This is a genomic window from Thalassococcus lentus, from assembly GCF_028023555.1.
In the GTDB taxonomy this organism is placed as follows: Bacteria; Pseudomonadota; Alphaproteobacteria; order Rhodobacterales; family Rhodobacteraceae; genus Thalassococcus_A; species Thalassococcus_A lentus.
The window spans coordinates 115343-172552 of record NZ_JAQIOY010000004.1 but is presented as its reverse complement, the minus strand read 5'-3'; the positions used below and the strand labels follow the sequence as shown (position 1 = coordinate 172552).

Here is a 57210-nt window from a genome sequence, read left to right as displayed (position 1 = left end):
CGCCGCGTTTGTGATAGGCAATCGCCAGATCAACGGCCCCGCGCGGAAACAGAGCCTTGGCAACAACCGGATCAACAGCACTGTCCTCGACCGCGGCTTTGAACGTGGTTTCAGACCATCCATCAAATGGAACATGCATCAAAGCCGCATCCAGCAGCGCTTGTTTCATATCATCGTTCATCGTCAGGCCTCCGGCTGCGTTTCCTATACTCTAGACAAAGTAGCGGCTGTTTGCTATGCGGCCACTTCCTGCAAATCCTTGCAACTCAAATCTAGAAAGGTGGTGACAACCACATGCAGGTAAGTGTTCGCGACAACAACGTCGATCAGGCGCTCCGTGCCCTGAAGAAGAAGCTGCAGCGCGAAGGCGTTTTCCGTGAAATGAAGCTCAAGCAGCATTTCGAGAAGCCGTCCGAGAAAAAAGCACGCGAAAAGGCCGAGGCGATCCGCCGGGCCCGCAAGCTGGCACGCAAAAAAGCCCAACGCGAAGGGATGATGTAAGCTGCCGCTGGTTTCCAGCACTAAAACGAATTGACAACCCCCGGATGCATTGCGCAACCGGGGGTTTTCTTTTGTCCGCACAATGGCGCGAAACGATCCGCCCCCAAATCTCTGATGCATTTACACGCAGATCGCGGCCAGCCTGGCAATTGTCGCAATTCTGAGCGGGTCGTCATGGAACGAAAAAGGGCTGCCTGATCGGGCAGCCCTTTTCCAAAATTCCGGTTTGAACGACTTAGTCGTTCACGCTGTCCTTCAGCGCCTTCGCAATCGTCACTTTGACCTGCTTGTCAGCTTCTTTCTTGAACTGCTCGCCGGTGGCCGGGTTGCGCACCATGCGCTCTGGGCGCTCACGGCAGTAGAACTTGCCGATACCGGGCAGGGTCACTGCGCCGCCGCCGGACACCTCAGAGGTGATCAGGTCGGTCATTGCGTCAAGTGCCGCGCTTGCGGTCTTCTTGTCAGCATCCATTTTTTCAGCCAGCGCGGCAACGAGCTGGGTCTTGGTCATCGGCTTCGCCATTTCTATGGTCTCCTTCACTGCCCACCAGTTGGGCCTCTGTCGCAAGATAAAACCGGATATAGGCGCAAAACACAACGCCTAGTGGTTCCAGAATATGCGATTTATAGGGGTTTTTTGGCTGATTTTGCCGAATTTCCCCTGCGTCAGAGGAAGGCAGTCTCTTCAAAGCTGCGCAATTTCCGACTGTGGATTCGCTCAAGTGGCATTTCGCGCAACGACTCCATCGCCCGAATCCCGATCATCAGATGCCGTGCGACCTGCGTTTTGTAAAAGTCGGAGGCCATGCCCGGCAACTTCAGCTCACCATGCAGCGGTTTGTCCGATACGCACAAGAGCGTTCCATAGGGAACGCGAAACCGAAAACCGTTGGCGGCAATCGTCGCGCTTTCCATATCCAAGGCAATGGCCCGCGACTGGCTAAGGCGCTGCACGGGCCCTTCGTGTTCGCGCAGCTCCCAATTCCGGTTGTCTACAGAGGCAACAGTGCCGGTACGCATCACGCGCTTTAGGTCAAAACCGGTCAACTGGGTTTCGCCCGCTACCGCGCCTTCGAGCGCGATCTGAATTTCGGCCAAAGCGGGAACCGGCACCCAGACCGGCAGGTCATCGTCCAACACCTTGTCTTCGCGAAGATACGCGTGGGCGAGCACGAAATCACCCAAAGATTGTGAATTCCGCAGCCCGGCACAGTGACCAACCATGACCCATGCATGGGGCCGCAAAACCGCCACGTGATCTGTCGCGGTCTTGGCATTTGACGGCCCGACGCCGATGTTGATCAAGGTGATACCAGCGCCGCCCTTTCGTTTCAGGTGATAGGTCGGCATCTGGGGCATCTTGGCTGTCGGGGGAATTTCGGCATCCGGATCCGATATTTCGACGTTCCCAGTGCTGACAAAGCTGGTGTAGCCGCTGTTGGGATCGGCAAGCTGCGCGCGGGCATAGGCCTCAAACTCGGACACATAGAACTGATAGTTCGTAAAGAGAACATGGTTCTGAAAATGGTGAGGTTCCGTCGCCGTATAATGAGACAAGCGGGCCAGCGAGTAATCCACGCGCTGCGCTGTGAAAGGGGCCAGCGGACGAGCCCCGTCTTCGGCGGGCTGCGCGACACCGTTTACGATATCGTCGTTCGTCGTCTCAAGATCCGGCACGTCAAAGACGTCACGCAAGATAAAGTCCGCCGCGCCCTCTTGTGGAACGGTGATGTCCCCATGGTTGGCAACCGCGAAATGGACCGGCATGGGCGTATCCGACACCCCGATCTGCACGCAAATACCATGATGCGTCATCAGCAAACTGATCTGTTGCCTCAGGTAATGCCGGAACATCGCCGGTCTGGTGACCGTCGTTGCGTAGATCCCCGGCTCTGACACGTGACCGAAACTCAGGCGGCTGTCGACCTTGGCAAAGCTCGTGGTTTGAATACGGATTTCGGGATAATACGCCCGGATTCTGGTACCGGGATGACCACTTTCCATTGCGGACTGAAATTCGCGGCGCAGAAAATCGCAGGCCAAATCATAAAGATCACAAAGCTGATCGACCGCCTTGTCGGCGTCTTCAAACATCTGCGGCTGTGGTACGTCCGGTGTCTTTGTTACCGCCGTGGCCCGGTGATCCTGCATGATTTACTCCGTCTTTTCATTATTGGCGCAGGTTGACAGTTTGCGGGGCGGGCTTCAACCTCTGGCAGCAAGGGGACGCCAATGGATTACGATACCGTTTCAGCCGATGCCTTTGGCGCCAGCCTGCGAGGCATGGGGGTCAACCTGCTCGTGCGGGATGTCCAACTACATTGTTCAATGCTTAGCGCCGTATTCGACATGACGGCGCATCAGATCAGTGCTGACTTTGCCATTCTACGATATGGGACTGCCGTGTTTCAGCTGCACGCAGACGGGACCTATTCCGCAAACCCTTATCTGGGCCTGCTGCCCGAAAATCCGCCGCGCGGTGCCGGTGCTGAATTACGCCTCTATGATACAGACCCTGATGTTGCCGCAGCCCGCGCCGAAGACCACGGCATGACGATTCTTCAACCGCCGACGGACAAGCCCCACGGTCTGCGTGAATGCTATCTTTTGTGCCCGGACGGTTATGCTTGGGTGCCGTCACGACCTTTGGACGGGGCTGCAACAAGATAAGGCTCAATCTCTCTTAGCAACGTTTCGACAAATTCGGCACCAACGGATGATAGCGGACGCGCGCTAGAGGTGATGATCGCCATGTCCATCAAGATGCGTGGCCGGAACGACCGCGAGACGAACCCGCCGCTGTTGTCGAACTCCATCGCAAACGGATCAAGCAAAGCCACTCCCATCCCTTCTTTTACAAAACTGAGCAAATTACGGAAAAGGTGGGAATGAACCCTTGGCCTTAGTGGCACGCCGGAATTCTGGAACGCTTCGCGCAAACGGCGGTGGGTCATGTGTTCCGACCCCATCATGATGAAAGGCTGGCCTTCCAGCAACTCGGGCGTCAGTTCGTCATACTGCGCCAAGGGGTTGCCTTCTGGCAGTGCGATACGGGTTTCAAAATGCAAACGCCGTACAACAAAGCCATCGTGCAGCAAGGGCATCTCGCAAATGCCGATCTCGAACAATCCAGCCGCGACCCATTCCTGAATCTTGGTTGAGTATTGAGACTGGAACGAAATTGCCAAATCCGGACGGCTTTGTGAGAACCGGGCAATGACGCGCGGCAAGAAATCGAACGACATTGAATGCTGGCACGCGACCTGAAGCTGGCCGGCCTGTTTGTTTTGCAAGTCCGAAACAGCCTGCGCCACATGATCGAGGCCGCGCACAACTGTATCCACCTCTCTGAACAACACCTCTGCTTCGGTGGTGGGAACCAAGCGGCCTCGCTTTCGGTCGAACAGCGAAAACCGCACCTCTCGCTCCAACTGCCCGAGCAGGTTGGAAAGGCCCGGTTGCGAAATGCCAAGCTGCCCAGCCGCGGCGGTGACCGTCCCTGTTTCAATGACGGCGTGAAAGGCCTGAAGTTGGCGAAAGCGTAAGGACATGCCAGACACCATAAATTTATGTGATACCTGATGTAAATATTTGTATTGGAAATGATGATCTTCCCTTGGCACTCTGATTGGGCACGGGGGAAACTAGTGACCGAACTCAATCAAACCATTGCCGAGATGGCAGTCTGGCATCTTTCGCTTCCAGTTGTTTCGCGTCGCGATCATGGAATTGGGACCGTGGCCGGCAGTTGCGAAATCGTGGTTTTGCGCCTGACTGCCGAGGACGGAACCGTTGGCTGGGGCGAGGCATCGCCATGGTCAGTATTCACCGGCTCACCCGAGGCCAGCTTTGCCGCTTTGGATCGATACATCCGGCCTCATGTGGTGGGCCGCCGCCTGTCGGACCGCGCGGCCATGATGCAAGATGCGGCCCGCTGCGTCGCCCATTGCACCGAAGCCAAGGCCGCACTGGAAACCGCCCTGCTGGATCTGACAGGACGTATCACCAATCAGCCGGTCTGGTCGCTGTTGGGCGGGCAGTGCCGTTCGACCATCCCGCTTTCCGTATCGATTGCGAACCCTGATTTCAGCGCCGACATTGCGCTGTTGGAGCGATTGGTGTCCGACAGTGTCGGGCTGATCAAACTAAAGGCCGGAATCGCAGGCCATCGCTTTGACATGATGCGCCTCGAAACGATCGCCAAGGATTTCCCCAGCCTTCGGGTCCGCGTGGACTTCAATCAGGGCCTGACTCCCGAAGATGCTGAGGTCAGGGTCATGGATGTCGCGTCCATGCAGCCCGACTTTATCGAACAACCAGTTGCGGCCCATCAATTCGACCTGATGGCCCGCATCCGGGATCAAATCGACGTGCCCCTGCTGGCGGATGAAAGCGTATTTGGCCCCGAAGACATGGCCCGGGCCACGCGGGAGGGAATCTGCGATGGGGTATCGATCAAGATCATGAAAGCCGGCGGGCTGACCCGCGCTCAAACCGTCGCGCGGATGGCTGCGGCCAATGGCATGACAGCCTATGGCGGAGACATGTTCGAGAGCGGCCTGGCCCATCTGGCGGGCACCCACTTGATTGCAGCCACCCCGGAAATCACACTTGGCTGCGAGTTTTATCAGTCGAAATACTACCTGACCGAGGACATTCTGGAATCGGCCTTTGTGATCCGTGACGGACAGGTTGTGGTTCCGCAAAACGCCGGTCTTGGCATTCAACCCGACCCTGACAAAGTTGAAAAATACGCCCTACGGGGGTCTGCAGAATGATGGTGCGCCCGCTAAAACGCGGTCGCCGCGCGCGCCGCCTGATCGTATTGCCCCGACATAAGCCGCAGCAAGGCCGCAAGGCGGCTCATCTGTTCGGCCTCGACACCGGCATCCTTGATGCCGCGAAGCAAAAGATCTTCTCGGATTTCTCGGTACTTTTCGCAGGCTTGCGCGCCAAGCGTGGACGCAGCGACGGTCTTTTCCTTACCCGCGCGGCCCAGCTCAACAAGCCCCGCCTTGGCCAGCTTCTTGATCGCGTAATTGACGATATGCGTGTCTTCCACGTTCAGCACCAGACAGATATCCGCCAGCTTTTTCGGCCGATCGCGGTGATAAACGCTGTGCAGGATCAATACATCCAACGACGACAATTCCGGGTAGCCTGCTGCGCTCATGGCGCGGACCACCCAGCGATTGAATGCGTTCGACGCAATAATCAAACCAAACTCAAGCTCAGACACCTGTGGGAACCCGCTTTGGGCGAGGTGAGCAGAGGATACGACGGGACCAAAAGAAGAAGGGCTCATGCTGCCAGAATGTCATTCACTGACAAAATGTCAACATTTTCTTGACGAAATGAGTTTCACTGTGCCAGCATCCCTGAAGAACATGAGGAGGCCACGTTCGTGAGCCAAAAGATCGCCATCATAGGAGCCGGTATCGTCGGGGTATCTACAGCCCTGTGGCTGCAACGTGATGGACACGAGGTTGTTCTGATCGATCGCAAGGGACCGGCTGAAGGCGCGAGCCATGGCAACGGTGGCGTGCTCGCATCCTGCGCGGTTGTGCCTGTCACAGTCCCCGGACTGCTGCGAAAAGCGCCGCGCATGTTGATGGACCCGAACCAGCCGCTGTTTCTAAAATGGGCCTATCTTCCCAAACTGGCACCTTGGCTGCGGCAATACCTTGGCCACGCGAATGCGACGGACACCAAACGCATTGCCGAGGCCCTGCTGCCGATCGTTGGCGACAGCCTTGCCGATCATCAGGCGTTAAGTGCGGGAACGCCGGCTGAACGCTTTATTGTGCCGTCGGACTATCTCTATCTCTACGACACGCGCGGCCATTATGAGGCCGACTCATTCGGTTGGAACCTACGGCGCGAGGCGGGTTTTACCTGGGATGAACTGGAAGGCGCAGCCTTTCGCGACTACGATTCGATCTTTACCCCCGACATCAACTTTGCCGTTCGGCTGGGCGATCACGGTCGCATCACCGACCCCGGCGGATATGTCAAAGCTTTGGCGAAACACTTCGAAGCGCAGGGCGGCACTTTCATCAAGGCGGACGTGCAGGACATCGTCCGTGAAGGCGGCAAAGTCACCGGTGTGCGCGCAGGTGGTGATACGATTGCCTGTGACGATGCCGTTATTGCGCTGGGTGCTTGGTCGGGCGGATTGGCCGGAAAACTGGGAATGAATGTGCCGCTCGAAACCGAACGCGGCTACCATCTGGAACTGTGGGAACCATCGGTGATGCCCAAGGCGCCGGTCATGATCGCATCGGGAAAATTCGTTGCAACCCCGATGGATGGCCGGATCAGACTGGCCGGGATCGTTGAATTCGGCGGGCTCAAGACGGCGGTCTCCAAAGCGCCGCTTGACCTGCTGCGCCGCAATATCCGCGCCGCCATTCCGGGGCTCACTTGGAAAAACGAAGTCGAGTGGATGGGCCATCGGCCTGCACCAGCCGATTCTATCCCTGCCATCGGTGCCGTTCCGGGCCTCAAGGGCGCATGGATGGGCTTTGGCCATCACCACATCGGCCTAACGGGGGGGCCAAAAACCGGGCGTTTGCTGGCGCAGATGATCGGAGGACGCACACCCAACATTGACGTAGAGGCATATGCGCCCGCACGCTGGGCGTAGAGCAAGACCAGACCTCTGACAAAGAGGCACATCAATTCAACAAGGAGAAAGACAGATGAAAACACTAACAAACCTAATGCTGGCAACAGCCCTGACCGCGACCACCGCGGCACCTGTTCTTGCGGACGGCCACGCGCAGAAGTGGGACATGCCGATGGCTTATTCGGCGTCCAACTTCCATTCGGAAAACGGCGTGAAATTCGCTGACTGCGTACGCGAAGGCACCTCGGGCGCCATCGACATTACGGTCCACGCATCCGGCTCGCTCTTCAAAGGGGCTGACATCAAGCGCGCGATCCAGACCGGTCAGGTTCCGATCGGCGAACGTCTGCTGTCCGGCCACCAGAACGAAAATGCCGTCTTCGGCTTTGACTCGGTGCCTTTCCTTGCCACCTCGTTTGAAGCATCCGGCAAGCTGATGGAAGCAGCCAAACCCAAGCTGACCGAAGTGCTCGCAGATCAGAACCTGACGCTGCTGTATTCGGTGCCATGGCCGCCACAGGGCTTCTACTTCAAGAAAGAAGTCAATTCGGTTGCCGATATGGAAGGCATCAAGTTCCGCTCCTACTCCAACGCCACAGCGCGTCTGGCGGAACTGACAGGCATGCTGCCCGTCACCATCGAAGCGGCTGAAATCAGCCAGGCGTTCGCCACCGGCGTCGCGGAATCGATGATCTCATCCGGTGCAACAGGCTATGACCGCAAGGTTTGGGAATCGCTGACACACTTCTACGAAGTGGACGCCTGGCTGCCATTCAACCACGTCATGGTGAACTCGGATGTCTGGGGCGGCCTCGACGAAGCCACACAGGGCGCCATTCAGGCCTGTGCCGATACGGCCGCAGCTGACGGTCTGGCCGCTTCCAAGGCCTACACCCAGTTCACACTCGACGGGCTGGCCGCCGGTGGCATGACCGTGCAGCGCGCAGGCGACACGCTGGTGGACGAGCTGAAAGTCATTGGTGAAACGATGACCGCAGAATGGCTCGAAGCAGCAGGTGACGACGGCGCATCCATCGTCGAAACCTTCAAGTCCATGCAGTAAGCAAACCAAAGCGCTCCGCCTGTCTGTGGCGGAGCGCTATTTTTATGCTTGGAAATCCGACATGATACGCAAAACCCTCGACGGGCTATACACGGCAGCGGGCGTACTTGCCGCGCTGTGCCTGATTATCATCCTTACACTGATTGTACTTCAGATGCTGGCTCGTTGGACCGGAGAGGTCTTTCCCGGCGCGCCTGACTACGCAGGCTATGCAATGGCCGCGGCGTCGTTCTTTGCCTTTGCCAATGCCTTGATGAAGGGCAGCCACATTCGCGTGTCCATCGTGCTGAATGCCCTGCCCCCGCGTGGTCGCTACTTTCTGGAAATCTTCTGTTTTGCCGTAGGAACCGCTGCCGCTTGGTACGTGAGTTACTATGCCTACCGGATGCTGGGTTTCGCGATCAAATTCAACGACGTGAGCCAAGGACAGGACGCCACACCGCTGTGGATTCCACAAAGCACAATGCTCGTCGGGATGGTCATTCTGGCCATCGCTCTGACGGACAATCTCATTTCCCTTCTCGTGACCGGACAGCACCGCATCGTGCGCGACGTCACTGACAGCCAATCGGAGTAAGTGCCATGGATCAGGCTTATGTCATCATCCTGTTTCTCTTTGTGCTCTTTACCCTGCTCGGCGCAGGCGTCTGGGTCGGGCTTGCCCTGATCGGCGTTGCCTTTGTCGGGATGGAGCTGTTTGCCACGGGACCAACCGGTGACCGGATGGCAACCACCATCTGGAGCGCGTCCTCAAGCTGGACACTCACCGCGTTGCCGCTGTTCATCTGGATGGGGGAAATCCTGTTCAGAACCCGGCTGAGCCAAGACATGTTCCGCGGACTGGCGCCATGGATGGCCCGGCTACCCGGAGGATTGGTGCACACCAACATCGTGGGCTGCACGGTCTTTGCGGCGGTCTCTGGTTCTTCCGCTGCGACGCTGACCACGGTGGGCAAAATGTCGATCCCGGAATTGCGCAAGCGGGAATACCCCGAACACATGGTCATTGGCACGCTGGCAGGCGCTGCCACACTGGGTCTGATGATCCCGCCTTCGCTGACACTGATCGTCTACGGCGTGTCGATCAACGAAAGTATCATCAAGCTGTTCTTTGCAGGCATCTTGCCGGGACTGGTTCTGGCCTCAATGTTCATGGCCTATGTGGCGGCCTACTCGCTGCTCGCACGTGACTGGAAACCGCTGCAGGACACCGGCATGACTATTGCCGAAAAGCTGCGAAATTCGCGGTTTCTGATCCCTGTGATGTGCCTGATCGCTGTCGTGATCGGCTCAATGTTCCTGGGCTACGCAACAGCAACCGAAGCAGCGGCAATCGGCGTCATCGGCGCGCTTGTTCTGGCGGCGGTTCAAGGCTCGCTGAACTGGGGCACCTTTGCCGAAAGCCTGATGGGGGCCACCCGCACCAGCGCCATGATTGCGCTGATCCTCGCCGGTGCGGCTTTCCTAAGTCTGGCGATGGGCTTTACCGGCCTGCCGCGCGGCCTGGCCGACCTGATCGCCACCTTTGAGCTCAGCCGTTTCGAGCTGCTGATGGTGCTGTTGGTGTTCTACATCATCCTTGGTTGTTTTCTCGACGGGATTTCCTCGGTGGTGCTGACCATGGCCGTGGTCGAACCCATGGTCCGCGAAGCAGGTATCGACATGATCTGGTTCGGCATCTTTATCGTGGTCGTCGTGGAAATGGCGCAGATCACGCCACCGATCGGGTTCAACCTGTTCGTGCTGCAGGGCATGACCAACCATGAGATGGGCTACATCGCCAAGGCGGCCATCCCAATGTTCCTGATCATGGTGCTGATGGTTTTCGTCCTCATCGTGTTCCCTGATCTGGCAACTTGGCTACCAGACAACGTTCGGCAAAGTCCGGGTGGATAACACGTGGATCCGTTGATCGCCGCGGCCCGACACGGGCCATGGGTACTCGTTGCAGGGCTGGCCGTCGGGCTAGCCCTGCCCTCTTTGGCGGCGGTGCTGCGACCATGGTTACCGGTCTTGGTGGTCGTCCTGCTGTTCGTCTCGGTGCTGCGCATCCGGCCTTCGGCGCTGATCGGATCTCTGTCAGACGTGCCGCGTGTTCTGCTTACCGCTCTGGCGCTGCAATTGATGGCGCCACTGACCGTGGTTCTGCTCGCTCGTGCAATGGGCATACAGGACAGCCTGCCAGTTCTGGCGCTGACGCTGATGCTGGCAGCGCCGTCGATTATGGGCAGCCCGAACATCTCGATGATGCTTGGAGCCGCACCGGATCACGCCATGCGTTTGATGGTGGCAGGCACCGCCCTGATGCCTTTGACAATCCTGCCCGTGTTCTGGCTCCTGCCAGCGCTTGGTGGATCTGGGGCTGTAAGCGGCGCGGCCCTGACGTTGCTGATTACCATCAGCGTTGTCACGGTTGTCGCAATGGCCCTGCGGCGGAACTTTCTGCGCACCCCGTCACCCACACAGGAAGCCCGCCTTGAGGGTGTTTCGGCAATCGCGCTTGCGGTCTTTGTGATCGGTCTGATGCCACAGGTCAGCACCGTGGCGCTGAGCGAGCCCGGCAAGGTTGCCTTTTGGCTGGGCTTTGTTCTCTTGGCCAACCTCGGCGGTCAGGCCATTGTCTGGCACCTGACCCGCAACAGAATGCCCCGCGACCATGCGCTTCCCATATCCCTGATCGCCGGGAACCGGAATGTCGCGCTTTTTCTGGTGTCACTCCCGCCCGAAGTAACCGCACCGTTAATGGTGTTCATCGGCTGCTATCAGCTGCCAATGTACCTCACACCATTGATTATGCGCAGGCTTTACGGATCGCGGGCGCACTGAAGCGCCCGCGCAGATCGACCCTTTGCTGCCTAAAGGTGCCTATCGGACCACGAAAACCGACTGACGCGCATGCCGGACGACCCGCGCCGCGTTGGGACCCATAAGGTAGTCCCGCAACTCGGGCCGGTGGGCCCCAACAACGATCGCGTCGACATCCAGATCGTTCGCGGATCGCAGGATCATGTCATAGATTGTACCCTGCTGAACATGCAGCGTCGGCTCGAGACCGGGGAGCGCATCCTTGGCCCATTCAGCCAGGGCTTCCCCGACTTCGCGCTTCATCGTTTTGCTGTGATCTGCCGCAAAAGCCGCGCCAACAATCGCCATGCCCATATCGGGTACCACGTTGATCACGTGCACTTCAGCAGGCTCTTGCCCAACCATGCGCTGCACCGCCGCCGCCGCCCGTGCGGCCCCTTTGGGTTCATTGAGGTCAATGGCCAGAAGAATCTTGTTGAACATATCCTGTCTCCTCAGAAGGCCGGTTGTGTCGCACGGCGACGCTGAACCAGAACAATCCCGATCAGCATCAACAAAGCCGGAATAAAGAACCATTCCTTGGCCATACGTTCGTTTTCGATCTGCACGGCAGAGATCACCACAGGTGAATCGCCGTAGTAGTCATATTCGACGCCGAGCGTTTCGAAGTGCGGTGTGCCGGGGAAAGGTTCGTCCAGCAGCAGCTTGCCGTCCTCTTCCAGCACAGTCAGGCCCTGATCCGTCAAAGCCCCCATTGCATCGCCAGCCATCGCCGGAAGCGTGATCGTCGTCGGACGCAATTCGCCGTTGTCGAAATCAGGTCCGGAAATGGTCAGGCGCACCTGTTCGCCAGTTTCGGCCCCCTCCATCAGCGTCAAGGCAGCAGGGCCTTCGGCAGTGATGTACTGATCCGAGATCTGGTTCAGGAAGAACCCGGGTCGGAACAGCATGAAGGCAATCAACAGCAGAACCGCCGTTTCCCACTTTCTCGACTTGGCTATGAAATAGCCCTGCGTGGCCGCCGCAAAGAGAAGCATGGCTGTCAGCGCTATGAAGAAGACAAAGACCGCTTTGAGTGGCCCCACATCGATCAACAACAAATCGGTGTTGAAGATGAACAGGAACGGCAGCAGCGCTGTACGGATGTCGTAGGCAAAGCCCTGCACACCGGTCTTGATCGGATCGCCGCGGCTGATCGCAGCCGCCGCATAGGCCGCAAGACCCACGGGCGGCGTGTCATCCGCCAGAATGCCAAAGTAGAAGACAAACATGTGCACAGCGATCAGCGGCACGATCAGACCCGCCTGCGCACCCACGCTGACGATAACCGGCGCCATGAGGCTGGAAACCACGATGTAGTTTGCCGTTGTCGGCAAGCCCATTCCAAGGATCAGCGACAGCACGGCCACCAGAACCAGCAGGATAATCAGATTGCCGCCCGAAATCACCTCGATCACCTGTCCGATAACCTGATGGGCCCCAGTCAGGCTGATGGTGCCGACGATGATACCCGCAGCACCGGTGGCGACACCGATCCCGATCATGTTGCGCGCACCAAGGATCAGGCCGTTCACGAAATCGCGCCAGCCCTGCACCAGCGCTTCGGCATGGCCCTGCCCACGGAAGAACGCTTTGATCGGGCGGTGCGTCAGGGCAATGATGATCATAAAGACCGTTGCCCAGAAGGCCGAAAGCGCTGGCGACAACCGTTCCAATCCTTCTGTGCGCACCATCAGGTTCCACACGAGGATAAAGATCGGGATGGCAAAGTAGAGGCCACCGATCAGGGTCGGTGTCAGCCGCGGCGCCACTGGGGCACCTTCGCTGTCGCTGTCGTCCTCAATCTCGGGATAGCGGGCCGCGACCCAAAGCAGCGCAATATAGATCACCGCAATCAAAGCGACTGAGGCATAGACCGACTCGCCCATGACCGGATCAAGAACAGCGCGCAGACCGATCATCAGAAAGGTCAGAATTCCAAGGAAGATAAAGCCCGACAAGAAGAGGATCATGATCATCATGACGCCGATCCGGCGGCCGGGTTTCTTCAACCCTTCCAAGCCCATCTTCAGGCTTTCAAGATGCACGATGTAGAGCAGAGCGATATAACTGATGACCGCTGGCAAAAAGGCATGCTTGACCACTTCGATGTAAGGAATGTTCACATATTCCACCATCAGGAAGGCCGCAGCCCCCATCACCGGCGGGGTCAGCTGACCGTTGGTCGAGCTTGCAACCTCGACCGCACCGGCCTTTTCAGCCGGAAAGCCGATGCGCTTCATCAGCGGAATTGTAAAGGTACCTGTCGTCACGGTGTTGGCGATGGACGAGCCCGAAATCATCCCGGTCATCATTGAAGACAAAACCGACGCTTTGGCCGGCCCGCCGCGCAACGCACCCAGCAGGGCGATGGCAACCTTGATAAACCAGTTCCCGCCACCGGCGCGATCCAGAAGCGCACCAAACAGAACAAACAGGAAGATCATGGAAGTGGACACGCCCAGCGCCACACCAAAGACGCCCTCGGTCTGCATCCAGTAGTGGCCCAAGGCCTTGGACAGGGAAGAGCCGCCGTAGTTGGTGATGTTGCGCGCCCATTCCGAGTACCCGCCAAAGAAGGCAAATGCGATGAAACAGCTGGCGATGATAACCAGAGGCAACCCGAGCGACCGGTAGACCGATACCATCAGAACGGCCATGCCGATGATCGACATGGTGACGTCTGTACTGTTCCACAGCCCCGGACGGTCCGCGATCTCAAAGCGGAAAACCACGAGGTACAAACAGGCCGCAACACCCAGGATCACCAGCGCCCAGTCATAGAGCGGAATGCGATCTCTTGGTGAGGATTTGAACAAAGGAAAGGCCAGCGTTGCCAACATGATGGCAAACGCCAAATGCACGAAACGGGCTTGCGCCACGATATTCGCAAAGATCGACATGCCAGTGGCCTGCGCAACGATGCCCGGCAACTTGGAGGCGATGTAGAGCTGGAACAGAGACCAGACGATACAGGTGCCGATAATCAGATTGGCCTGCCATTTGGTCGATGGGTTCCGCGCGCCGGTATCGGCCTCGGCTACCATATCGTCGGCGCTGCGCGCCTCGTTCGCATTCTGGCTCATGCTTACCCCCCGGAAAACGTATGTCTTTGAAAATTGCCTAAAAGGCGAATGCGCCCAGGTTTCCCCGGGCGCATCCAAATACTGATTAGTCCATCAGACCCAGTTCTTTGTAAGCACGTTCCGCACCGGGGTGCAGCGGTGCCGACAGACCGTCCTTGACCATCTGTTTTGCATCAAGGTTTGCGAACGCCGGGTGCAACTGTTTGAAATCGTCGATGTTTTCCATCACAGCCTTTGCCACGACATAAACGGTTTCTTCTGGCACATTGGCAGATGTCACAAAGGTCGCACCAACACCGAAGGTCGTGGTTTCCTGATCATTGCCTGCATACATGCCGCCGGGAATTGTTGCGACACGGTAGTATGGGTTGTCAGCAACCAGCTTGTCGATCGCCGCACCGGACACGTTCACCAGTTTCACGTCACATGTGGTAGTGGCTTCTTTGATCGCAGCAGCCGGGTGGCCGATCGTGTAGATCATGGCGTCGATGTTGCCGTCACAGATTTGCTTGGCCATTTCCGAACCCTTGTACTCGGTCGCGAGTGCAAAGTCGTCCATACCAATGCCAAAGGCTTCCATAACCACTTCCATGGTTGCGCGCTGACCGGAACCGGGGTTGCCGACGTTTACGCGCTTGCCCTTGAGGCCTTCAAAGCTGTCGATGCCGCTGTCGCCGCGCACCAATAGTGTGAAGGGCTCTGGGTGTACCGACATGACGGCGCGCACTTCCGGGAATGGGTTGTCCGCAAATTTGGACGTGCCGTTATAGGCGTGGTATTGCCAGTCAGACTGCGCAACGCCAAACTCCAGCTCGCCAGCCTTGATGGTGTTGATGTTGTAGACCGAACCACCTGTGGATTCCACGGCGCAGCGGATACCATGCTCTTTACGAGACTTGTTCACCAGACGGCAGATCGCGCCACCGGTCGGATAATAAACGCCGGTCACGCCGCCCGTGCCGATCGAAATGAATTCCTGCGCCGAAGCGCCACCGGAAATGGTCATGCCTGCCGCAGCAATAGCACCAAGTACGAATTTTTTCATGATTGTCTCCCTGAGTAGTCTCCCTCCGACAAGGGGGGAGTCGACTTGGTTAGTAGAACCCGAGTCGCCGAGCATGGCAAGCGGGGGTTGACCCAAAGTCAGGCCAAAACAAGGAGAATATGTTTTTCGTCAGTGACTTGCCGTCTATGACCGTCGTGTTTTGGACCACACTTTATCCATAGCAACCGGCCATGCGACCGCGAAGCTGGATCAATGACAGAACTGTATCAATCGTCGGCGTGGGAGTCTGCGTGATCCGTCCCAGTTCCTGAACCGAGCCAACCAAAGCGTCGATTTCCATCGGCCGCCCCATATCCAGATCTTGCCACATAGAGGTCCGATGCGCGCCTACGGCCGCACCACCGTCTATGCGTTTTTCAACATCGATCGGAAACTTAACGCCAAGCTTTTCAGCGACTTCCTGCGCTTCTACCATCATCCCGCGCGCCACCGCACGGGTGCCCGGATCGGTGCACAGCACATCCAGCGTCGCGTGGGTCAGCGCCGAGATCGGGTTGAAGGAAAGATTGCCCCAAAGCTTGACCCAGATTTCGTCACGCAGACGCGGGCGCACAGGCGCTTTCAATCCAGCCGACGCAAGCGCTTTGCTGAGCGCCATGGCGCGATCTGATTTTGATCCGTCCGGCTCGCCCAGAGAAAACCGGTTGCCTTCGATGTGCTTGATCACCCCCGGCTCAACCACTTCTGCAGCCGGGTAAACCACGCATCCCAAAACATTATCCGGACCGAAGCCATCCCACTGCTTGTTCCCGGGATCAACAGTCTGCAGGCGCGTGCCTTCAAGGTCGGTCCCGATCTTGTGGAAGTACCACCAAGGCACACCGTTCACACCAGAGACAATCGTTGTGTTCGGCCCGATCAAAGGCTGCATCCTGTCCACGACACCCGGCACGGAATGCGCTTTGAGCGTAACGATGACATAGTCCTGTTCCCCGATATCCGCCGGATCATTGGACGCCGTGACCTGCACAACGGTTTCATTGCCGCCTTCTTCGACCAGCTTCAGCCCGTTAGCCTGCATCGCTGCCAGATGCGGCCCCCTTGCAACCAGACTGACATCTGCGCCCGCCTGTGCCAGCTTTACGCCCATGTAGCCGCCAATCGCGCCTGCTCCGAACACACAAATTTTCATCACAGTCCCCTGCACTGGCCTCACCGGATTTGGCGCGACCTCTTTTCTTCTTCTTTTTGAAAATACGCAAATTTCCGGCGGCTGCCATCAGGCGCGCCGCCGGGAATTGCTCAGGCCGGCTCAGCCAGCCCCAGTTTTTCGGCCAACCCGATGCGTTGCATCTTGCCTGTTGCGCCCTTGGGGATCTCATCCATGATCACAACCTTGCGCGGCGCTTTGAAATCGGCCAGCCGCTCCAGCGCAAAGTTGCGGATGTCGCGTTCCGTCGCTTCGTGCCCGTCGCGCAGAACCACGGCAGCCGCCACTTCCTCGCCGAGCTTTGGGTGCGGCAAGGCAAAGGTCACGACCTGCTGAATGGCCGGATGGTCCATCAAGACGCCATCTACCTCGAGCGGCGAGACCTTTTCACCGCCCCGGTTGATGATTTCCTTGAGCCTTCCGGTCAGATGCAGGAAACCATCTGCATCAAAAGCGCCCTGATCGCCGGTGCGGAACCAGCGATGTCCGTCCGCTTCAAAAAAGTTCTTTTGATTGGCGTCCGGGTTGCTTTCGTAACCCGGTGTCACGTTCGGGCCAGAGATCACCACTTCGCCCGTGCCATCGACCAGAGCGTTATCGGTTTCGTGCGCAATGCGCACCATCGGGCCTGCCTCGACACCGACACTGCCGGGTTTTTGTTGTTCCAGCGGATTGCAGCACATCTGGTGCGCCGCTTCGGTCATCCCGTAGGCTTCGATGACTGGCGCGCCAAAGGTTTCTCGCAGCTGTTCCATGACCTGCGCTGGCAGGCTAGCCGAAGACGAGCGCAGGAAGCGCAGCGGCACGTCACGGATTACGTCAGCATTGCGCCCGGCACGGGTCAGGATCGCCTGATGCATTGTCGGCACAGCCGTGTACCATGTCGGGCGTGCCTCGGTCATCATCGCGAAGAAGTTCATCGCATTGAACCCCGCCGTGCAAAAGATCGAACCACCGGACGCCAGCGACGCGGAAACCGCTGCAAGCAATCCATGGATATGGAACAGCGGCATGACATTCATGCAGCGGTCTGCCGGTGACAGGGTCAGGGAATGTGCAATATGCTGCGCAGATGCCGCCACATTGCTTTGCAGCAACGGCACGATTTTGGGTCGCGACGTGGTACCAGAGGTGTGCAGGATCAAGGCGACGTCATCTTCGCCCGGCGCCTCATCGGCAACCTCTGTGCCACCTTCCGTGGACAACGAAAACTGCCCTGCAATCTCTGCATCGCTCTGCAAGCGAAGAACCATGATCCCCAGTCGTTGCGCTGCTGCAAAGGCCGGGCCCTCTTCGCCTGCGGCCAGCACAATGGCTTTGGCTTTCAGGTCTTCGAGATAGAACGCGTATTCATCCTCGCGGTACGAAGGATTGAGTGGGGCTGTCGTGGCTGACTGCGCGATAGTGACAAAGGCCGTCGCCATGTCTGGCCCGTTGGGCAGCACGATGGCCACCCGATCCGTCCGGCCCACGCCCGCGGCGCGCAGCTGACTGCGGATCTGATCCGACAGAGCACGCAGCCCGCCATAGCTCAGCCAGGTTTTGCCCGGCGCTCCGATGGCCGGTGCTTCCCCGGGATGGGTAGACAGAAGCTGCTTTAGAGTTGTCCCCATGAATCCGTTCCTTGTCGTTTCTCGTTCCAGTCATATCGTGTTCACTCCGCTGGTGCGATACCGCTGCGGGTGCCCTTGCGTAGATACTTAATGAAGGGCAGCACAAAGAAAAGCGCGGCAATGGCAATAAAGGTTCCGGACAGGGGCCGCTCAACAAAGGCAAACACGTTGCCTTGCTCGGCGATCAGCGTCTGGCGAAAGCTCTTTTCCATCAGCGGGCCCAGCACCAGTGCAAGCACCAGCGGCGCCAGCGGGTAATCCGCCTTGCGCAGCAGATACCCTGCCACACCAAAACCCGCGATCAGCCAGACGTCGTGCATTTTCTGGCTCGGCGCGAAGCCGCCCACGATGCAAAGCACCAGTACGATTGAGCAGAGCACCGTAAACGGCATCCGCAGTGCCCAGACAAAAAGTGGGATCAGCGCAATGTTTATTAGAACCGCCGCGAAATTGGCCGTGTAGAGCGATGAGATCAGCCCCCAGACGAAATCTGGCTGTTCGATGAACAGCATCGGGCCCGGCACAAGCCCCCACATCACCATGCCGCCCAAAAGCAGCGCGGTTGTGGGCGAGCCGGGAATGCCCAGCGTCAGCATCGGCAAAAGCGATCCGGTTGAGGCCGCGTTGTTGGCAGTCTCGGGTGCTGCAACACCCTCGATGTTGCCTTTGCCAAAGGTTTCAGGGTGCTTGGATGTTTGCTTGGCGACGCCATAGGCCATCAGGGATGCCGGCGTAGCGCCAGCGGCTGGCAGCATTCCAACGAAAAAGCCCATGAATGAACCAAAGCTCATGGTTTTCCAAATGCGGCCCATCGCCTTTATGCCCAAGGCGAGTTCGCCAAAGGTGATCTTGGCGGGGGTGACCTGCGGCGAGGATTTCGAGGTTTCGATCGTGTAGAGAACTTCGCCGACGCCGTAGACACCGATGGCCAGAACCAGGAACGATATCCCAGAGTAAAAGCCCGGCATGTCGCCAAAGATCAGTCTCGGCTGGCCAGAAATCAGATCCAGCCCAACCGTGGACAGGACCAGACCCAGACAGATCATGATGATTGTTTTCAGTTTGTCGTCTCCGCCCAGCCCCACAAAGGTGGTGAAGGCCATCAAGACCAAGGCGAATTCCTCAGCCGGACCAAACGCCAATGCAACATCTGCAAGCGGCGCGGCAAAGAGCGTGAACAGGATCACCGAAATGGTTCCGCCCACAAACGAGGCCACAGCCGCTGCGATCAAAGCCAGCCCGGCCTTGCCCTGTTGGGCCATGGGCCGTCCGTCAAAAGTGGTGGCAACGGCAGTGGATGCGCCCGGTATACCCAGCAGGATCGACGAAACCGCCCCGCCGTACATGGCCCCATAGTAAATCGCGGCGAGTAGAATGATGGCCGAGCTTGGAGGCACAATGAATGTCAAAGGCAACACGATTGCCACACCATTGACTGATCCGAGACCCGGCATCGCGCCGATAAAAAGCCCGGCAGTCACCCCTAGAATGACCACCATCAGGTTGAGTGGCGACAGTGATGTTGCAAAGCCTTCGGCCAGAAGCGCAAGTACGTCCATTGGAAAGACCCTTTAGAAAAACATCGCGTAGAGCGGGAAGAAGAGCGGCTCGGTAAAGCCCTTTGGCAGCAGGATCTTCAGCGTCGCTTCGAAGAAAAAGAACAAAAAGACCGGTGTCAGCACGGATATCGACAGGGTCAGAAACCAGCCATGCCCACCGAACACCTTCAGATACCAAAGCAAGAACAGCGGGATCGCGATGTAGGCGCCCGCGATCGGGATCAGTGCAATGCAGACGACCAGCGCCGCAACCACGGCAACCACGCTGCGCAGCATCGAGCGGTCAAACTGAAAGCTGGCAACCGCGTCGGCGGCAAAGCTGCGAAGCAATATCCCGCCTGCGCAAAGCATCATGATCAACGACAGCCAAAACGGAAACGCGCCGCCACCCGGACCGCCTGTTTCCCCTTCCCAGCCGATGGGTAAGGCAACCGCGTGCCACATGAAATACGCGGACAGTGCCATGATGGCCCCTGCTATGATGCGATCTGCAACCAACATCCCCAATTCCTTCGCGCGTCAAAATGGTGAACCGGGCCGCGATAGCGGCAGCCCGGTTGCAATTTTCTGGATCAGATCGTTCAGGAATTGCCTTCCATCGCGGACAGGATCGCCTGATGCTTGTCCCGCTCGGTCATGAAGTAGGCCTGCAGGTCGTCACCGGTCAGATAGGCAGGCATCAGAGCCTTTTCAGAAGTGTACGTCTGCCATTCTTCGGTTTCCGACAGCTTTTGGAACATCGCTGTATAGTAGGCGACTGCCTCAGCCGGCATGTCCTTTGGCGCAACAAAGCTGCGCTGCATGGCGTAGACAATGTCATGCCCCAGTTCGCGGGCCGTTGGTACGTCCGGGAACGCGGCAAGGCGTTCAGGTGTAAAGGCGACCAGCGGAATCGACTTGCCTGCCTTGTAGAAACCCATTTGCTCCGATGGATTGTTCACCGTGGAATTGATGTGGTTGCCGATCAGGTTCTTGGCAACGTCACCGCCCCCTTTGAAGGGCACGTATGTCATTTCCAGCCCGAATTCCTTTTCGAGCATCGCGGTCACAAGGCTGTCTTCCTGCCCGGTTCCGGTGCCACCCATTTTCCAGTCTTTGCCCGAGGCTTTTACAGCAGCCACGTATTCGTCAAGGTTCGAAATGCCCGCATCGGCATTGACCCAAAGGATAAAGGTGTCTTCGGCCATGCGCGCGATTGGGGTGAATTCTTCGATGTTCACACCAATGTCGGTGCGCAGCGGCGTTGTGTAGTAGCTGTTCAGCGTCGCCATGATCGTATGCGCGTCGCCCTCTTTATCTTTGAGGTAACGCAGCGCCTCAGCGCCAGAACCACCGCCCTTGTTCACAGGCAGGATCGGCATGTTAGACAGGCTTTCCTTTTGGATGATTGACTGGAACAGACGCGCCAGACGATCAGCGCCACCGCCCTGACCGGCCATGATCACCATCTCGACAGGCTTTTGGGGTTTCCAGCCTTCGGCGAGTGCGGTTGTAGCAGTTGTTGCGACCAGAGCAGCCGAGGCTGCCAATCCCATCGCAACGCGACGTGTGAATGTGTATGCCATGTTGTATCCTCCCGACATGATCGACCCGCCCCCCGTGACGCTAGAATCGCGCCTTTCCTTGCAAGCCCTGATCGAGAACCTATGGCCACGTAATTTTATTTCACCAAAAAACGTGTTTTCATGTTAAATCTTGCAATTACATTTTTAATTTTTGTAAATATGTAAATATGAGCAAAACACTTGTCGGCCCACAACTGCGCCAACTGCGCCGTCAGCACGGCCACACTCAGGCTGAGATGGCAAAACGGCTGGGCATTAGTCCGGCCTACGTCAATCTGCTGGAAAACAACCAAAGATCTCTGTCCGTCGCCGTGCTTCTGTCGTTGACCGAACACTACGGCATAGACATGCGCACGCTGGTGACCGAAACCGACACGACCCGCCTCGCGGAACTTCGGGCCGCGGTGCGTGACCCGATTTTTATCGGGGCCCAGCCCGATCTGGCCGAATTGCGCGCCGCGCAGGATCATGCGCCGGTTCTCGTCTCGCAATTCCTTGACCTCTACCAAAGCCACAGGAGTCTTGTAGAACAGGTCAAACGACTGTCCGGAACAGGATCGGCGGAACAGCTTCTTCGTGTGACCCCGGAAACCTCAATCCACGACTACTTTCGAGATCACGGAAATCACTTTCCTATCCTTGAAGAAACGGCCGAAGCATTGCGCACTCGGATCGGCGGCAGCACAGACGACATCTATACCCTTCTCAAAAGAGAGCTGCGGGTCGAGCATGGCATCCTGACCGAGGTTCTGCGGGTCGAAGACATGTCAGGCAGCCTGCGCCTGTTCGATGAAGCTGAATCGCGTGTGCAGCTTTCCGAGGCGCTCGATCATCCCAACCGGATATTCCAGCTGGCCCATGTTCTCGGGCTGGTCGAAGCAGGTCCGCTGATCGAGGACATGGTCAAGGACAGTGCGCTGGACACCAAAGATGGACGCGCCCGCTTGCTGGTTGAATTGACCAACTACTTCGCTGCGGCGCTGCTGATGCCCTATGCGCCCTTTCTGAAGCTGGCAAAGCAAACGCGGTACGATGTTGATCGCGTGGCCGCGGCCTTTGGTGTCAGCGCTGAACAGGTGTGCCACCGCCTGACAACGCTGCAGCGCGATGGCGCACGTGGCGTGCCGTTCTTTTTCCTGCGGCTCGACCGGGCCGGGAATGTCACCAAACGGTTCAACGCCACCCCCTTTACCCTTGCTGAAGAAGGCGGCGCCTGCCCTGTCTGGAATGTGCACAGCGCCTTTCGTTCCCCCGGGAGCATGATCCCACAGTTTGTGGAACTGCCTGATGGCGGCCGCTTTTTCACCCTGTCACGCACATCCGACAGGCCTGCCTTTGGCTCAACAGTGCAGGACCGGCGCCTTGTGATTGCCATCGGGTGCGAAGTCGCTCATCTCGATGAGATCGGCTATGCGAGCGCATTCGACACCAGCGGCGAAAACGTCTTCAGCCCGATCGGGATCAACTGTCACGTCTGCCCCCGGCAGGCCTGCGCCCAGCGTGCCCACCAACCTCTGCACATGAAGCTGCCCATCGACACCAACCGCCGGGGTGGGACACGCTATGAAAGCTGACGCACGCATCACGAAAACGCCAATAGGCGGCACGAAATTCACATGCTAAGCCCCGCATGTCAAAATGCGGAGAGGTCCCATGCATAGCCCTACACTACCGCTTTCGCGCGACCTCGTCATGATTGGGGGCGGTCACACGCATGCATTGGTATTGCGGGTCTGGGGAATGAACCCTCTACCCGGCGTGCGGGTAACGCTGATCAATCCGGGCCCTACAGCGCCCTATTCGGGGATGTTGCCCGGCCATCTGGCTGGCCACTATCCCCGGGCCGCACTGGACATCGATCTGGTTCGGCTTGCCCGTTTTGCCGGCGCAAGATTGGTGCTGGGCGCAGTTGACGGCATAGACCTGCAGGCCCGTACGATTTCGATACCGGGACGCGCCCCAATCGGATTTGACGTTGCCTCGGTTGATGTTGGCATCACATCGGCTATGCCCGCCCTGCCCGGTTTTGCCCAGCACGCGGTTCCAGCGAAACCGCTCGGGCCGTTTGCTTCGGCCTGGGCCCGTTTTCTGGATGGCAAAGGCCCTGCCACAGTTGCCGTTATAGGTGCGGGCGTCGCCGGGGCTGAAATTGCGATGGCTCTGGCATTTGCATTGAAATCAAAAGGCCGCGCTGCGCAGGTAACGCTGATTGACCGCTCAAACGCATTGTCAGCCCTTCGATCCAAAACCGCCAATGCCCTGAGAGCAGCCTTAGCAGATCAGGAAGTCACTTTGATCGAGCAGGCCGCAATTGCCGCCGTAACCGCGGAGGGTGTGCAGCTGGAAGATGGCTCAGTGATCGAAGCCGCTTTTGTCACCGGGGCCGCTGGAGCGAAACCGCACGACTGGATCGCCGGAACCGGGCTTGATCTGGAAGGCGGCTTTATCCGCGTCGATGATCGCCTGCGCAGCTCTGATGGATCGGTCTTCGCCGTCGGGGATTGCGCCCATATGTCGGCCAGCCCACGCCCAAAGGCCGGTGTTTTTGCCGTACGTCAGGCCCCCACGCTGTTGAACAACTTGCGCGCTACGCTTTCGGATGCTGGCGGCCTTAAGCCTTACGTGCCGCAACGCGACTACCTTAAACTGATCTCGCTGGGCAAAAAATCCGCGCTTGCGGATCGCTTTGGTCTGAAACTGTCCGGGCCGCTCTTGTGGAAATGGAAGGACCGGATCGACCAAGCCTTTATGGAGAAGTTTCGCACACTTCCACAGATGCCGCCGCCCGATCTTCCATGGCCAAGGGCCTCAGGCAGCCGCGAAGTACTGGGAGACAAGCCCATGTGCGGCGGCTGCGGCGCCAAGGTCGGCAGCCCTGCCCTGATCGCCGCCCTTGGGGATCGCGACGCCCCCGGCGACGACGCCGCGATTTTGCAAACTGGCCAGACCCGCCAAGTCATCAGCACGGATCATTTGCGGGCCATGACCGAAGATGCGTACGTTTTGGCCAAGATCGCAGCCGTTCACGCGCTAGGCGACGTATGGGCGATGGGCGCAAAACCGCAGGCCGCCACGATCAACGTGATCCTGCCGCGCCAGTCCGAAACGCTCGCCCAGCGCAGCCTGCGGGAAATTACAATGGCCAGCCGCGCCGTTCTTGGCGATGCGGGAGCCGAACTGGTTGGCGGGCACACCACCCAAGGCAGCGAGCTGACAATCGGGTTCACGGTGACAGGCCTTTGCGCCAAGCCCCCCATTACACTGACCGGCGCCCGCCCCGGCGACCATCTGATCCTGACCAAGCCGATTGGCTCTGGCGTCGTCATGGCAGCGGAAATGGCCAAGCTGGCATCAGGCGAAACGGTTGAGAATGCGCTAAACACGATGATGATGCCGCAAGGCCAAGCCGCTGAAATCCTGTCGGCCGCACAAGCGATGACGGATGTAACCGGGTTTGGCCTTGCCGGGCATATTGCGAATATCTGCGCCGGATCGGCAGTTGGCGCTCAAATCGATCTGGACGCGGTCCCGTTGATTGCAGGGGCCGAAGCCCTGGCCGAGGCAGGCGTTCGATCCTCGCTGTTTCCGATCAACCGTGCCGCTGTTCATATCAGCGCCCCTGATCCAGAGGATCCTCGTCTGGACCTGATGTTCGACCCGCAAACGGGCGGTGGCCTGCTAGCGGCCATCCGAGGGGAAACCGCGCCAATCCTGCAAGCATTGGCTGAAGCGGGCTATGAGGCTGCGCAAATCGGCGCCTTAACGGAAGACGCCGGTCAAATATCCATTGCCTGAACCGCCGCAGCAATGCGTGCTGACAAGGCGTCCAGGGCATCGCCTGTCAAACTATCTGTTTCAAACCGGCTCAAAATGCGCGGCGCGTAGGCCTGTTTGCTCTTGGTATAGGCAGGATCATAGTGATCCTCGGCCAGAGATTTGCACAACGCCAGCTTATCACCTTGGGAAATAAGCGAATTCCAATGATCCACCAGCGCGTTTCCGCGATGGTATCGCAAGGGATCCAGTTTCTGCATCAGCGGGTCCGCCTCCGACAAAATATCGGCATAGGCCTGCGCCAGATAAGACGCGCGCGTTTCGATTGGCGCGGTGACTTCAATCCAAGGGGCCTGCCTCATGGCTTCCCAAAGGCTGGGTGGCAACAACCGGGCTCCGATCTTGCTGCTCTCGGCTTCGACCAGTACCGGGCGGTCGGCATCCAACGCGGTTAGCGCTCCAATCAATGCGGATTCAAAGGACTTCTGGCTTGGCTGCCCCCCCGGCATCTCACCCAGCAATGAACCGCGATGGCCCGCGAGCCCTTCGAGATCGATGACCTGCAGACCGCATTCCCTGAGCCGCGGCAAAAGTGCCGTCTTGGCCGTGCCAGTATGCCCGCCAAGCTGAATGAACCGATAAGGCAATGGCTGTTCATACAGGCTCTGCGAAACCATGCGTCGGTACGATTTGTAACCGCCTTCTATGGTCTCGGAACGCCACCCAATTTCGCGAAGCATCCAAGCGAATGCACCTGACCGCTGCCCACCGCGCCAGCAATAGACCAAAGGCCGCCAGGCGCCGTCCTTGTCAGACAGATGCGTCTCGATATGCCGGGCCGCATTGCGAAAGACCAATGCAGCCCCAACCTTACGTCCCTTGAACGCAGAATCCTGCTTGTAAATCGTGCCAACCCGCGCGCGCTCTTCATTGCTGAGCACCGGCATATTGACCGCGCCGGGCACATGATCTTCTTCGAATTCAGCTGGAGACCGCACATCAATCACAGCGTCATAGCCGTGCTGCGACAGCGCAGAGACAGAAGAAAAGGAAATGGCCATGCTTGGGCTCTAGACTGTTGCAGCCAAAGGATAAAGGGGCTCGGCCCGTTGATGCGCCTTTCAATGCAAAAAACCTGCGCAACCCTCTGGACACTGCCAAATACCTCGGCTAGACCGCCCGCACCCAGCGCCAAAAGCGCATCCCGTGCCCGGGTAGCTCAGGGGTAGAGCAGTGGATTGAAAATCCTCGTGTCGGTGGTTCGATTCCGCCCCCGGGCACCATAAAATCAAACAAAACCAATGACTTAGCGAAGATCGACACATGTCGGTATCGCGAATCTGCCCTTACACATCTCTTACACAAATCTTGCACAAGGATTTGTCCTCAGGTCGGAGGGGTTTGAGAGATGGAGGAAACGCATAAAATCCTCGACGGAAAGGTGAACCTCTACCGCCGAGGCAAAAGCCAGATTTGGCAATGTTCCACGTATCTTGAAGGTAAGAACCACAGGACGTCGACCAAGCAAAAGATGCTGACGCAGGCCAAGGAAGTTGCAGAAACTTGGTTCCTCGACCTCAAGCATCGTCAGATCAGGGGCGAGGCCGTCAGCGGTAGAAGCTTTGCGCAAGCGGCTGACCGGTTCATGCGCGAATATGAGGTCATGACCGGCGGCACGCGCAATCGCGATCACGTGCGCGGGCATGTCTCACGCCTGAACAACCACCTGCTGCCCTTCTTCGGGAGAAAGGCTCTGGTCGATGTGACTTCGGGTGTTGTGCAAGACTATCGCTTGCACAGAATGGAGGGGAACGGCGGTTTCAAGCCGCCCTCGGCCTCGACCATGCACAAGGAAATCGTGACATTGCGCATGGTGCTGAAAACGGCGATCCGTCAGGGATGGCTGGCCGCTTTGCCTGACCTGTCTGCTCCCTATCGCAGTTCGACAAAGGTTGCGCACCGCGCTTGGTTTTCGCCGGATGAATACAAGACGCTCTACACCGCCAGCCGCGAAAACGTGAAGGCATCGCAAACGAAGCCTTGGCGGCATCAAGCTGAACAGCTGCACGATATGGTGCTCTTCATGGCGAACACGGGCGTCAGGCCAGATGAGGTGCGCCGCATCGAATATCGCGATGTCACCATCGTCGATGACGAGCATTCGGGCGACACCATTCTGGAGATCGTGGTGCGGGGCAAACGCGGCGTTGGCTATTGCAAGAGCATGCCCGGAGCCGTGATGCCGTTCAAACGGTTGAAAGAGAGAAACGAGCCGAAACCGAACGACCTCCTGTTCCCTGTCGATCACAAGAAACAGTTCAACAGGTTATTGGCCGAAACCGGCCTCAAGTTCGACCGCGAAGGCAACCGCCGGACGCTCTACTCGCTGCGGCACAGCTACATTTCGTTCCGACTGTTGGAAGGTGCTGACATCTATCAGATTGCCAAGAATTGCCGAACATCGGTCGAGATGATCGAGAAGCATTATGCCGTGCATCTCAAGAACGTCATTGACGCCTCGGCGATCAATGTGCGTCGTTCGAAGCGTTGATTGGATAGGTTGGCTGGGATTTGGCTACTCCCGATCCCGGCCAGCTTTCTTGCCTTAAAGGCCATCCTGATTGTGGATAACCTCCCTCTTCTTCATTGAGTATTTTTATATAGAAGGAAGTGAAAATATTTCATCTCAAGGCTGCAAAAGCTTCATGTCTAGAAGTGCAAATTTTTCACTTCTAGAAAATCACTTTCGCGGTTTCAGATTGAGGATGTAGCGGTTGGCGCGACCTTGCCCACGCCGTTCGACCTCGATGAAATCCGCCTCTTGCAGTTCTTTGATGAACTTCACCACGCTGCGCGTCGTCACCCCGATATCATCGGCCAGACGTTCTTGCCCAGGATAGCAATAGTCATCCTGCCAAGCATATTTGAGAAGCATCGCATAGGTCAGCTTGGCCCCAACGCTCACCTGCTTGCTGACCAAAATGAAATTCGGCACCTGGGTAAAGCCACGGTGCTGCGAAATGATATCGCCATTTTTGACGTCTATGTTGCGATCCTTGATGATCTCTCCAATCGTTTGCATGGTGTCATTTTACCATGCCGTTTGAATTCTTGCTTTGGACTAACCCACATTCAGATGCGGCTGATCAGGGTTGCGCACATCGCCTGCTTGGGTCTGCACTGGCGCTTTCAAAAAGGTCTGATCTGGCGCGCCGCCCAGCTGCAATACCTGCGTTTCCAGATGGCCGATATAGCGGCTCTGGCTGAGCAGGTTCTTCTGCCCTTCCGCGTTCTGTTCGGTCAGAAAGTCGATCTGCCTGTCACGTACGGCCTTGTCGATTTCAAGCGACCGCAGCTCGCGGCGAAGCTCTTCAATCTCGGCACTGGTTTGCTGGCGTTCCCCCTCGTTCGCCTCGGTACGCCGGGGTTCGAACGCGTCCGCACGGGTTCGCACGGGTTCGTCCATGGTGCGCACCGGTTCGGACGGGTGCACACGGGTCTGCACCGGTTCGGACTGGTTCTGACTTTGCGCCTGAAACTCCAGTTCTGAGCGGATTTTCACAGATAGCGACGCCTCTTCGACCATCCAGCGCTCACCGGTCGGGGTGGTTTGTTTCTGGGCTTCAACATGTTCGTTCCGCGCCCAGGAGCGGATTGTCTTCTTGGTGCGATCAAGCCCCGCCTGCTGGCAGGCGACAAAGGCTTGATCGACCGTAAGCCACGCGCGTGGCGGTGTCGTGTGTTCTTGCATGTCTCAATCGTAGCAAGCACGGGTGCGAACGCACGCGAACTTGTCCACACGGGTCTGAACGTCAATCCTTTGACGACCCCTTCCACCGTACCAACAGCAAAACCCCGATACCTACGAGCGCGGCAAGGATGCCAAGCTGCACCCAATTGTCGGGGTTGCTGAAATATATCTCTGTCTGCGTCGGCGGGGGATCGTAGTGAACCTCCGGCACGGTGAACTGCGCAAAAACTGCGGTCGGCGACAGGCTGGCCAAAATCATCAATCGTTTCATTGTCATGTCCTCACCCCTGAATCCTGCACCCTTTGCGGCGCATCATCTCTTCGATGTCCGAAAGGGTCTGACGGCCAAGGCCACCTGTGACTGAAATGGCCCCTAGGGCGGAACGCGCAGGCAATGCCGCTGCCCGATGCTGCGCAAGCTGGCTGCACGACATGTGCTGATAGCCTTGCAGGCGCAGCTCCTGCCGTGCCGTCCGTGCGTCATCTGAGACAAAACTATCGGGCTGCATGCACCCCGGCACCAGCACCGCCATAGCCAGGAAATAGGGAATTCTTTTCATGTTCGAGACCTCCAAACGTTACAAAACGGAGGCGCGTCACATGGGTTTTCCACATGCCTCGCGTGAAACAAAATTGGCAATTTTGTACAATGCGAAAGAACAAGGATTTACGCGGCTTGCGAGCGTGATTCAGATGGCATAAGCTCCTGGCAGGTGGCGCAAAGTGCATGATTTTCAATGCCTTGCGAAACGCTGAAACAGAATTGCCAATTTTGTTTCACTGCATCCAGAGCCTCTCGAACCCTTCGATCACCCTAACCCCGAGAGGTCATGAATGCAGCTTTCACATCACCCATGCCATCCACGATGCGCCTATATGACGACAAGAGCCGAAGGCTCTACATCAACACCGATGAACGCGCGCGCTTCTTGGCGGCAGCTGACGGGGAAGAGCCAACGGTGCGGGCATTTTGCCTGACGCTGTTCTACACAGGGTGCCGCCTGTCCGAGGCGCGCGAGCTGCGCTTCTCTGCCATCCAAGCCCAAGCGCGCCTCATCTCATTCCGCAGCCTAAAAAAACGCGGCCACCACCACATCCGCGAAATTCCCGTTCCCCCTCAGCTCATCGAAGCGTTCCGAGACCTGCCACGCGAGCTGCCCCTGCCGATCTGGACAGTCTGCGGCCAAAAGGTTAGCCGAATTACCGCCTACCGATGGATCAAACGGGTTATGGAGAAAGCAGAAATCAATGGCCCCCAAGCCTCACCCAAGGGCCTGCGTCACGGCTACGGCATCCACGCCGTCCGCTCAGGCGTCCAGCTTCACATGCTGCAAAAATGGATGGGGCATGCCAGCATGACCACCACAGCGATCTACGCAAACGCGGTGGGGGATGAAGAACTGGAAATTGCTGACCGAATGTGGTGATGTTCCTTACGAGGTCTGGGCGGAGAACAGAAGTTCACTGCACTTGCAGCCTGAACAGAATCAGGACGGCAAAGCTGACATTGGACATGCGTAGTCTATGAGAAAGAAGCCCCCAAAAAGCCAAGTTGTTTTTGAATCGTAGCCACTTGGTCGAGCTCGATAGAAACGTCTCGGCTAAGTTGCGAAAGCATATCGGTCAATCGTTCCAGCTTTCTAATGTTCGTTGAGATGATATCAATTTCTGCTTCATCTAGTAGATCGTTCTGTTTCACGTGATTTGTCCAATCGCTTAGACCAGAGAAAACTGCCGAAACTGCCCCTTTCGTTTGAACGTTCAAATTAATCAATTCAAAACCCAGGTCGGAAACTCTCAAATTGTCTCTAGGGCGTTCTACTGACAACCGTGTGTTTTTTATGGCGAGATCAGCAAGTCGATTTTGGTCAATGATCAATTTATTGAAGAAGCTACTTTCGAGGTAGCTATTTTGAACTTTGTCCGAGATCTTAGTGACGCCGTCCATTGCATGCCTTGTAGCATCAGTGTAGCTTCCGCGTTGGCTCGCCAAGTCAACCAACTCAAAAACTGCAGTTAGATAAGCTTCCAGCCCCGGATCTCGCTTTTTTGACTTGAAGCGTTTTTTATCAGCGTAGAATTTCAAGCCCTGCCAATCCCCAATACCTTTCTTAGATTCAATAACATAATCAAAAAGTTCTGCTCTAGAACAAGAATTCTTCACGGCGTTAGTACAGGCATCATCTGCTTGCTGATAGTAAGGTGGCTGAACGCTCAAAAATGCGCGAGCGAGAATACACCATGCATCACCATTCCTAGGATTTCGTTTTGACAAGTCTTTTGCCAACACCAATGCTTGATCCGGTTCATATTCATCCAAGCACTTGATGATTTTTCGAATGGTTCGCCCAACCTCACGAGATTGATCGCCTTGATTCTTCCGAATTATTGCGCATCGGCGCTCAATCTCTTGTGCCCTTTGCCCTAAACTAGATTTAAGAATTCCAGCTGAGGCAATGAGCTCTTTGGAAGTCGAAAGTACTATGTCGCCATGTTCATTTTCCTTTTTACCTAGTAAGTGAAAAGACTGTAACTCGTTAATGTGATCAGAAAGTGATCTTCTTGAAACTTCGATTGCCTCAAGTAGCTCTTCTGTGCTTACTTCTCCGAGCTTTACTACTGCAAGCAGAACAGAAGCACTCGCTTTCGAGAGACGATCAAGTTCACGCTTGAAAGCAAACTCTCGTACATCTTCACCATCTTGCGATGCCCATGTCTCACAAACCTCTTTCGGCGGTTCGCCCAGACTAGCCATCCTGACAATAGCGCTGGCAAAGAGGGGGGAGCCGGAAGAAGCCGTATAAACCTGCTTCACGAGCCGCAAATTGAACTGTGGTTGACCAAATTGATCACACAAATTGTCAATGTGCAGACAAAATGCATCATGATCGAGCCCTGAAATCTTCAATACCGAAGTCGGTGAGAGCCCTTGATCAAGACGAGAAGTCATTAACAATTTGCTGCCAGCGTGTTCACGATCCAATGTTCTGAATCCAATCTCTTGAAGTACGGTGGCGCACTTTCTTTGTTCTTCAGGTGAAAGGCTGTCCAAGTCATCAACAACGATAAACGAGGGCCGATACTTCAACGCATCAACCAATATGTCTGCGAGTTCTTCTTCTTCCGCATCGTCATCAACAGAGCTTTCGCCAGCGATCAAAATCACCAGTCTTTCAAGGAGTTCATAAACAGTTGAAAAATCATGCCGGGTCGTCTTGACCAATCCACCGCGCAACGCCGCGTAGGTTGTTTTCTTGGCAGACACCCAAGCAATATACTCAAAGTCACCCGCTCCGGACACAGCTAACTCTTCGCAGAAGTGGTACGCTACAGAAGTTTTTCCTAAGCCTCCTATCCCTGAAATTAGCCTGACTGGGCTCCGCTTGTCCAAGACCCATGATCTAAGAGACGTAAGTTCGTCTTCCCTCCCAACAAATTGGACTAAATCTGGATCTCTGGGGGGGAGATTGGATGGTATGTTTTCTTTCTTTGAAGTTGTCAGACTATCTGAAACGATCCTATCAGAAAATAAAAACGCCCAATCCTCTGAAGAATTGGCAGCCGGACGACACTCATCCAGCCTTCGAATATATATGGAGCCTTTTTGGTAAGCTGCTTTCTTCGTTTCTGAGCTTGGGCCTGTCTTCAAAAATTGAATAGGTTCTTCTGATCGTTTCCTTCTAGGGACTAATAATAGAAGAACATTCTTCTCCCCAACCTGAAGAGTATTTTGAAACAACTCGATGTCCCGCCCAGTATGTGATTTGAAACGCTTAGAAATGTCACCGAGATCCAGTGTGGCGCTGCATCCCACAACACGTTCGGCACCTGAGTCTTCCACGCCGAAAACGATGTAGCCCCCAAATGAGTTGTGGAAAGAGGCGATGTCTTTGATCAGTTCATGGATCTCGAGTTTATGTAAGTCTCTAGCCGCCACATCCGGATGTTCATCCAATAACGGTGGTTTTCTTTTGAAATCCCACAACTCTGTTTCAAATGAAAGCGGAACGCATTGGGGAATGAGAAGATCGAGAACCACTGGGCCAAGCTCGGTGTCTCTTACAAACCTAAAGGCTTTGCGTTTGATGTCCTCTGCCTGCACTGCAGCTCACCTTTTTAACAACTTTGTTGATCAAGCTACTGTACCATTGGCTTTTTCTCAATCAAATTTCTCGTCCAGATTTTGCTGATTGTGGTTTGAGTCGCTGAAACTCCATTGTTTTGGGTAGAGCTCATATAGCGAATGAGGAACATCGCCGGTGACAGCAACCAGAAGGGTGTAGACCATATTGGGTCTTCTATATGTAGCGCCCAGTTTCGTCATAAACAATAGGCAAGGAATTGGACATCATGGAAAAGCCTTTTAGGCCATCGAACTGTTTCAACTACCGCTTTGGTAAGCTGCAGTGCAGCACGTGTTGGTTTGGTCAATGTCCGGTTTGGGCCGAACACCACAGAAAAGAGCCACCTTTACAGGTGGCTCTTGGCATCAATCAGCTGGGTTCCAGATGAGGGCGAATTCGTCTTTGGTGTCGGGTTTCTTGCCGAGGTTGGCGTAGATCGTGCGGGGCCCGAACTCGGGCGCGGCGAGTGACAGCGAGATGTATTCGTTTCCGTTCGTGCGGTTCAGGCGCTTCCAGCCTCCGCCGAGCTCCACATCGTCAGCCATCACCCGAAAGTCGGGCATGGCGTCGTTGAACTTCTCAACCGGAATGATCTGTATTTCGCGGCGGATCGACAGGGTGGCGAGACGGCCTTTGTAGGAACCGTTTTCCAATAGCTTCACATGACCAATAGCAGGCATTGGGGTCTCCTTTTCAACAATTTGGGGAAAGATCGATGCGCGCATTATACCATAGGAAAAGCCCGCGCCGATGATGTCAGACGCGGGCTTATGGCAGGTCACTGGCCCTGCTCGTTTTCAAAGGTCAAAGAGGTCGCCCTGGCGGCGGCTCTCGACATAGTGCTGCCAATCCTGGCTTTGTGCGGCGTGTTCCAGCCATGCGGCCAAATAGGCGACATGGGTTTCGAACCCCTCCAGTTCCACCATGGCCATGAAATGCGACCTGTAGCCGGTTTCGGTGATGGGCAGACGCTCGGGGGATTTCACCTCGATGTGGCAAAAGCCCTCGATTGGATAGCCATATTTGCAGCTGGTTTCGATCTCGATGCCGCGCCAGGTGAGCGTCGCGGTTTCAAACCGCTCCATCAGTATTCCTGGGCGAGCATGATGGTCAGGACGCGACAGGTCTGGGTCAAGTCGCTTGGGTCTTCTGACCCAAACTGCAAATCCGCATCGTAGTAATCCACCTTCCAAAACACCTTTTCGCCCCGGAAATCGAAGGCTCCGAAGCTGTGATCGTGATAGGGATCCTTATCCTCGCTGAAATCTTCAAAGCTGCGCACCGCCTCAAAGAGCGCGGGCAAATGCTTGTTCGGCTCGGCCTCGTCATTACAAAGCGCCTGAATGCCCGAGGTCATCATGACCCGACCGGGCACGCCCGAGGGCATTGGCATCGCCTTGCGGAAACGGTCGTTCTGATCGCGAATGATTGCTGTTTTCTCTTCCATAGTTCTCTCCTCGCAGGGCACGTCCGAGGAATTCGGGCGCGTCCATCGAGGCAGAAGGGAAGCGGTTAGCAGGGAAGGCTCATTCGCGCGCATTTTATCATGGCTGCGTGCTGCACCCAAACTACGCCGCTCCGTCATTGCGGCGTTCCGAGGGTGCCGATTGCGGCCAAAACCGACATGAGCTCGAGCTGACCCTGCACATCGAACTTGGCGTAAAGGATGGAGAAGGCCTCTCGCACGGTCTGCGGCCTCAGGCGCGTGCGATCAGCAATCTCCGCGAGGCTCAAGCCTTGACTGAAGTGTTTCAGCAAGTCGAGTTGGCGTGGGGTTAGGTCGAAGACACCTGCCAAAAGATCGAAATCGGCCGGTTGGGCCTCGAACGGGTGAAAGCTCACAAGGCAATGATTGGGGCATTTCCAAGGGGAAAGACGCAGTCCCATGGGGGCGGAAATGCAGCCATCGTCGGCGCGGATCATGTGCTCACCCCCGGCAGACAGAACACGGCGAATGGCGATGCGGAAAGCACGAGAATGTGTGCTCGATAGGAGCCCGAGGCGCCGCGTGGAAGACAAGAGCGCTGGATGGGCTTCCAACATCTCTTCGGCGGCAGAGGAGGCGTCCAGAATATTCGCCTGAATGTCGATCACCGCGACCGCGAGATTGAAGCGCTCCGCCAAATCCAAACCCACAGGCATGCAGGGGCATCGCTCGAGGCGCGTCCTTGCTAATATGCGGTTTGGGTCTTTCACGCTTTCACTCCAAGATGCGGTGGCACAGGGCCAATTCCACATCTTGCTGGCATGAGGTGTGGGCATCACGAAAGCAGCGCAGCCGAAGCGCAACCGAAAATTCGCGCGTAACCTATTGAACAGGTTGAAAAAGAAAGTCAGCTCTCAGATGTAAAGCCTTCGGCCTGTACATAAAAAGTCTGAGTTGTGACCTCTCCATCGACCACCAGCCGCACCACATATGTGCCCACTTGCAGAACACCAGGGCGCCAGAATGTATATCCCGGCCAAGCCTCATCATTGAAGCTCGTGCGCCCCGCGACACGCTCGCCATTGTGAATCCACCAACGTTCAAAAGGCGCGCCTTCCGCGACACCGTTGAAATCGAAACTGAGGAAGACTTCATCGACGCCGTGGACAAAGACGTCGACATGTTTGGTGCATTTGTTGATTTCGGTGTCGAAATAAGCGGCATCGCAGATACGCATATTCTCGACGTATGACCCTGCCGAGGTTGATTGCATAAGCATGATGCCCCCGAGGGCGAGTGCGGCAACACCACCGATTGCAGCAAATGTCAGACGCTTTCCAGTTGGTTTGGCGGCCTCAGGCACGGGGGGGTTGTCGATCACGGCAGAAGTTTGTTCCTTTTCTCGCCGTTTCGCTTCTTTGCGGGCGTCGATCAGCGCTTCATACCACTCTTTGCGGAGTGCATCGTCACCGCCAGAGATAAGCGCGCTGACCTTCCGCAGGTTGTCTGGGGAGGGCATATGCGCGCGGGAATGCCAGTTTTCTATTGAGCGTTTGTCAGGGCTGCCATCAAAGGCAATTTCCAGCGATGTTGCTGTCCAGCTTTGGCTGGTGCCATCCTCGTGCAGCTCATTGCCAAGGCCGCGCACCCAGATGAAATCAAACAATTCCCAGAAACTTGCCCCTTGGGGCGGCGGAGCGACGTTCTTTTCTTTCGACAATGCTCCCTCCCTTGACCACTGTCACCCGTTAAACCGCCCGAAAATAACAACTTAAGCGCGAGTTTCAAATGGTTTTGGCCACAGAGATGCCGTCCGACACCTGTCGGGTGTGAAACTTTCAAACCTGCCCAATCCTTTGAGAACGACTGACAAAGGAGAAAGACATGCAATTTGAAGTCATCAACAAAAGGGAAGAACGCGAAGGGTTCATTTTCAAAAAGCCGGTATATTTGGCTCAGACCAATATTCATCTAAACGATGATGAATTTGAGGCGCTTCAATCGATGGCCAAATCGAAAGAATGGAGCGCTTATCCGTTGGGGGAACGCCAAATCTCCGCAAAAATTCGCCAGAAGGTCACGCTTGCTGGCTGCTATGGGCTGGCCGCAAAGACAAAGGTCGTCAAAGCGAACATCCGGACAAGCTTGCCCGAGGAACGGGAATTGCAGATTTCCGAGGCGCGGGATATCGCGACGAACCTCAAGCAAGTCCTCGAAGCACGGCTTTCGGCGCTGAACGCCTCTGACGAAGATGTGCTAGAAGAGATCTGATCCCATGTCAGACAATGAACTTGCCGCCAAGATGGCAGTCATCGTCGCGATAGTGATTGGCGTTATCGCCCTCGGTTACGTCATCGTGTTTGCTGTTGCGCCGATTTTCGTCTTGGCGTCCATCATCGACTTTGGCTTTCGTCAGAAATACAACGCGAAATTGGACGCCATCAGGGGCAGCAGCACGCTCGATCAAGGCCCGAACATTCTGCGGTTTGAAGCCCGCATGCATGAGGGGCGGGTTGCGATTGCTTGGTTTGCCGAATTGCCGAACGGAGCACAGTTGGACATCTACCGGCTGACGGGAAGCGGTGGCGGGTCAAGCAGCGAGATTGCTGCGCGCGGTTCCTGCGTTTTGTCCACGGCGCGTGAACTTACATCCGATGCCTCGGAGGTCTTCTATGATGATGGCTTGCCGTTCGGGACGTATTTTTACGTACCCGTCGCCTCGGGGCTGCAAATCAAGAAGGAGCCGATGCCCTACAGTTTTCTGAGTTTTGCCCGTGACCTGCACTATATCACGCGGAAATCTCGGGTTGCAGTGCGGGGCGAAGCCTCTCGTGTTCAATTTGAGCAAGAGGAGCCTGTAGCGCTGCCGGATACGCGCGATCCTGCGAGCAAGCTCAAAGATGAAGTGCTGGACGTCATCAAGGGCCGCAAGAAGCTTGATGCCGAGCTTGATGCGGCAATTCTCAAAATCAAACAGGATGATGACCTGACCGATGAAGAAAAAGCGGAAGCCATCGAGTTGATGGAAACCCGCGCAGCCAGCATATGAAAAAGCCCGTCCCAAGATGGGGCGGGCCTTTGTGCCAGTCATGCATGCTTCGTCTCTGCGGCAAAGCGTTTGAGCGCATCCACCATATACTCCAGCGTCAGCTGATTGCGATCAGGACTGGAGGCAAGCGTAGTGTCCCAGGCAGCGATCAGCGTCTCGCAATGACGCAACAAGACATCACGAGCGCTTGGGTGCTGGTACCAGCAAGACTTGGATTTGCTTTGCACGATGATGTCGCCAAAGAGCTCGGCAAAATCCTCGCCTGTCTTAAGGCGTGCGATGCGCGCACGCACCCAAGGCAGATCGACGCCCCATTCGATGAAATCGAGAAGAAGCGTGATGTAGCTATAGCGGCCATTGATCGGAAACCCGATGGTCGCCTCCTTGCCGCTGGCGTGGGAAAGAACAGTCATAGTGACCTCCGTGTTGTCATGAGGGGGAGGAGCTGGCTCTTCGAGCAAGCTCCTGTCCCGCCACGACCGGGGGCCACATGACCAGTATAACACGCCAAAAACGACAATTCCCGAAACTCGATCTGGTACTGGGCACCGTCTCGGAAGATGTCATCAACGGGTTGGGTGAGAAGATTGCAGCGCCGCCGATCATCGCCCCTTTAAACGCGCGTCAGCGGCATATGCATATCGTGGGCTCAAACGGTTCGGGCAAAAGCCGGTTCATGCGAACGCTCATTCAGCAAGACATTCAGGAGGGGCGCGGGCTGTGCCTGATCGATCCGCATGGGACGCAATGTGCGGATGTGCTGGCGTGGCTTGGAAACCGTCCACGTCTCGCCAAACATCGCAAGGTGCGGCACTTCAAGATCGGCAACGGGGAAGAGGTTATTGCCTTCAATCCACTGCAAACCGATGACCCGCGCCATGCCAGCGCCACGGCCAAACGGGTCTCGGACGCAATTGGCAGGCTGTTTTCGAAAGAGGAATTGCGACACCAACCGCTGACGCAGGAGGTCTTGGTGCTCTTGCTTATGACGCTTGCGGAAACAGGGCTGACCCTGGCGGATTACCCGCTCTTGCTGAACTACCAGAACCGGCCCGATGTCGAGCCTTTGCTCGACCAGCTCCAGAGCACGGCGGCGCGGGAACAATGGAAGATGCTGCGCGCCTACAAGGCATCCGAATTCACCGACTACGTTTCCAGCGTCTCGCGGCGGCTGTTCACGCTGATGTCGAACCCCGTGATTGAAACCTGCTTTGGGCAGGCGGAGGCGACCATCGATTTATGCCGCGCGATGGATGATGGGGAAGTGCTGCTGTTTGATTTGAGCGACACGGATATCTTTGACGCGGAATCCGCGCAGCTCTTTGGGCTCCTGCTGATGTCGAGCCTGTTCACGCAGTCCAAGCTGCGGAGCAACACGCACCCATATTTCCTCTATGTCGATGAAAGCCACCGGTTTCTGTCTGGTTCAAACCTTGCTGAGATATTCGAGGAATGCCGCAAATACGGGCTCCATATGGTGCTGGCGCATCAAAATCTCGGGCAGTTGAGGGATGCGGGCGACCGGGTGTTTTCAACGGTTGTGAATGAAGCAGATATCAAGGTGGTGTTTTCCATCAAGGAACCTGATGACGCCGAATATCTGGTGCGGCTTTTGTATCGAGGTGGACAGATTGACCCGAACCGCATCAAGGATGTGCTGACCAAGCCCACGGTGGTCGGCTACGCAATCGACTACTTGGAGACGCAGTCGGAAAGCACATCGCTGGTGAAGGGGAGTGGCAGCAATGACATCTCCGGCAGCGCCATCAGCTTAACGCCTGATGGCGGAATGCTGACCTCTCCGACGCAGCTTGGCCAAGTCAACTCGAATTCATCCACCACTCTGGACACCAGGGCAAGCGGCACCGCATCAAGCCGGTCGCGGTCGCAAACCTTGATGCCTATCTTGGAAGACCGCCCCGGCGGAACATGGAGTGTCGAAGACCAGGTTTTTGTACTGGCTGATGACATAGCCAGCCTGCCACGTCAGCATGGTGTGGTCAGCATTGGCGGGCGCGTGAACATGAAATTCCGTGCTCTGGATGCACCGGACGAGCGTATCGGTGCGGGCACGCTGGCGGCGTTTCTGGAACGATTGCGGCAAGAAAATCCCTACCTCGTAAAGGTCGAAGGGAAGAGAGCAGCACCAGATTTGCCGAAGGCACGGCTTCCACACGACCCAGATTTTCTAGAGTAGACTTGCGGCGCAGGCTTGCATCGCTACTGTGCTGTTCATTGTAAATGAAGGAATGGTTCATGCGTAAGGCGACGCTGGCTTCTGGAGTTTTTGCTTTTGCATCGTTTGTTGGCGGAATGGCACTAGCCGACGACCTTTGGGTGTCATCAAGTGCATTTCCAGACCGATACACTCAAGGTTTCAATTTTCCGGTTTGCGTTGATGACGCTGGTAGCTACCGCCCAGGATTTCAGACCCAAAGTGCAGGGTTCCAATATCTCGAATTTTCGACTGCACAGTTCGGAGATTTTGCGGGTCAAATTTTCCGCCCCCTAAGTGGTCGCGGCGAGATTTTTTATTCGATGTCTGGTGACCAAGTGAACGCCGTACTTTACCGCAACGAAGGGGGCGACTGGGAACGTGTCCCGTCTCGAAACATTTCGGTAGAACCAAAGCGTACACCTTGCCCGTAGTCGGACGCCCGCTCAATCGAGCGGGCGAGCAATTTGACAGTTTCCCGAAAATGTCGCGGAATATATCTCTCGCGACATCGTCGCTATCTCATGCAAAAAGCCGCAGAGTTTGCGGCTTCTTGGGACTTCTCTAATCGTCGAAATCTTGCGTCAGGCGCTCATCGGGGCCTCGTTCAAACGTGTGGTCGCACTCGCGGCAACTGATTTCATAGATGACATCGCGCAGCTTGAGGAATTCCAGGAAATTGTCCTCGCTGACTTCCGCGTTGTAGACCTCGCAGCGGGTCGCCATGAAGAGGGTGGACCCGCAGACATCGCAGGGCGTCATATTGCCCTTTACTTCCCCACTCATAAGCCGATGGCGTTAGCAGCCTCCGCATCTTCTGACATCTGATGCAGTGTTCCGGTTGGGCGGAAATAAAGGTCGCGCTCGACGGGCAACCCTAGCTTGCCCCTGACCGTTTGTAACTCTCGCAGGCTGACGTTGCCGAATTCTTGAAAGCCAAGCCCTAGGTCGCAACATCCGTAAAGGATGACATCCCCCTCTACCTCTTCCCCACTCACCAGCACCCAAGTTGCAGCAGCATCGGGTGTGAACAGGCGCAGCACAGGCACCATGTCGAGCCGGTTCATCCCAATTTGGCTAAGTTCGTCATTAGCAATGAGTTTCTGTAAAATCTCTTTTGTAATCAGTTTCTTCATAGTTGTAGTGGTTAGTGAATAATGGTGAAATCCTCCTCCCTGTAGACCTGCCCACATATGACACAGCGGATGCCGGTGACCTCCGCATCCTCCCAGATATTCATATAGAGCTCGCGGTCTTCTTTTCTGAATTTGCACAGCTGGCGCACTGTTTGGGTCACCTCGATTCCGGTGTCGCAGCATGGCTTGAAATCTGGCCCTCTTCCCTCCTTTGCTTGTAAATCTGTCATAGCGTTTCTTGTTATCGCTTTTCGTAATCCGCAGAATTCTCGCTTCTGCGTTAGCAGGCCAAAGAGCCCGCCAGACATCTTTCTGTCAAAGGCAGCGCAGCGAACTTGACGGCAAGATTTGGTGGGTATCGTCGAACTGCCGCAGAAGAGAGAAAAGAAAAACGCACCCCTCGTGGGTGCGGGCACAGACGCGTTTAGAGCGATGTTTACTAACGCCCGACGGTCAAAGGGACTTGTTCAAACTGTTCTTTAAACATATCGCGCAATTCTCCGGCGACTTTGACTTCCCCTTCTGGGTCGCTACTGGCCACAGCAATAAAGATGTCTGTCCACTCATCGTAACGGCTATTGCAATCAACGCCGACACCACTTTCTACACCGAAATCGTCAACAAATGTGCCCCAAACGTAGAATGATTCCGAACTTAATGAACTTTCATGTGCAATGCCTAGGTCTTCCATAAACGTGCGGGCGGCGTCTCTACAGCCTTCTCTGTCCACTGCTATCCCGCTCAATTTCACCATGGTTAATTGTGCTTTCGCTTGTTCCGCTCGTGCAACCTGTTCGTTTACCTGTGAAACTGAAAAGTACCCTACCGCATTTATGAATTTATCGGAGCTTAGGAAATTCGCGAGTGCGCCCCCGAAGCCTGCAATTACAATTCCGGAAATAAAAGCGCCAAAATTTTTCACAGTCATATTCCCACAGAGAGGTTTAAACTAAGTTAGTCGAATGTCAGCATCCGATCAACTAGATCAGGCTCACGGGATCGCCGTTCCCATTCGCCCAATCTAGCATCGCCTCGGGCGCTCTTCCCTTCTCGGCGAAGAGGAACAAACCAGCCGGGGCGCTGCCCCCCACTTCTGCCTGAAAGGCCTCTTGCATGTTCTTTATGCGCTCGCGCCCCGTGGTCACCGTCAGCACACGGAAATTCTTGATGCCGAATTGCTCTGTGTGCAGCTTGCGCTCGAACGTGTCGGCATAAGAATGCAGCTTGCGCGCAAAGCTCGTCTGCTTCACATCGCGGCGCGTGATGGGCATCGTGCCCCTGTCGATCTCGACAAAGAAATAGGCTTTGTTCTTCCCCGCTGGTTTGTCGGTGTACCGAAGACCAAGGACCGCATCGGGCACGATGGCCAGCTCTTGCCACTCGTTGTTCCAATGCACCCGCGTTTGCCAGCGAAACGGATATTCCCGGCGGCGGGTGTTCTGTGGTGATGCGGCCAGGATCGTCTCGCGCGGGATAATCTCGATGTTACCCGCTGTTCGGCAGGCCAGTTCCATCGCCACCATGAAATCCGCAATGCCGAGCGTATGCTCGACAAACTTCTCCTTCACCCGCCGGTTCTTTTCTGTCCAATAGACATCCGGCAGGCGAAGCTGAAACCGGTCAGCAAGAAGATCAGCCCCCGCGTTGCCAAGGGCATAGACCATTGGGCGTTTGTCGGCATAAGCCATGGTGAGCATTTGCGCCTTGGGCCGGTCAACATAACCCGCATCAAAAAGCTCGCGCAGCCTGCGCGTGATCCCTTGGCGGCTGCTGGTATCCGTCAGTGTCATAAGGTGATCGGTGGTCAGAAATCGGTGATGCTCGAGCGCGCGAATGATGGCGACGTCACGGTCGGTGAGTTCGATATTGGACGGCTTGGCACGTTTGAATCGGGAGCGTTTGAGCATGCGCTCATTTTAGCAAAATCAAGAGACGCTCACACCAACAAGTGTTGTCATCAATGTATTGGTACGTCCATTACCACTTGCGTCTTCGTGATCATCTAAAGACAATTTGATGGTATTTCGTTGACTTATCCGAACAAGCAAACGAAATACCAAGCCCGAACATGCGTTCCAGCCACAAACTAGTTCGGCAGCTTAGGCTGCTATCTCGAACGCCATTGGTATACAAGCTGGCTTTAGACCAAACTGAACCTCTAGTGACCTTGAATTCTGAATGTATTGGTTTTCCCGTTTCCGCAGACATTTTTTGAGCTTCTCTAAATTCTGCCTCAGTAAAGTCACGCTGTCCCAAACACAGCTCTACAAATTCAGGAAGCGACAGAACTAGTTTCCGGGCTGCAACAGCTTCCTCATCTATGGCAACAGAACGGAAGTAAGATTTATTTAACCTCAGATATCGCTGCACTGTTCCTGACATACTTGAGCAAACAACAATGCGGTCGCAAATATTCCCAAGCGCACAGCTTGAAATGGAATTGTAGTAGACTGATAGCTTGCTGACCACTACCCGGTAATCGCCGGAAGAAATACACCTACCACCGGTCTTGATTTCATTTTTAGGTCTTTCAGCTCCATTGTTTGTCGCTCTGCTTTTGTTGCACTGATCAACGCCATCCCTCCCTTGCTTCCAGTACAGATTAAAATCCGCCTCCGCTCTCAGAAGTTCACTCTTCTCGCGACGCTCGAGGATTTCAACCGCGTATTTAATTCTCGTCTCTGCCCGAAAATCGAAATACTGAAAAAATCCCACCAAAACGGCAAAAAGCGCAAGAAATGTTGTTATTCCGTCTTTGTGTGTACCTAATGATGTCAGAAATCGAGCCATCATGTTTCTTGGTACTCATCACTACAGTATTGCAGTAAGCATGTATCGCTTCCACCGAGGCTTGGACATCTACATTCAGGTTGATCTATCGGAGGTAGAAAAGCCAATTTTCCGCCTGTCTCAACCTTTGCTGCATAGGTGGTTTGGTAAGTTTGATGATCGCCGCCATTGTATAGTGCCTGCCCATTTCCCGTGCCAGAATACTCAAAACCTTCCAACGCTTCGAACACACCTTCAGGGCGAAACGTTTCCGCTCGGGCAACCGCGTCAGCGTACAACAACATTTGAGTGTATGCCGTATGTGCGTCTTGTGAGGGCGGGTACCCGTACTTAGAACCAAAACTTTTAGTGAATTCGAATGAGCCCAACTCTTCATTGTCCCAGTGCCAATTGAGGCCTATGTAACTGTTTTGTAGCGAGCTAAAGAAGCCCGATGAGCCATTGGGAGCTCCGAAAACCAAGTTTTTTCCATTTATCTGGCGGTCAAATAGCCCAAAGCTCAAAAGAGTCTGATTTAATCGCGCTAAGATTCCACCGGAAGCATTCGTAAGAACGGTATCCACACCTGAATTAACGATATTGGCAACAACTTGCTGTGGAGGTGCAAAGAAACCCGGATTCAGTTGCGCGCCAATCTCCCAGCCTACATTTTGAGCCTGAGAAGCAAGGTGACCAGCATCTCCGACCCTCCCGAAACTAACAGTTGCTACTCTGCGGTCTCTTCCAAACACCGCCGCAAGAGATTGGATCAACAGACGAGTGGAAATGAATTCATTTCGAAAATGGCGGAAGCCAAAGCGGCTCCTGCGCGCACCGGTAAATTCAAGCGTTGTAGGATTCCCTGCCATCATTATGACGCCAGCTTGCTGCGCTATATCTAAGGTTGCGAGAGCTGCTCCCGAAGTGCTGGAGCCCATGATTGAAATTACATTATCTTTTTCAATTAACGATTTGGCCGACGCTCTAGCGGCATCAGATTTAGTTTGCGTATCTCCTGTCACTACGGAAATCTTTTTTCCCAAAACCCCATTCCCGTCAAGCGCTTTAGAGGAGAACGAACTGAGGACGCCGCCATCACCATCACCGTTGACATGCTCAGCGGCCAATAAGTAACCTCGAAGTAGTTCGAGGCCCTCATCAGCATAAGGGCCTGTTTCTGCTATCATTATCCCAATTTCAGCTTGAGATGATCGTCTTGGGTCGTTGGTGAATGACTGGGCTCTCCCGGACGATGGAAAAATCAACGGTGCTGAAAGGACAGTGGTAGTGGCAGCTAAGCCTTTTCCAAAGGTGCGTCTGTCAATCATGAAAACCAGCCTGTTTTAGAACAAGAACGAAATACACCAATCACAATGCACATGGAGGAACTCTGTGGCAATTGGAAAACCTCCCGTTTGAATTCCTCGTCACGCGTTCCCTTGAGTTTAGCAACGACGACCCATTTGGAACCCGCACTTTCTCAGGAACCCGCCGCTCCCCCTCAGACAAGGCCAAAGCCAGTGCCTCTCCACGACCCGTCGCTCGCAGGCTTGCCGCCGTGTGGGGGTGCATTTCGACCGCCAGCTCCTCCGCGTCCTTCCCCGATAAGGCAAAAAGCATCATCGTCCCCACGTTTCCCAGAATCGCCTGTTTGATCCCAACAGGCAGCTGATCCAGATATTGATGCGCCACGGTCAGGGATAGCCGGTATTTCCGCGCCTCGGACACAATCGCATCAAACGCATCCGTCGTGAAATTCTGGAACTCGTCAATGTAGAGGTGAAAATCCTCACGCGCCTGCTCGGCCACCGTCGCCCGCCCCATCGCGGCCTGATAGATCGACGTGGTCAGAAGCGAGCCCAAGAGGTTCGCCATATCCTCCCCCAGCTGCCCTTTGCTCAGGTTCACAACCAGAATTTTGCGGTTGTCCATCATGAAGCGCAGATCGAAGCTCTTCTTCGTCTGCCCCAGAATGTTGCGCATGATCGGCGAACGCATGAATGCACCCACCTTGTTCAGCACGGGCGCGATGACCTCGTTGCGAAAGCGCGGGTCATAGCCTGCGAATTCCACCTGCCAGAAATCCAGCACCACCGGATCGCGCACATGTTTCAGCACTGATTTGCGGAACTTCGGGTCGGTCAGCATCTTGGGGATGGACATGAGCGTCTGCGGCTTGCCCTGTGGCGCCTCGACCAATGCCGCGAGCGTGTTGGCGAGGATATGCTCCATCCGTGGCCCCCAACTGTCGCGCCAGATCGACCGCAGCGCAGCAACGATGTTCGACACCGCGACTGCGCGCATTTCTGGCGGCACATGTCCAAGCGGGTTGAAGCCGATGGGATAGTCTACATCCGACGGATTGAAATAAAGCACATCGCGGGTGCGGTGGCGTGGGATGCTGTCGATGATCTCTTCGGCCAAATCGCCATGAGGGTCGATCAAGGCGATGCCACGCCCCGCGTGAATGTCTTGGAGAAGGCAGGCTTTGAGAAAGGTCGTCTTACCCGATCCCGTTTGCCCGATGACATAGACATGGCGGCGGCGGTCTTCTTGCGACAACGCCAAAAGCTCGTCATCAACAGATGACGCGCGATAGCCCAGATAGAGGTTGTTTGTCTTTCCGCTCATATGCCGAGACCAGCGCAGAGTTCATACGGATGACGGGTTATCGGTGAACTGCACCCGCAGATAGTCTGCGCTGGTTTCGGGATGTCAGGGGGCTATTGTAGCACACGATTGACACCAGAGGGTTGCAACTTAAGGTGTCCATGGGATTTGTTTGGCAGTCCCGTGTAAATCACTGACGTGAGTAAAGAATATGAAATCAATTGGAAAAACAGTCGCGTTCTTTTGCGTTCTCGCGGGATCAGCCTTTGCAGAAGATGTTCGTCCGTATCAAGTGGGACAAACCTTTGATCTCTTCTTCCCCGTACAAAGTGGCGAGCTTGGCCCAAATCAGAGCTCTAGCGAAACGGAGCTTACGCTTCAGGTTTGTGAGGATCGGCGAGGCAACCAACAAGTCTTCTTCATCTATGGAAATGGAGATCGGCTTGCCGCGCCACGAATGAGGGATGTGCAGCTATCGAACGGCCTCGCGGCGAAGACTTTTGCAATTCCTGGGCGCGAGGGTGAAGTTGTGCTCTCGTTTGGAAGTGGTCAATCCCCCACCGTACTCTTCAGGGCCTCTTCGTCTCAGGGATATGCCAGTCGACCGCCATTTGTGTTTCGTCCTTCTCCAGACGAATTTCCAGATTGTTGACACTACCCGCTGGACTGCGCGAATAGCTCCGACGAAGCTTCATCTGCCAACATGTGTCGGTGAACAACTAGCGACCAACCTAACATGATATAATCAAGCGCCCCCTCAATCGAAGGAGCAAACGATTATGACATGGGTTAATTTTCAAACTGTACGCGAGAACTTGGACTTCACCGAGGTGTTGGCGCATTTTGGGTTTCAGACGAAAGCCAACGGCCAGGATCAGGTGAAGATCCATTGCCCGTTTCATGATGACAGCAACCCGTCTTGCGGGGTGAACCTTTCAAAGAAAGTGTTTCAGTGCTGGTCGTGCAAAGCCAAGGGCAATGTGCTCGACTTCTTTGCACGCATGGAGGGCTTTGATCCTGATGAGCCCAAAGAGCTGCGAAAGGCAGCTTTGCAGGCGGTCGAGGTCTTCGGCATCGATGGCGGCAAGCAAGATGCCAAATCGGGTGACCAACCGAAAGCAAAGGCAAAACCTTCCAAGCCCGCCAAGCGCGCGCCTAAGGGCGCGAAACGGGCTGAGAAGGAGGAGGCTGCACCCGCTGCCGATGAGCAGCAAGATGCGCCGACCGAGGCAAATGGCGAACCCGCCAACAAACCGCTGACTTTCGAGCTGCAACTGGATGCCTCGCATCCATATCTCGAAGATCGCGAGCTGACCAAAGCGCAGATCAAGACCTTTGGCCTTGGCGTTGCCAAACGTGGCTCCATGCAGAGGCGTCTCTGCTTCCCCATTCACAATGAGAATGGTGAGCTGATCGCCTATTCGGGTCGCTGGGTGGAGGAGGAACTGCCAAAGGATACGCCGCGCTACAAACTGCCAAAAGGGTTCGAAAAGGCGCGGGTGTTGTTCAACCTTCACCGCGTGCTGGCAGAAGGTGTGCCTGAAACAGTGGTGATTGTCGAAGGCTTCTGGTCAGTCCTGCGGCTGCACGCCGCTGCCGTGCCGGTCGTGTCCTGTTTCGGCGCGAGTCTCTCTGAGGCGCAAGCCGATCTGCTGGCGGATGCGGGCGTCAAAAACTGTATCCTGATCTTTGATGGTGACGACGGTGGTCGCGCTGGTGTCGAGCAAGCTTTACCAATTTTGGCAAAGCGGTTGTTCGTTCGAACAATCGTTCTGGAGGAGGGCGTTAAGCCCGACACGATGGACGAGGCGCTGATCGACGATCTGCCGAAATACTGACCCGAAGGGCTTGGAAGTTTCCGAGCCCTTTTTCTTTGGTAGGGCTGCCACCTAGGGTACAATTCAGTCAGTCACATTGTGAGTTACCCATGCAAATTTCAAAAACAGATTTCATCCAATACCTGCATTGCCCAAAGTCGCTCTGGCTGCTCAAGCACAAACCCGATGACTACCCCCATGGCGAGTTTTCCGACTATGCCAAGAAGCTCGCCGCTGAAGGTTATGAGGTGGAGGCCTATGTCCGCCAGCTGATAGAAGCTGGTGAGGATGCGGCGCATTTTTCCTTTCAGACAGTTTTCCAGACGGATCGGGGTCTCTACGCCAAAGCCGATATGGTTCGGACGAATGAGGACGGCTCAGTCAATCTCTATGAGATCAAATCCTCGACCAGGGTGAAGACCGACGCGCAGCACAACCAGATCAAGGATGCCTGCTTTCAGACGATCGCAGCCGAAGAGGTCGGGCAAAACGTTCGAGATGTCTTCATCGTGCATCTAAATGGCGACTATGTCCGTGATGGTGACGTCGACCCCCAGGCGCTTTTGACCTTCTCTAAAGTGACGTCCGACGTGCGCGACATAGCCGAGGAAATTCGTGCTGAAATTGACCAAGCTTTGGTGCTTCTGGATGCTACCGAAATCGACGAATCCTCGTGTTCCTGCCTAACGCTGAGCAAGGCCAATCATTGCGACAGCTTCGCGTATTTCAACAAAGACATCCCCAACCCATCGATCTACAATCTTCCCCGCATTTCCAAAGCCAAACTCGAAACCTTTATTGGTGAAGGGCGCTTCGATCTGGATGAGATTGGCTTGGATGAGGTTACGGACAAGCAAGCCTTTGTGCTGCGTTCGGCGCAACTGAAAGCGCCAGTGATCGATCACGCGGCGCTGTCGAGCTGGTTCAGCAAGGCGGAATATCCGCTTTATTTTCTCGACTATGAAACCTACGCCTCCGCCGTCCCGATAGTGGACGGCGCGCGCCCGCAATCGCCGATCCCGTTTCAATACTCTCTGCACGTTAAGCGCACGCCAGACGATCTGGAATTGGTGCATGTCGAGTACCTTGCCGATGAGGCGGCTTTGCCGCGTGCCATGGTCGAGCACATGCAACAACACATCGGGCCAACAGGCAGCGTCATCTCCTGGCACGCCTCGTTTGAGAACACTCAGAACAAGACCATGGCAAAGCAGTTTCCTGATAAGGCAGAGTTCCTGAACAGCCTGATTGATCGAACACTCGACCTTGAGGACATATTTGCAGCGGCCTATGTCGACATCGCCTTTGGCGGGTCGACATCCATCAAGAAGGTTCTGCCAGTTCTGGCGAGCGATTTGAACTACGCTGGGATGGCTGTCGCGAACGGCACGGATGCAATGGAGGCGTGGAAGCGGTTGATCGTGATGGCTGCTGGTGAAGACCGTGACCGGCTTCGGGCAGACATGCTGGAATACTGCAAGCTCGACACCTACGCCATGGTGCGCATCTTCGAAGAGATGGAACGTATCTGATTGGTTGTGTCGGCGGTATGCCGACAAAGGGTTCCCTTCAAAACGGGTCAGCCTGTTCAGGCTTCCTGACCGTTTTGTTCCTTGTTGCCTGGCTCGGGTTCCCGAGCATATCGGCAACCTGTCTGGGCGTGGAGCGATAGCAGATCGCCCTGTTCTCGCCGCATGAGGATACGAAGGTGGCGAGGTTCAAAAGGCGGGGGGTATCCCCTTGCGGCCTTTTGAACTCGTTCGCCCCCGATTGTCGACGGGGCCGAAAACGCCCAAGTCCGCCCGTCGCGTATGCGACGTGTGGCGGGCTTGGATGCGGTTTCGTGTCACCGCGACCCAATGGCTGCTCTGGTGCGCTGGCGTTAGACCGCAGCCGGAGTTTCGGAGGCAAGAAGCAGACATTGGGTCGCGGTGTAAACGCGCGACAATCGGGGGCAAATGTATCCCCAATTTTCAATGCGATAGCCGAAAATTATGGGGGTACTTGTTAGGGAGTGGGCACTATGTACCCCTCGACCGACGGATTGATGTTATCAATCCAGCTGGTTGGCTGGTCTTTCCAGCAATCCTTACACAACCGCTACACACGCCCGAGGACTTGGTATTTAAGGCCTTGATTTGGCGTATTGAGCGGTCGTTTTCGCTGTCCGCAGGTCAATGGGCTGGATTCACATCTCAGCCCAACTCGTGTAAGAGTGAAAACCGTGAGAAATGCGGATTTTCCTTACACATTCGCATACACAAATTTTGGCGAAATGGAGGTAACCATATGTTTTTAAATGGAAAATGTCCATTGGTTTTGACGATTGAAAATCCTCGTGTCGGTGGTTCGATTCCGCCCCCGGGCACCAAAGCTTCCGCCAAAGCATTGTAAGGCCTCAGCTTTGTCTTAGGATGGAGCTACCGTAGAACATGGCGGAGAACTGAACTGCACCTCGCTCATTTATCAAAGACGGTGTTATCTACTTCGTGAGGCGAGTCCCGAAGGACTTGAAGCACTACTATCATATCGATCCAAAAATTATTCTTGGCCCGGCTGAACTTCGCCTTCAGCGATAGAGGTTATTTCAAACTGCAGCGCAATACCTCTCCCAGCCTCAAAGCCAAATGACACACCATGCCCAGTCGTGCCCTCTTGAAAGGGACCGCTGCTTTGCGTTACTTCCCTCACATTTAAACCCTAAAAATCAAAGATTGACGCTAGGAGCATAACTACGAAAATACCAAAATATACAAGTCCAAATTGCTGCCGATCCTTTTTATCGGAAAAGTCTGGAATAAAATTACCTTTTTTCCAGTTTTTTAAAAGAAGGCGTACAGCCAAAAAAGAGCAGACGCCCAACACACAAAGAATAAAAAAGTGAATTAATAGCATCATTTGAGTTGGCTATCCGCACTTCGAGCTGTGAAGTTGACCCAGCAAGAATTCTTGAAGCGACAGCGCCTGTCAACAGATGTCTTCTTGCGCGCGACTATAAGTAATTTCTTCATGACACGCCCCGTACTCCCAACAGGGTACCCTGTGTTTCTGACGGCAAAGTTAGCAAGGCGAAGTGAGAATGCAAACTCACTTGTATATGATGGCAACGTCTCGGAACATGATAAGTGTGGAATTGAGAACGAAATTATTGACCTTCACTCCGAAAACTCTATCGATCTGATGTAGTGTTTTCGCAAACTATTGAAGGTGCAAACGGATGCAAGAGAGCCACTTCACCTAGGCCTGTACTACTGGGATTGTCAAAGAAAATGAAGCGCAGATACCGATGGCCAATGCAAAATTGCTGCCTAGCTAACCACTCGGCTGCACCTTTATTCTCGCCCTAACAATGCCATTTGGACCCATAAGCAAACCGCGTGTGTGCACATACCCAGTTCCCGCTACAAAGTTTTCGCCTACTGCGATGCTCCTGCCATCCATATCCAGTGCCTTTACTTGTTACCAATCCAAATTTCATTTGGCGTTTCAATAAAAGTGATTGTACCGGAACTGCTGCACCAAACGGCATAGTACGTGTGGAAATCAATATCCACCCGAGTCCCGGTGAGTGCCTTTTAAATGCAAATCGAAGCGTGCAACCTGAGTTTTCGATTTAGTCAGGGGCCGTATCTAGAACAGATCCATAAAAAAATCCATTTGGGCTTTTTTTGTGTTTCTCGAACCACAGATCACCTCTTCTTTCAGCAATGGAAAATTGCTCACTTCGAATAACGGCGACAAGTTTTTCCTCGGCAGTGCCCACCGGAAATTTATCCTTTAATCCTAGAATTTTTGTTGATGGAGAAACGCTCAACCACCGAACAGTCGACAAGAAAGCGACAGCAACAATAAATATGTAAAGTAATTTTATCAACAATTTTCCAAACGTGACCAACCCTATCGGATTGGTCCAAATTGGAAGTTAATGCATGATTGGCCTAGGGTCCATTTGAACGATAGTTTCCGGCGCCTTGCAATCAGTCCGGTCACTGAGCCTTTGGTTTAGATTCAATATTCGATGAACGTGTGGGGATTCCAATTGCCGATCGTTTTGTCGCCATGCACGACTTCTTTCGGAATTGGATCGATCCGACGCTGGATTTGTTTCGTGATGACAATGCATTGGACGAGGCATTGACCCACCCGAGTGACTTCAGACTGTTTGTGAAAATACCCGGCAATCCGACAAATAGTGCGAAAGCTCCTTTGGAGAGGTGGACAACTTACCTAAAGCCACTCTAGCGCTGGCTGGATGAGTGGCAGGTGGCCGGTGCGGAGGTCATGGACGTTGGCTTTACCGGGAGAAGTATTCATTCTTCAATGCTTCTTAAAAAGAGGAAAAAATGGAAAACAAGCCACTGCCAAAAAAATAGGAAGTGGCGACATCATAAATGGGAGAAACGGTATCTCAAACAATGGGGCCAGCCTGTACGGGTCGCCTGACGGGCTCCGCAATCCAAGAAAAAAGAAAACAAAAAATACAACTAATGGAAAAATTAGATGAACGGCCAGTTTGAAATGATCTCGTTCCACATCAGAATGGAAGCTCTTGGAAGGTGCAAATCTTTGGAGAGCACTAAATACCAAAAATATTGCAACTATTGGAACAATTAGCAATGAAGTCGCTAAATATAGAAGGCTTTCTGGGCTTCTTGACGCATAGTAGTCTACACGGGAAGCAAAAACTTGATTAACCAAGTTTGCGAAATTTTCACTGCGATTATAGGCACGAGTTATAACCGGATGCATCAAAAAAATAGCACCAACTGAAGAGATGCAGGCTAGCGCTGTTGTCCTGCCCCTAATGGCCTGCCCATGCAGAAAATCGTTTTTTGTCAATAGTCTAATCTTTGCCAAAATCAAACTCTATGCAGCATTCCAATTATTCATCACTTCAGTTACCTATTCAATTGGCGATACGAGAAAGCTGAGCAACAACGTAGTGGGTGCCATGCCAAAAATCAATTGCGACTTACAAAGTCAACCATCTAAAGTCAGGACTCATAACCAATAGACGACGAGAGCCGTTCGAGCGATGGTTGAGAGGAAGACCTTCGGGCACCGGTCGTAACGTGTTGCCAAGCTGATCCTCCCCCACTGAAGTGGTCCTCCGCTATGTTTAGGAGAACGGAGGAAACACATGGCCAACAAGCGACCAAAACCCGAGGAAATAGTCATTTAATATGTTTTTTCGGATTTTATGTTATCAGGCAGGTTTGCGCCACACCAGCGCAATGGACAGGATGCCAAGAATGGCAAAGACCAACCCCGCAATGGCTGCTGCACGGAAATCCGGGCCGCCGATCAATCCCATGAAAAACGCGTCGTGACCATTCATGAAGGCCATGCCGAAACCGCCCATCATCACGATGTGGCGCAGGCCGGTAAACGCGCCGATCAAGGCAATCAAAATTACGGTCAACTGACGTCCAAGAAAGGCACCAGCGGATTCACCGAGCGACAATGCAGGATCGACAAGGTTGATCAGGCCCGGGTTTGACGTGGGATTTGCGTATGCGGGTATCGTCGCCGCCAGCATGACCAGCCCCATAAGGCCTATAAGAATGCGCGGAATGAGATAGGGTTTGTTCGTCATTATCTTTTCTCGGGTTCGTTTGTCTTTGAAAGGTTCGGGCGCGGTGCCGTGCAGACACCGCGCCAACGCGACTTACTTGTCCCAGTAGGGCTCGATCAGCCCCAGCAGGAAGGCACCGTCATAGCTTGGGTAGGCTGTCATCATGGCAGCCTTCACGTCATCCGGTGTGGCACCGGCATCCCATGCGGCGTCGAAGGTTTTCAGATAGGCGATGGCCGAATCCAACTCACCGCGCGTTGTCGGCAAGCCGTGCCCCACCAGCAAGGTTTCAAAGGCTGGGTCATCACGGAAAGATTCAAGCGTCGCGATCCAATTTTTGCGATCGACACCCGGCGCAAAATAGACGCCGTTATAGACAAGATCCTGCACCACTGCGACCTTCTGCTCAGGCAGGACGGCGACGATGGCCTTGGGCGCTTCGGCATTGTCGTAGGCCCGGAACTCAACCGCTACGCCACCGATCTCGGTCATGCCCAACGCCAGATCTGCGCCGTTCAACAGCGATGTGGGTTCGGGGTTTTCGCCGTTGGTCGCTTCGGCCCGCAGGCCTTCGCGGATCTCTGGCAGGGTGACAAAGTTCAGATCGCCCAGAGTGGAAACCCCGCCCCAATGGTCCGGGTGCTCATGGCTGACATAGGCCGTGTGGACGGGCTTGCCCGTCGAGGCGATCACGTCGGCCAGTTCCATTGCCGTGGGCGGCAGGAATGTCGAATCCACGACCAGAAGCTGGTCGCCCAACTCGATCACGTGAGCCGTTACATTCACGGCCTGCGCGGGCGATACGTAGGTGTGAAAGCGCACACCCGCCTTGGCAAAGGAGTGGACAGTGCCAGCGGGCAGGCTTCCTTGGGCACGAGCGGGTGTCGGTGTGAGGCCTGCGCGGATCAGTGCAACAGCACCGGCCGACAGGGCAGCGCCCTGCAAAAGATCGCGGCGAGACAAAACGTTTTTCATGGTGTTTCTCTTTCGTTTGTTGGTTGAAATGGGGGATCGACTAGCCGCGCTTGTGGTAAGCTTGGCTCAGTGCAAAGCTGTCTTCGAACCAGTGCCAAAGCACGACCTGGCCGTCGCGGACCTTGGCGCGCAAAGCGAAGCTGAACTCGCCAATTTCCTGACCACTGGCTGTGGTGATGCCGTTCATGACACCGAAGACGGCGACGGTATCGCCCGATGCAAATGCATCTGTGTTTTCCCATTTGGTGGTCTGCAAACCGGCGCCGAATACGCCCAGGAATTCAAAGATTGCCTCTTTGCCTTCGATCCCGCCGTGGACCCACGGGATGCTCTTATCGCCTTCGTTGCGCCAAACCATGTCGTCGGCCATGAGCGGTGACATCGCGTCGGGGCCCTGCCCCATTGCGCCCATAAAGGCCATGACGGTGTCAAAGGATTTCTGGCTGGTTTCGTCCATTGTCTGTGCTCCTGCGTGTTGTGCGAGAATTGTTGCGAGCGCGCTCGCAAGGGTGGTTTTCATAAGAGTTCTGCGGTTCATTTGTTCATCTGCCTTGGTTGGATTATCCGGTCAGAACTTGCCGGCTTCGTTCGCTGGCGCATCAGGCCCCGGCATCGGCGCAATCACGTCCCAATGTTCAACGATCAGGCCCTCTTCGAGCCGGAACAGGTCGTAGAAGGCCATCGCGTCTTTGCCGAATGAGCCTTCAGACATTGTCAGAACGAAATTGCCTTCTGCGATCACGTGATGGACCTTCGTGTATTCCATCGAAATTCCCTGTTCGGCGATCTGCGCCATGAAGGCACCAAACCCTTCGAGCCCATCACCAACCTGAGGGTTGTGCTGAATGTATGTGACCGGGCTGATGTAGTCCGTGATGTCGACCTCTTGGTGCTCGATCAGCGATTTGGTGATAAACTCCAGAACCTTGGCTTTGTTCTCTTCGGTCTTTTCGAGGTCTGTGATTTCAGTCGCGCCATCGATCTGTGTATGTCCGGACGGGTTTGGGGCTTCTTCTGGAATGAGGTTGTCCCAGTGCTCGACGATCAAACCGTCTTGGACGCGAAAAACGTCAAAGCCGATGGTTGCAACCGGACCAAAGCCTTCGTAGCGGGCGTGCACCGCAACCATGTCACCATCAGCGATGACACGAACGTAGTCAGCTTTGAAACCCTCGGTTCCGGATAGAAATGCAACCACACCTTTTTGTCCGTCGACCCCGTTCGGGAACATCGGATTGTGCTGAATGTAGTCAGGCGCGAAGAACTGTTCGACCGCCTCTACATCGCCAGAGAGAACAGTTGCCTCCAAAGCATCCAGAACGAACGCCTTGTTGGTCGCGCTATCAGCCATAACGGCGCAGGTGGCCGCAAAGCTCAGGGAAGCCGCGGATAACATCGTACGGGTAATCATAGGGTGTCCTTTCTCGGGGAATGGATTTCCGGGGATGAGCCGGTGTTCAGCTGCCAGTCCAGCAGCGGGTTTTCACGAAATGCGAAACGTTCGAGATGCCGCGTCACCAGTTCCGTGACCTGGCCAAGCCCAGTCGCGTCATCGGCAAACGCTTCAAGGGTCAGGCGGTTTTGGTGAGCCGACATTTGACAACGGCCAAACGGAAACTCGACGGTTCCGAAGGTGTCTTGGTGTGTTGTGGGAATGCGTCGGGCAAAGTGCTTGCACAAGTTCGCCAGATACCGCGCCGCATACTCGGTTTCAAAGTTTGCTGTGGCGTTCATCAGCCAGGTCCTTTCAATCGTGAACGGACATTAGGCGCAGGGTATTATTTTGAATATTCGTCCATTTCTGAAGATAAAGTTCGGCCATACCGAACAATAAAAATGGGGGTAGGACAGGTATATTCCGAACGTAAATAGCTGAAATTCAGCGTGATTCTCGCCTACGGCGCTTTCAAGGTAACCTTGAGGGTTGTGCTGACAACCTCACGCGCGGGCGTTCCCACTGCATGATCGAGGACCTCGCGAAAGTTGTTGCCTGCCACATCCTCAAGCGACGCATCGACAACGACTTGAATCTCCGGATCACTCCAGGCGGCCTGAGGAACAAAGCGCCAGACCGTTTCGCTTTCCAAAGTGTTAATCGTCCCTTGGATACGCCGACCAGCTGCATCATGGACTATAATCGTGTGGCCCAACTGCACCTGATCGAAAGGGCGATCAAAGCGCAACTCAAGCGGCTGGCGCGTCGCCATTCGGGGCGCTGAGACAGTCCATTTCTTGGTGTCGGGAAGACTTCGGATCGGCTCGCCCACGTCAAACGGGGCGCGATATTCCGACGTGACGCCCTGACCGTTTGCGCTCGGCCATCCCGCGCCGACCACAAGCGTGTAACTCTGGCCGCTTTCCAAGGCCGGCCCAAGTTCCAGATTTGTGGCTACGCCACGCTTGATCCGGCCCGGATCCATCAAAAGCGTCAGTCGGGTGCGATCATGGTTCCAAAGCTCTTGCTTGAACGACATAAAGGCTGCGCGATCCGGACGTCCATCGCCCCGTTCCAACGAAATGAATTCTTCGGCCCGGTGTGGCTGCATCGGGTGGGCAAAATCGACATAGAACCGCAGCGTATTCTCGGGAATAGTAGTGCCGCTTGGATAGACGGCAACGACCTCGGGCGCTGCCGAAACGCTTTCCCCACCAACAACAAATTCCCTGATGCTCTCGCCCCGGATCAATGCTGAGTAGACTTGCCCCTGAACGAAGGGAAAGGCCGGTACAAAAGATACCGTATCCTCAACGACCAAGTAACGGCCGGACACCGGGGATCGCCCCTCGCAACATTCGGACGCAGGCCCGACAAAAACCCTGAGCCCTGCTTGCGGCGTGAGACTTCCCATTGCGTTCATGGAAATCGAAACCGGCCCATCGGTCTGGTCCGGCGCGGTAAAGCCGCCCTCTTGTG

The 57210-nt window shown here is 55.3% G+C and carries 56 protein-coding genes, 1 tRNA gene and 1 pseudogene (2 of these 58 only partly in view); 19 read left to right on the top strand and 39 right to left on the bottom strand.

Annotated elements, in window-relative coordinates; genetic code table 11:
• Nucleotides 1-181 carry the 5' portion of a COQ9 family protein gene (locus PFY00_RS13505; RefSeq protein ID WP_271433099.1) on the bottom strand. Its footprint begins 500 nt before the window's first position, so the window shows 181 of its 681 coding nt (coding positions 1-181); its start codon is at nt 179-181; its stop codon lies beyond the left edge, outside the window.
• A gap of 113 nt (nt 182-294) precedes the next feature.
• Here PFY00_RS13505 and rpsU point away from each other — a divergent pair, with 113 nt between their 5' ends.
• Complete coding sequence (rpsU, locus tag PFY00_RS13500; protein ID WP_007118112.1) at nt 295-501, top strand: 30S ribosomal protein S21; 207 nt, start codon at nt 295-297, stop codon at nt 499-501.
• Between the two features lie 235 nt (nt 502-736).
• Here rpsU and PFY00_RS13495 read toward each other — a convergent pair whose 3' ends face one another.
• Nucleotides 737-1024: an HU family DNA-binding protein gene (locus PFY00_RS13495; RefSeq protein ID WP_271433098.1), complete on the bottom strand. Its 288-nt coding sequence runs from the start codon at nt 1022-1024 to the stop codon at nt 737-739.
• 143 nt (nt 1025-1167) lie between these two features.
• A complete protein-coding gene (locus tag PFY00_RS13490) occupies nt 1168-2652 on the bottom strand; it encodes an AMP nucleosidase (RefSeq protein ID WP_271433097.1) in 1485 nt (494 codons plus the stop codon).
• An 81-nt stretch (nt 2653-2733) separates the two neighbouring features.
• On the opposite strand from PFY00_RS13490, the gene PFY00_RS13485 reads away from it, so the two are divergent.
• Nucleotides 2734-3171 (top strand): VOC family protein, encoded by a 438-nt coding sequence (locus PFY00_RS13485; RefSeq protein WP_271433096.1) that lies wholly within the window; start codon nt 2734-2736, stop codon nt 3169-3171.
• On the opposite strand, the gene PFY00_RS13480 is transcribed toward PFY00_RS13485, so the two are convergent.
• Nucleotides 3123-4052, bottom strand: a complete 930-nt coding sequence (locus tag PFY00_RS13480) for a LysR family transcriptional regulator (RefSeq protein ID WP_271433095.1) — start codon at nt 4050-4052, stop codon at nt 3123-3125. The two genes, PFY00_RS13485 and PFY00_RS13480, sit on opposite strands and share 49 nt — an antisense overlap.
• Before the next feature lie 96 nt (nt 4053-4148).
• Between PFY00_RS13480 and PFY00_RS13475 the strand changes: the two genes are divergently transcribed.
• Nucleotides 4149-5279 carry an enolase C-terminal domain-like protein gene (locus PFY00_RS13475; protein WP_333908213.1) on the top strand — a complete coding sequence of 377 codons (1131 nt, stop codon included), beginning with the start codon at nt 4149-4151 and terminating at the stop codon, nt 5277-5279.
• Nucleotides 5280-5290: 11 nt separating this feature from the next.
• On the opposite strand, the gene PFY00_RS13470 is transcribed toward PFY00_RS13475, so the two are convergent.
• Nucleotides 5291-5806 carry a winged helix DNA-binding protein gene (locus tag PFY00_RS13470; protein WP_271433094.1) on the bottom strand — a complete coding sequence of 172 codons (516 nt, stop codon included), beginning with the start codon at nt 5804-5806 and terminating at the stop codon, nt 5291-5293.
• 99 nt (nt 5807-5905) lie between these two features.
• On the opposite strand from PFY00_RS13470, the gene PFY00_RS13465 reads away from it, so the two are divergent.
• The 5 genes from PFY00_RS13465 to PFY00_RS13445 all read left to right on the top strand — a co-directional run bounded on the left by PFY00_RS13465 (nt 5906) and on the right by PFY00_RS13445 (nt 11018).
• Nucleotides 5906-7147 (top strand): NAD(P)/FAD-dependent oxidoreductase, encoded by a 1242-nt coding sequence (locus tag PFY00_RS13465; protein ID WP_271433093.1) that lies wholly within the window; start codon nt 5906-5908, stop codon nt 7145-7147.
• Nucleotides 7148-7202: 55 nt separating this feature from the next.
• Nucleotides 7203-8192: a TRAP transporter substrate-binding protein gene (locus PFY00_RS13460; RefSeq protein WP_271433092.1), complete on the top strand. Its 990-nt coding sequence runs from the start codon at nt 7203-7205 to the stop codon at nt 8190-8192.
• A gap of 61 nt (nt 8193-8253) precedes the next feature.
• A complete protein-coding gene (locus PFY00_RS13455) occupies nt 8254-8769 on the top strand; it encodes a TRAP transporter small permease (RefSeq protein WP_271433091.1) in 516 nt (171 codons plus the stop codon).
• 5 nt (nt 8770-8774) lie between these two features.
• The gene (locus PFY00_RS13450) at nt 8775-10088 is read left to right on the top strand and encodes a TRAP transporter large permease (protein WP_271433090.1); all 1314 of its coding nucleotides are present in this window, start codon (nt 8775-8777) and stop codon (nt 10086-10088) included.
• 3 nt (nt 10089-10091) lie between these two features.
• Nucleotides 10092-11018, top strand: a complete 927-nt coding sequence (locus PFY00_RS13445) for a hypothetical protein (protein WP_271433089.1) — start codon at nt 10092-10094, stop codon at nt 11016-11018.
• A gap of 39 nt (nt 11019-11057) precedes the next feature.
• Here the strand turns inward: PFY00_RS13445 and PFY00_RS13440 are convergent, their stop codons facing one another.
• From PFY00_RS13440 to PFY00_RS13405, 8 genes are all read right to left on the bottom strand, one after another.
• Nucleotides 11058-11480 (bottom strand): universal stress protein, encoded by a 423-nt coding sequence (locus tag PFY00_RS13440; RefSeq protein ID WP_271433088.1) that lies wholly within the window; start codon nt 11478-11480, stop codon nt 11058-11060.
• An 11-nt stretch (nt 11481-11491) separates the two neighbouring features.
• On the bottom strand, nt 11492-14122 hold the full coding sequence (locus PFY00_RS13435) for a TRAP transporter permease (RefSeq protein ID WP_271433087.1): 2631 nt from the start codon (nt 14120-14122) through the stop codon (nt 11492-11494).
• Nucleotides 14123-14207: 85 nt separating this feature from the next.
• Nucleotides 14208-15167: a TAXI family TRAP transporter solute-binding subunit gene (locus PFY00_RS13430; RefSeq protein WP_271433086.1), complete on the bottom strand. Its 960-nt coding sequence runs from the start codon at nt 15165-15167 to the stop codon at nt 14208-14210.
• Nucleotides 15168-15339: 172 nt separating this feature from the next.
• Nucleotides 15340-16320: a 2-dehydropantoate 2-reductase gene (locus PFY00_RS13425; RefSeq protein WP_271433085.1), complete on the bottom strand. Its 981-nt coding sequence runs from the start codon at nt 16318-16320 to the stop codon at nt 15340-15342.
• A 110-nt stretch (nt 16321-16430) separates the two neighbouring features.
• A complete protein-coding gene (locus tag PFY00_RS13420) occupies nt 16431-17951 on the bottom strand; it encodes an acyl--CoA ligase (RefSeq protein ID WP_271433084.1) in 1521 nt (506 codons plus the stop codon).
• A gap of 41 nt (nt 17952-17992) precedes the next feature.
• Nucleotides 17993-19510: a tripartite tricarboxylate transporter permease gene (locus PFY00_RS13415; RefSeq protein WP_271433083.1), complete on the bottom strand. Its 1518-nt coding sequence runs from the start codon at nt 19508-19510 to the stop codon at nt 17993-17995.
• Between the two features lie 12 nt (nt 19511-19522).
• On the bottom strand, nt 19523-20011 hold the full coding sequence (locus tag PFY00_RS13410; protein WP_271433082.1) for a tripartite tricarboxylate transporter TctB family protein: 489 nt from the start codon (nt 20009-20011) through the stop codon (nt 19523-19525).
• Between the two features lie 80 nt (nt 20012-20091).
• Nucleotides 20092-21075: a tripartite tricarboxylate transporter substrate binding protein gene (locus tag PFY00_RS13405; protein ID WP_271433081.1), complete on the bottom strand. Its 984-nt coding sequence runs from the start codon at nt 21073-21075 to the stop codon at nt 20092-20094.
• 167 nt (nt 21076-21242) lie between these two features.
• Between PFY00_RS13405 and PFY00_RS13400 the strand changes: the two genes are divergently transcribed.
• A complete protein-coding gene (locus PFY00_RS13400; protein ID WP_271433080.1) occupies nt 21243-22649 on the top strand; it encodes a helix-turn-helix domain-containing protein in 1407 nt (468 codons plus the stop codon).
• Between the two features lie 79 nt (nt 22650-22728).
• Nucleotides 22729-24870, top strand: a complete 2142-nt coding sequence (gene selD, locus PFY00_RS13395) for a selenide, water dikinase SelD (RefSeq protein ID WP_271433079.1) — start codon at nt 22729-22731, stop codon at nt 24868-24870.
• Here the strand turns inward: selD and mnmH are convergent.
• Nucleotides 24852-25910, bottom strand: coding sequence for a tRNA 2-selenouridine(34) synthase MnmH (gene mnmH, locus PFY00_RS13390; protein ID WP_271433078.1), 1059 nt, complete (start codon nt 25908-25910; stop codon nt 24852-24854). The genes selD and mnmH overlap by 19 nt on opposite strands.
• A gap of 147 nt (nt 25911-26057) precedes the next feature.
• Between mnmH and PFY00_RS13385 the strand changes: the two genes are divergently transcribed.
• Nucleotides 26058-26132, top strand: a tRNA-Phe gene (locus tag PFY00_RS13385).
• A 125-nt stretch (nt 26133-26257) separates the two neighbouring features.
• The gene (locus PFY00_RS13380) at nt 26258-27400 is read left to right on the top strand and encodes a tyrosine-type recombinase/integrase (RefSeq protein WP_271433077.1); all 1143 of its coding nucleotides are present in this window, start codon (nt 26258-26260) and stop codon (nt 27398-27400) included.
• A 189-nt stretch (nt 27401-27589) separates the two neighbouring features.
• On the opposite strand, the gene PFY00_RS13375 is transcribed toward PFY00_RS13380, so the two are convergent.
• From PFY00_RS13375 to PFY00_RS13360, 4 genes are all read right to left on the bottom strand, one after another.
• On the bottom strand, nt 27590-27931 hold the full coding sequence (locus PFY00_RS13375; RefSeq protein WP_271433076.1) for a helix-turn-helix domain-containing protein: 342 nt from the start codon (nt 27929-27931) through the stop codon (nt 27590-27592).
• Between the two features lie 39 nt (nt 27932-27970).
• The gene (locus PFY00_RS13370; RefSeq protein ID WP_271433075.1) at nt 27971-28600 is read right to left on the bottom strand and encodes a hypothetical protein; all 630 of its coding nucleotides are present in this window, start codon (nt 28598-28600) and stop codon (nt 27971-27973) included.
• A 61-nt stretch (nt 28601-28661) separates the two neighbouring features.
• Nucleotides 28662-28871: a hypothetical protein gene (locus PFY00_RS13365; RefSeq protein WP_271433074.1), complete on the bottom strand. Its 210-nt coding sequence runs from the start codon at nt 28869-28871 to the stop codon at nt 28662-28664.
• Nucleotides 28872-28881: 10 nt separating this feature from the next.
• Nucleotides 28882-29160 carry a hypothetical protein gene (locus PFY00_RS13360; RefSeq protein ID WP_271433073.1) on the bottom strand — a complete coding sequence of 93 codons (279 nt, stop codon included), beginning with the start codon at nt 29158-29160 and terminating at the stop codon, nt 28882-28884.
• Between the two features lie 306 nt (nt 29161-29466).
• On the opposite strand from PFY00_RS13360, the gene PFY00_RS13355 reads away from it, so the two are divergent.
• A complete protein-coding gene (locus tag PFY00_RS13355) occupies nt 29467-30027 on the top strand; it encodes a tyrosine-type recombinase/integrase (RefSeq protein ID WP_271433072.1) in 561 nt (186 codons plus the stop codon).
• A 95-nt stretch (nt 30028-30122) separates the two neighbouring features.
• Here the strand turns inward: PFY00_RS13355 and PFY00_RS13350 are convergent, their stop codons facing one another.
• The 6 genes from PFY00_RS13350 to PFY00_RS13325 all read right to left on the bottom strand — a co-directional run bounded on the left by PFY00_RS13350 (nt 30123) and on the right by PFY00_RS13325 (nt 35870).
• The gene (locus PFY00_RS13350) at nt 30123-32702 is read right to left on the bottom strand and encodes an RNA-binding domain-containing protein (protein WP_271433071.1); all 2580 of its coding nucleotides are present in this window, start codon (nt 32700-32702) and stop codon (nt 30123-30125) included.
• Between the two features lie 387 nt (nt 32703-33089).
• Entirely contained in the window at nt 33090-33404 is a 315-nt protein-coding gene (locus PFY00_RS13345) for a DUF736 domain-containing protein (RefSeq protein WP_271433070.1), read from the bottom strand.
• A 117-nt stretch (nt 33405-33521) separates the two neighbouring features.
• Entirely contained in the window at nt 33522-33809 is a 288-nt protein-coding gene (locus tag PFY00_RS13340) for a hypothetical protein (RefSeq protein ID WP_271433069.1), read from the bottom strand.
• Complete coding sequence (locus tag PFY00_RS13335; RefSeq protein ID WP_271433068.1) at nt 33809-34171, bottom strand: DUF3768 domain-containing protein; 363 nt, start codon at nt 34169-34171, stop codon at nt 33809-33811. The genes PFY00_RS13340 and PFY00_RS13335 overlap by 1 nt, the downstream gene beginning before the upstream one ends.
• A 134-nt stretch (nt 34172-34305) precedes the next feature.
• Nucleotides 34306-34866, bottom strand: coding sequence for a helix-turn-helix transcriptional regulator (locus PFY00_RS13330; protein ID WP_271433067.1), 561 nt, complete (start codon nt 34864-34866; stop codon nt 34306-34308).
• Nucleotides 34867-35057: 191 nt separating this feature from the next.
• On the bottom strand, nt 35058-35870 hold the full coding sequence (locus PFY00_RS13325; protein ID WP_271433066.1) for a hypothetical protein: 813 nt from the start codon (nt 35868-35870) through the stop codon (nt 35058-35060).
• A 164-nt stretch (nt 35871-36034) separates the two neighbouring features.
• Between PFY00_RS13325 and PFY00_RS13320 the strand changes: the two genes are divergently transcribed.
• Nucleotides 36035-36421 (top strand): hypothetical protein, encoded by a 387-nt coding sequence (locus PFY00_RS13320; protein WP_271433065.1) that lies wholly within the window; start codon nt 36035-36037, stop codon nt 36419-36421.
• A 4-nt stretch (nt 36422-36425) separates the two neighbouring features.
• Nucleotides 36426-37199, top strand: a complete 774-nt coding sequence (locus tag PFY00_RS13315) for a DUF1542 domain-containing protein (RefSeq protein ID WP_271433064.1) — start codon at nt 36426-36428, stop codon at nt 37197-37199.
• Nucleotides 37200-37237: 38 nt separating this feature from the next.
• Here the strand turns inward: PFY00_RS13315 and PFY00_RS13310 are convergent, their stop codons facing one another.
• The gene (locus PFY00_RS13310; protein ID WP_271433063.1) at nt 37238-37612 is read right to left on the bottom strand and encodes a hypothetical protein; all 375 of its coding nucleotides are present in this window, start codon (nt 37610-37612) and stop codon (nt 37238-37240) included.
• 77 nt (nt 37613-37689) lie between these two features.
• Here PFY00_RS13310 and PFY00_RS13305 point away from each other — a divergent pair, with 77 nt between their 5' ends.
• Both PFY00_RS13305 and PFY00_RS13300 read left to right on the top strand, forming a co-directional pair.
• Nucleotides 37690-39396, top strand: coding sequence for a type IV secretory system conjugative DNA transfer family protein (locus tag PFY00_RS13305; protein ID WP_271433062.1), 1707 nt, complete (start codon nt 37690-37692; stop codon nt 39394-39396).
• Nucleotides 39397-39440: 44 nt separating this feature from the next.
• Complete coding sequence (locus tag PFY00_RS13300; protein WP_271433061.1) at nt 39441-39848, top strand: hypothetical protein; 408 nt, start codon at nt 39441-39443, stop codon at nt 39846-39848.
• A gap of 130 nt (nt 39849-39978) precedes the next feature.
• Here PFY00_RS13300 and PFY00_RS13295 read toward each other — a convergent pair whose 3' ends face one another.
• The 7 genes from PFY00_RS13295 to PFY00_RS13265 form a co-directional block, all read right to left on the bottom strand.
• Nucleotides 39979-40200 (bottom strand): hypothetical protein, encoded by a 222-nt coding sequence (locus PFY00_RS13295; protein ID WP_271433060.1) that lies wholly within the window; start codon nt 40198-40200, stop codon nt 39979-39981.
• Entirely contained in the window at nt 40197-40550 is a 354-nt protein-coding gene (locus tag PFY00_RS13290) for a DUF2958 domain-containing protein (protein ID WP_271433059.1), read from the bottom strand. The genes PFY00_RS13295 and PFY00_RS13290 overlap by 4 nt, the downstream gene beginning before the upstream one ends.
• A 439-nt stretch (nt 40551-40989) precedes the next feature.
• Complete coding sequence (locus PFY00_RS13285; RefSeq protein ID WP_271433058.1) at nt 40990-41478, bottom strand: hypothetical protein; 489 nt, start codon at nt 41476-41478, stop codon at nt 40990-40992.
• A 52-nt stretch (nt 41479-41530) separates the two neighbouring features.
• Nucleotides 41531-42457 carry a replication-relaxation family protein gene (locus PFY00_RS13280; RefSeq protein ID WP_271433057.1) on the bottom strand — a complete coding sequence of 309 codons (927 nt, stop codon included), beginning with the start codon at nt 42455-42457 and terminating at the stop codon, nt 41531-41533.
• Nucleotides 42458-42548: 91 nt separating this feature from the next.
• On the bottom strand, nt 42549-43340 hold the full coding sequence (locus PFY00_RS13275; protein ID WP_271433056.1) for a hypothetical protein: 792 nt from the start codon (nt 43338-43340) through the stop codon (nt 42549-42551).
• Nucleotides 43340-44647 carry an ABC transporter substrate-binding protein gene (locus PFY00_RS13270; protein WP_271433055.1) on the bottom strand — a complete coding sequence of 436 codons (1308 nt, stop codon included), beginning with the start codon at nt 44645-44647 and terminating at the stop codon, nt 43340-43342. The genes PFY00_RS13275 and PFY00_RS13270 overlap by 1 nt, the downstream gene beginning before the upstream one ends.
• Before the next feature lie 40 nt (nt 44648-44687).
• Complete coding sequence (locus tag PFY00_RS13265) at nt 44688-45950, bottom strand: type IV secretory system conjugative DNA transfer family protein (RefSeq protein WP_271433054.1); 1263 nt, start codon at nt 45948-45950, stop codon at nt 44688-44690.
• Nucleotides 45951-46708: 758 nt separating this feature from the next.
• Between PFY00_RS13265 and PFY00_RS13260 the strand changes: the two genes are divergently transcribed.
• On the top strand, nt 46709-47767 hold the full coding sequence (locus tag PFY00_RS13260; RefSeq protein ID WP_271433053.1) for a CHC2 zinc finger domain-containing protein: 1059 nt from the start codon (nt 46709-46711) through the stop codon (nt 47765-47767).
• A gap of 89 nt (nt 47768-47856) precedes the next feature.
• A complete protein-coding gene (locus tag PFY00_RS13255) occupies nt 47857-49278 on the top strand; it encodes a DUF2779 domain-containing protein (RefSeq protein WP_271433052.1) in 1422 nt (473 codons plus the stop codon).
• Between the two features lie 3469 nt (nt 49279-52747).
• Here the strand turns inward: PFY00_RS13255 and PFY00_RS13250 are convergent.
• From PFY00_RS13250 to PFY00_RS13220, 7 genes and pseudogenes are all read right to left on the bottom strand, one after another.
• Nucleotides 52748-52843, bottom strand: a pseudogene (locus PFY00_RS13250) (IS5/IS1182 family transposase); the annotation flags it as partial.
• 109 nt (nt 52844-52952) lie between these two features.
• Nucleotides 52953-53342 carry a hypothetical protein gene (locus tag PFY00_RS13245; protein WP_271433051.1) on the bottom strand — a complete coding sequence of 130 codons (390 nt, stop codon included), beginning with the start codon at nt 53340-53342 and terminating at the stop codon, nt 52953-52955.
• A gap of 72 nt (nt 53343-53414) precedes the next feature.
• Nucleotides 53415-54296, bottom strand: coding sequence for an MBL fold metallo-hydrolase (locus PFY00_RS13240; protein WP_271433050.1), 882 nt, complete (start codon nt 54294-54296; stop codon nt 53415-53417).
• Between the two features lie 40 nt (nt 54297-54336).
• The gene (locus tag PFY00_RS13235; RefSeq protein WP_271433049.1) at nt 54337-54753 is read right to left on the bottom strand and encodes a nuclear transport factor 2 family protein; all 417 of its coding nucleotides are present in this window, start codon (nt 54751-54753) and stop codon (nt 54337-54339) included.
• A 111-nt stretch (nt 54754-54864) separates the two neighbouring features.
• Nucleotides 54865-55692: a nuclear transport factor 2 family protein gene (locus PFY00_RS13230; RefSeq protein WP_271433048.1), complete on the bottom strand. Its 828-nt coding sequence runs from the start codon at nt 55690-55692 to the stop codon at nt 54865-54867.
• A gap of 11 nt (nt 55693-55703) precedes the next feature.
• Nucleotides 55704-56030 carry a DUF2218 domain-containing protein gene (locus PFY00_RS13225; RefSeq protein WP_271433047.1) on the bottom strand — a complete coding sequence of 109 codons (327 nt, stop codon included), beginning with the start codon at nt 56028-56030 and terminating at the stop codon, nt 55704-55706.
• Nucleotides 56031-56191: 161 nt separating this feature from the next.
• Nucleotides 56192-57210, bottom strand: the 3' portion of a protein-coding gene (locus tag PFY00_RS13220; protein ID WP_271433046.1) for a hypothetical protein. Its footprint extends 79 nt past the window's final position; only the last 1019 of its 1098 coding nucleotides appear in the window; the start codon falls outside the window, past its right edge; it ends in the stop codon at nt 56192-56194.

Coding starts and splice junctions, on each gene's coding strand:
- rpsU (WP_007118112.1), top strand. CDS start 295: ATGCAGGTAAGTGTTCGCGACAACAACGTCGATCAGGCGCTCCGTGCC.
- PFY00_RS13495 (WP_271433098.1), bottom strand. CDS start 1,024: ATGGCGAAGCCGATGACCAAGACCCAGCTCGTTGCCGCGCTGGCTGAA.
- PFY00_RS13490 (WP_271433097.1), bottom strand. CDS start 2,652: ATGCAGGATCACCGGGCCACGGCGGTAACAAAGACACCGGACGTACCA.
- PFY00_RS13485 (WP_271433096.1), top strand. CDS start 2,734: ATGGATTACGATACCGTTTCAGCCGATGCCTTTGGCGCCAGCCTGCGA.
- PFY00_RS13480 (WP_271433095.1), bottom strand. CDS start 4,052: ATGTCCTTACGCTTTCGCCAACTTCAGGCCTTTCACGCCGTCATTGAA.
- PFY00_RS13470 (WP_271433094.1), bottom strand. CDS start 5,806: ATGAGCCCTTCTTCTTTTGGTCCCGTCGTATCCTCTGCTCACCTCGCC.
- PFY00_RS13460 (WP_271433092.1), top strand. CDS start 7,203: ATGAAAACACTAACAAACCTAATGCTGGCAACAGCCCTGACCGCGACC.
- PFY00_RS13455 (WP_271433091.1), top strand. CDS start 8,254: ATGATACGCAAAACCCTCGACGGGCTATACACGGCAGCGGGCGTACTT.
- PFY00_RS13450 (WP_271433090.1), top strand. CDS start 8,775: ATGGATCAGGCTTATGTCATCATCCTGTTTCTCTTTGTGCTCTTTACC.
- PFY00_RS13440 (WP_271433088.1), bottom strand. CDS start 11,480: ATGTTCAACAAGATTCTTCTGGCCATTGACCTCAATGAACCCAAAGGG.
- PFY00_RS13435 (WP_271433087.1), bottom strand. CDS start 14,122: ATGAGCCAGAATGCGAACGAGGCGCGCAGCGCCGACGATATGGTAGCC.
- PFY00_RS13430 (WP_271433086.1), bottom strand. CDS start 15,167: ATGAAAAAATTCGTACTTGGTGCTATTGCTGCGGCAGGCATGACCATT.
- PFY00_RS13425 (WP_271433085.1), bottom strand. CDS start 16,320: ATGAAAATTTGTGTGTTCGGAGCAGGCGCGATTGGCGGCTACATGGGC.
- PFY00_RS13420 (WP_271433084.1), bottom strand. CDS start 17,951: ATGGGGACAACTCTAAAGCAGCTTCTGTCTACCCATCCCGGGGAAGCA.
- PFY00_RS13415 (WP_271433083.1), bottom strand. CDS start 19,510: ATGGACGTACTTGCGCTTCTGGCCGAAGGCTTTGCAACATCACTGTCG.
- PFY00_RS13410 (WP_271433082.1), bottom strand. CDS start 20,011: ATGTTGGTTGCAGATCGCATCATAGCAGGGGCCATCATGGCACTGTCC.
- PFY00_RS13405 (WP_271433081.1), bottom strand. CDS start 21,075: ATGGCATACACATTCACACGTCGCGTTGCGATGGGATTGGCAGCCTCG.
- PFY00_RS13400 (WP_271433080.1), top strand. CDS start 21,243: ATGAGCAAAACACTTGTCGGCCCACAACTGCGCCAACTGCGCCGTCAG.
- selD (WP_271433079.1), top strand. CDS start 22,729: ATGCATAGCCCTACACTACCGCTTTCGCGCGACCTCGTCATGATTGGG.
- mnmH (WP_271433078.1), bottom strand. CDS start 25,910: ATGGCCATTTCCTTTTCTTCTGTCTCTGCGCTGTCGCAGCACGGCTAT.
- PFY00_RS13380 (WP_271433077.1), top strand. CDS start 26,258: ATGGAGGAAACGCATAAAATCCTCGACGGAAAGGTGAACCTCTACCGC.
- PFY00_RS13375 (WP_271433076.1), bottom strand. CDS start 27,931: ATGCAAACGATTGGAGAGATCATCAAGGATCGCAACATAGACGTCAAA.
- PFY00_RS13370 (WP_271433075.1), bottom strand. CDS start 28,600: ATGCAAGAACACACGACACCGCCACGCGCGTGGCTTACGGTCGATCAA.
- PFY00_RS13365 (WP_271433074.1), bottom strand. CDS start 28,871: ATGAAACGATTGATGATTTTGGCCAGCCTGTCGCCGACCGCAGTTTTT.
- PFY00_RS13360 (WP_271433073.1), bottom strand. CDS start 29,160: ATGAAAAGAATTCCCTATTTCCTGGCTATGGCGGTGCTGGTGCCGGGG.
- PFY00_RS13355 (WP_271433072.1), top strand. CDS start 29,467: ATGCGCCTATATGACGACAAGAGCCGAAGGCTCTACATCAACACCGAT.
- PFY00_RS13345 (WP_271433070.1), bottom strand. CDS start 33,404: ATGCCTGCTATTGGTCATGTGAAGCTATTGGAAAACGGTTCCTACAAA.
- PFY00_RS13340 (WP_271433069.1), bottom strand. CDS start 33,809: ATGGAGCGGTTTGAAACCGCGACGCTCACCTGGCGCGGCATCGAGATC.
- PFY00_RS13335 (WP_271433068.1), bottom strand. CDS start 34,171: ATGGAAGAGAAAACAGCAATCATTCGCGATCAGAACGACCGTTTCCGC.
- PFY00_RS13330 (WP_271433067.1), bottom strand. CDS start 34,866: ATGCCTGTGGGTTTGGATTTGGCGGAGCGCTTCAATCTCGCGGTCGCG.
- PFY00_RS13320 (WP_271433065.1), top strand. CDS start 36,035: ATGCAATTTGAAGTCATCAACAAAAGGGAAGAACGCGAAGGGTTCATT.
- PFY00_RS13315 (WP_271433064.1), top strand. CDS start 36,426: ATGTCAGACAATGAACTTGCCGCCAAGATGGCAGTCATCGTCGCGATA.
- PFY00_RS13310 (WP_271433063.1), bottom strand. CDS start 37,612: ATGACTGTTCTTTCCCACGCCAGCGGCAAGGAGGCGACCATCGGGTTT.
- PFY00_RS13305 (WP_271433062.1), top strand. CDS start 37,690: ATGACCAGTATAACACGCCAAAAACGACAATTCCCGAAACTCGATCTG.
- PFY00_RS13300 (WP_271433061.1), top strand. CDS start 39,441: ATGAAGGAATGGTTCATGCGTAAGGCGACGCTGGCTTCTGGAGTTTTT.
- PFY00_RS13295 (WP_271433060.1), bottom strand. CDS start 40,200: ATGAGTGGGGAAGTAAAGGGCAATATGACGCCCTGCGATGTCTGCGGG.
- PFY00_RS13290 (WP_271433059.1), bottom strand. CDS start 40,550: ATGAAGAAACTGATTACAAAAGAGATTTTACAGAAACTCATTGCTAAT.
- PFY00_RS13285 (WP_271433058.1), bottom strand. CDS start 41,478: ATGACTGTGAAAAATTTTGGCGCTTTTATTTCCGGAATTGTAATTGCA.
- PFY00_RS13280 (WP_271433057.1), bottom strand. CDS start 42,457: ATGCTCAAACGCTCCCGATTCAAACGTGCCAAGCCGTCCAATATCGAA.
- PFY00_RS13275 (WP_271433056.1), bottom strand. CDS start 43,340: ATGGCTCGATTTCTGACATCATTAGGTACACACAAAGACGGAATAACA.
- PFY00_RS13270 (WP_271433055.1), bottom strand. CDS start 44,647: ATGATTGACAGACGCACCTTTGGAAAAGGCTTAGCTGCCACTACCACT.
- PFY00_RS13265 (WP_271433054.1), bottom strand. CDS start 45,950: ATGAGCGGAAAGACAAACAACCTCTATCTGGGCTATCGCGCGTCATCT.
- PFY00_RS13260 (WP_271433053.1), top strand. CDS start 46,709: ATGACATGGGTTAATTTTCAAACTGTACGCGAGAACTTGGACTTCACC.
- PFY00_RS13255 (WP_271433052.1), top strand. CDS start 47,857: ATGCAAATTTCAAAAACAGATTTCATCCAATACCTGCATTGCCCAAAG.
- PFY00_RS13245 (WP_271433051.1), bottom strand. CDS start 53,342: ATGACGAACAAACCCTATCTCATTCCGCGCATTCTTATAGGCCTTATG.
- PFY00_RS13240 (WP_271433050.1), bottom strand. CDS start 54,296: ATGAAAAACGTTTTGTCTCGCCGCGATCTTTTGCAGGGCGCTGCCCTG.
- PFY00_RS13235 (WP_271433049.1), bottom strand. CDS start 54,753: ATGGACGAAACCAGCCAGAAATCCTTTGACACCGTCATGGCCTTTATG.
- PFY00_RS13230 (WP_271433048.1), bottom strand. CDS start 55,692: ATGTTATCCGCGGCTTCCCTGAGCTTTGCGGCCACCTGCGCCGTTATG.
- PFY00_RS13225 (WP_271433047.1), bottom strand. CDS start 56,030: ATGAACGCCACAGCAAACTTTGAAACCGAGTATGCGGCGCGGTATCTG.